The 56,902-nt window shown below is 64.8% G+C and carries 54 protein-coding genes, 4 tRNA genes and 1 pseudogene (1 of these 59 cut by a window edge); 25 read left to right on the plus strand and 34 right to left on the minus strand.

Annotated features, from left to right (window positions below; genetic code table 11):
- Positions 1-287 precede the first annotated feature (287 nt).
- From AC1DIX_RS22085 to AC1DIX_RS22105, 5 genes and pseudogenes are all read right to left on the minus strand, one after another.
- Entirely contained in the window at positions 288-1,310 is a 1,023-nt protein-coding gene (locus tag AC1DIX_RS22085; RefSeq protein ID WP_477327466.1) for an IS110 family RNA-guided transposase, read from the minus strand.
- An 88-nt stretch (positions 1,311-1,398) separates the two neighbouring features.
- Positions 1,399-2,272, minus strand: a pseudogene (locus AC1DIX_RS22090) (IS1595 family transposase).
- Between the two features lie 81 nt (positions 2,273-2,353).
- Positions 2,354-2,731 carry a nuclear transport factor 2 family protein gene (locus AC1DIX_RS22095; RefSeq protein WP_442124424.1) on the minus strand — a complete coding sequence of 126 codons (378 nt, stop codon included), beginning with the start codon at positions 2,729-2,731 and terminating at the stop codon, positions 2,354-2,356.
- Positions 2,728-4,170, minus strand: coding sequence for a hypothetical protein (locus tag AC1DIX_RS22100; RefSeq protein WP_477327468.1), 1,443 nt, complete (start codon positions 4,168-4,170; stop codon positions 2,728-2,730). Before AC1DIX_RS22100 ends, AC1DIX_RS22095 begins: the two co-directional genes overlap by 4 nt.
- A gap of 19 nt (positions 4,171-4,189) precedes the next feature.
- Entirely contained in the window at positions 4,190-5,809 is a 1,620-nt protein-coding gene (locus tag AC1DIX_RS22105) for an amidase (RefSeq protein WP_477327470.1), read from the minus strand.
- A 348-nt stretch (positions 5,810-6,157) separates the two neighbouring features.
- Here AC1DIX_RS22105 and AC1DIX_RS22110 point away from each other — a divergent pair, with 348 nt between their 5' ends.
- The gene (locus AC1DIX_RS22110) at positions 6,158-6,775 is read left to right on the plus strand and encodes a TetR/AcrR family transcriptional regulator (protein ID WP_477254160.1); all 618 of its coding nucleotides are present in this window, start codon (positions 6,158-6,160) and stop codon (positions 6,773-6,775) included.
- A gap of 66 nt (positions 6,776-6,841) precedes the next feature.
- On the opposite strand, the gene AC1DIX_RS22115 is transcribed toward AC1DIX_RS22110, so the two are convergent.
- From AC1DIX_RS22115 to gltX, 7 genes are all read right to left on the minus strand, one after another.
- On the minus strand, positions 6,842-7,417 hold the full coding sequence (locus AC1DIX_RS22115) for an elongation factor P (protein ID WP_442124428.1): 576 nt from the start codon (positions 7,415-7,417) through the stop codon (positions 6,842-6,844).
- A 65-nt stretch (positions 7,418-7,482) separates the two neighbouring features.
- Positions 7,483-8,631: an elongation factor P maturation arginine rhamnosyltransferase EarP gene (gene earP / locus AC1DIX_RS22120; RefSeq protein ID WP_477327473.1), complete on the minus strand. Its 1,149-nt coding sequence runs from the start codon at positions 8,629-8,631 to the stop codon at positions 7,483-7,485.
- Between the two features lie 84 nt (positions 8,632-8,715).
- Positions 8,716-8,791, minus strand: a tRNA-Glu gene (locus AC1DIX_RS22125).
- A 63-nt stretch (positions 8,792-8,854) separates the two neighbouring features.
- Positions 8,855-8,930, minus strand: a tRNA-Ala gene (locus AC1DIX_RS22130).
- 87 nt (positions 8,931-9,017) lie between these two features.
- Positions 9,018-9,093 (minus strand) — tRNA-Glu (locus tag AC1DIX_RS22135).
- Positions 9,094-9,132: 39 nt separating this feature from the next.
- Positions 9,133-9,208: transfer RNA gene (locus tag AC1DIX_RS22140), tRNA-Ala, on the minus strand.
- A 65-nt stretch (positions 9,209-9,273) separates the two neighbouring features.
- Positions 9,274-10,665 (minus strand): glutamate--tRNA ligase, encoded by a 1,392-nt coding sequence (gene gltX / locus AC1DIX_RS22145; RefSeq protein WP_477327475.1) that lies wholly within the window; start codon positions 10,663-10,665, stop codon positions 9,274-9,276.
- A gap of 188 nt (positions 10,666-10,853) precedes the next feature.
- Here gltX and AC1DIX_RS22150 point away from each other — a divergent pair, with 188 nt between their 5' ends.
- Complete coding sequence (locus AC1DIX_RS22150; RefSeq protein WP_477327477.1) at positions 10,854-12,032, plus strand: GGDEF domain-containing protein; 1,179 nt, start codon at positions 10,854-10,856, stop codon at positions 12,030-12,032.
- A gap of 23 nt (positions 12,033-12,055) precedes the next feature.
- Here the strand turns inward: AC1DIX_RS22150 and AC1DIX_RS22155 are convergent, their stop codons facing one another.
- Positions 12,056-13,081, minus strand: coding sequence for an RNA methyltransferase (locus AC1DIX_RS22155; RefSeq protein ID WP_477327479.1), 1,026 nt, complete (start codon positions 13,079-13,081; stop codon positions 12,056-12,058).
- A 104-nt stretch (positions 13,082-13,185) separates the two neighbouring features.
- The gene (gene apbC, locus AC1DIX_RS22160) at positions 13,186-14,274 is read right to left on the minus strand and encodes an iron-sulfur cluster carrier protein ApbC (protein WP_442124433.1); all 1,089 of its coding nucleotides are present in this window, start codon (positions 14,272-14,274) and stop codon (positions 13,186-13,188) included.
- 148 nt (positions 14,275-14,422) lie between these two features.
- Here apbC and metG point away from each other — a divergent pair, with 148 nt between their 5' ends.
- The 6 genes from metG (at position 14,423) to AC1DIX_RS22190 (ending at position 20,932) form a co-directional block, all read left to right on the plus strand.
- Positions 14,423-16,570 carry a methionine--tRNA ligase gene (metG, locus tag AC1DIX_RS22165; protein WP_477327481.1) on the plus strand — a complete coding sequence of 716 codons (2,148 nt, stop codon included), beginning with the start codon at positions 14,423-14,425 and terminating at the stop codon, positions 16,568-16,570.
- A gap of 117 nt (positions 16,571-16,687) precedes the next feature.
- A complete protein-coding gene (locus AC1DIX_RS22170) occupies positions 16,688-18,004 on the plus strand; it encodes an enoyl ACP reductase FabMG family protein (RefSeq protein WP_477327483.1) in 1,317 nt (438 codons plus the stop codon).
- A 57-nt stretch (positions 18,005-18,061) separates the two neighbouring features.
- Entirely contained in the window at positions 18,062-18,271 is a 210-nt protein-coding gene (locus tag AC1DIX_RS22175; protein ID WP_442124436.1) for a DUF3460 family protein, read from the plus strand.
- 28 nt (positions 18,272-18,299) lie between these two features.
- Positions 18,300-19,232: a segregation and condensation protein A gene (locus tag AC1DIX_RS22180; protein WP_477327485.1), complete on the plus strand. Its 933-nt coding sequence runs from the start codon at positions 18,300-18,302 to the stop codon at positions 19,230-19,232.
- Positions 19,233-19,248: 16 nt separating this feature from the next.
- On the plus strand, positions 19,249-20,088 hold the full coding sequence (panC, locus tag AC1DIX_RS22185; RefSeq protein ID WP_477327487.1) for a pantoate--beta-alanine ligase: 840 nt from the start codon (positions 19,249-19,251) through the stop codon (positions 20,086-20,088).
- Positions 20,089-20,176: 88 nt separating this feature from the next.
- Positions 20,177-20,932, plus strand: coding sequence for a flagellar brake protein (locus AC1DIX_RS22190; protein ID WP_477327489.1), 756 nt, complete (start codon positions 20,177-20,179; stop codon positions 20,930-20,932).
- A gap of 74 nt (positions 20,933-21,006) precedes the next feature.
- Here AC1DIX_RS22190 and AC1DIX_RS22195 read toward each other — a convergent pair whose 3' ends face one another.
- The 15 genes from AC1DIX_RS22195 to flhD form a co-directional block, all read right to left on the minus strand.
- Complete coding sequence (locus AC1DIX_RS22195) at positions 21,007-22,215, minus strand: EAL and HDOD domain-containing protein (RefSeq protein WP_477327491.1); 1,209 nt, start codon at positions 22,213-22,215, stop codon at positions 21,007-21,009.
- A gap of 64 nt (positions 22,216-22,279) precedes the next feature.
- The gene (cheZ, locus tag AC1DIX_RS22200) at positions 22,280-22,912 is read right to left on the minus strand and encodes a protein phosphatase CheZ (protein ID WP_477327493.1); all 633 of its coding nucleotides are present in this window, start codon (positions 22,910-22,912) and stop codon (positions 22,280-22,282) included.
- Position 22,913: 1 nt separating this feature from the next.
- Positions 22,914-23,306, minus strand: coding sequence for a chemotaxis response regulator CheY (gene cheY, locus AC1DIX_RS22205; protein WP_442124442.1), 393 nt, complete (start codon positions 23,304-23,306; stop codon positions 22,914-22,916).
- A 125-nt stretch (positions 23,307-23,431) separates the two neighbouring features.
- Positions 23,432-24,508, minus strand: coding sequence for a protein-glutamate methylesterase/protein-glutamine glutaminase (locus tag AC1DIX_RS22210; RefSeq protein ID WP_477327495.1), 1,077 nt, complete (start codon positions 24,506-24,508; stop codon positions 23,432-23,434).
- Between the two features lie 14 nt (positions 24,509-24,522).
- Positions 24,523-25,122: a chemoreceptor glutamine deamidase CheD gene (gene cheD / locus AC1DIX_RS22215; RefSeq protein WP_477254185.1), complete on the minus strand. Its 600-nt coding sequence runs from the start codon at positions 25,120-25,122 to the stop codon at positions 24,523-24,525.
- A 25-nt stretch (positions 25,123-25,147) separates the two neighbouring features.
- Positions 25,148-25,999 carry a CheR family methyltransferase gene (locus tag AC1DIX_RS22220; protein ID WP_442124445.1) on the minus strand — a complete coding sequence of 284 codons (852 nt, stop codon included), beginning with the start codon at positions 25,997-25,999 and terminating at the stop codon, positions 25,148-25,150.
- A 66-nt stretch (positions 26,000-26,065) separates the two neighbouring features.
- A complete protein-coding gene (locus AC1DIX_RS22225) occupies positions 26,066-26,563 on the minus strand; it encodes a chemotaxis protein CheW (protein ID WP_442124446.1) in 498 nt (165 codons plus the stop codon).
- A gap of 25 nt (positions 26,564-26,588) precedes the next feature.
- Positions 26,589-28,754 (minus strand): chemotaxis protein CheA, encoded by a 2,166-nt coding sequence (cheA, locus tag AC1DIX_RS22230; protein ID WP_477327497.1) that lies wholly within the window; start codon positions 28,752-28,754, stop codon positions 26,589-26,591.
- Between the two features lie 31 nt (positions 28,755-28,785).
- On the minus strand, positions 28,786-29,151 hold the full coding sequence (locus tag AC1DIX_RS22235) for a response regulator (protein WP_477327499.1): 366 nt from the start codon (positions 29,149-29,151) through the stop codon (positions 28,786-28,788).
- Positions 29,152-29,254: 103 nt separating this feature from the next.
- Positions 29,255-29,803, minus strand: a complete 549-nt coding sequence (locus AC1DIX_RS22240) for a chemotaxis protein (RefSeq protein ID WP_477327501.1) — start codon at positions 29,801-29,803, stop codon at positions 29,255-29,257.
- Between the two features lie 25 nt (positions 29,804-29,828).
- A complete protein-coding gene (gene motB / locus AC1DIX_RS22245) occupies positions 29,829-30,857 on the minus strand; it encodes a flagellar motor protein MotB (RefSeq protein WP_477327503.1) in 1,029 nt (342 codons plus the stop codon).
- Positions 30,857-31,717, minus strand: a complete 861-nt coding sequence (gene motA / locus AC1DIX_RS22250; RefSeq protein WP_442124451.1) for a flagellar motor stator protein MotA — start codon at positions 31,715-31,717, stop codon at positions 30,857-30,859. Before motA ends, motB begins: the two co-directional genes overlap by 1 nt.
- Positions 31,718-31,827: 110 nt before the next feature.
- A complete protein-coding gene (locus tag AC1DIX_RS22255) occupies positions 31,828-32,613 on the minus strand; it encodes a class I SAM-dependent methyltransferase (RefSeq protein WP_477327505.1) in 786 nt (261 codons plus the stop codon).
- Positions 32,614-32,626: 13 nt separating this feature from the next.
- On the minus strand, positions 32,627-33,175 hold the full coding sequence (flhC, locus tag AC1DIX_RS22260; RefSeq protein WP_442124453.1) for a flagellar transcriptional regulator FlhC: 549 nt from the start codon (positions 33,173-33,175) through the stop codon (positions 32,627-32,629).
- A 224-nt stretch (positions 33,176-33,399) separates the two neighbouring features.
- Positions 33,400-33,717: a flagellar transcriptional regulator FlhD gene (flhD, locus tag AC1DIX_RS22265; RefSeq protein ID WP_477327507.1), complete on the minus strand. Its 318-nt coding sequence runs from the start codon at positions 33,715-33,717 to the stop codon at positions 33,400-33,402.
- Positions 33,718-34,239: 522 nt separating this feature from the next.
- Between flhD and kynB the strand changes: the two genes are divergently transcribed.
- The 5 genes from kynB to AC1DIX_RS22290 are packed head-to-tail and all read left to right on the plus strand — an operon-like array spanning position 34,240 to position 38,614.
- On the plus strand, positions 34,240-34,887 hold the full coding sequence (gene kynB, locus AC1DIX_RS22270) for an arylformamidase (protein WP_477327509.1): 648 nt from the start codon (positions 34,240-34,242) through the stop codon (positions 34,885-34,887).
- Positions 34,884-36,146 (plus strand): kynureninase, encoded by a 1,263-nt coding sequence (gene kynU / locus AC1DIX_RS22275; RefSeq protein WP_477327511.1) that lies wholly within the window; start codon positions 34,884-34,886, stop codon positions 36,144-36,146. Before kynB ends, kynU begins: the two co-directional genes overlap by 4 nt.
- 10 nt (positions 36,147-36,156) lie before the next feature.
- The gene (gene kynA, locus AC1DIX_RS22280) at positions 36,157-36,993 is read left to right on the plus strand and encodes a tryptophan 2,3-dioxygenase (RefSeq protein ID WP_477327513.1); all 837 of its coding nucleotides are present in this window, start codon (positions 36,157-36,159) and stop codon (positions 36,991-36,993) included.
- On the plus strand, positions 36,990-37,550 hold the full coding sequence (locus tag AC1DIX_RS22285; protein WP_477254196.1) for an RBBP9/YdeN family alpha/beta hydrolase: 561 nt from the start codon (positions 36,990-36,992) through the stop codon (positions 37,548-37,550). Before kynA ends, AC1DIX_RS22285 begins: the two co-directional genes overlap by 4 nt.
- Positions 37,551-37,564: 14 nt before the next feature.
- On the plus strand, positions 37,565-38,614 hold the full coding sequence (locus AC1DIX_RS22290; protein WP_477327515.1) for an acyltransferase family protein: 1,050 nt from the start codon (positions 37,565-37,567) through the stop codon (positions 38,612-38,614).
- Between the two features lie 51 nt (positions 38,615-38,665).
- On the opposite strand, the gene htpG is transcribed toward AC1DIX_RS22290, so the two are convergent.
- Positions 38,666-40,585 carry a molecular chaperone HtpG gene (htpG, locus tag AC1DIX_RS22295; RefSeq protein ID WP_477327517.1) on the minus strand — a complete coding sequence of 640 codons (1,920 nt, stop codon included), beginning with the start codon at positions 40,583-40,585 and terminating at the stop codon, positions 38,666-38,668.
- Positions 40,586-40,921: 336 nt separating this feature from the next.
- On the opposite strand from htpG, the gene AC1DIX_RS22300 reads away from it, so the two are divergent.
- From AC1DIX_RS22300 to AC1DIX_RS22355, 12 genes are all read left to right on the plus strand, one after another.
- The gene (locus tag AC1DIX_RS22300; protein ID WP_442124460.1) at positions 40,922-41,425 is read left to right on the plus strand and encodes a VOC family protein; all 504 of its coding nucleotides are present in this window, start codon (positions 40,922-40,924) and stop codon (positions 41,423-41,425) included.
- Entirely contained in the window at positions 41,422-41,847 is a 426-nt protein-coding gene (locus tag AC1DIX_RS22305) for a YciI family protein (RefSeq protein ID WP_442124461.1), read from the plus strand. Before AC1DIX_RS22300 ends, AC1DIX_RS22305 begins: the two co-directional genes overlap by 4 nt.
- Before the next feature lie 10 nt (positions 41,848-41,857).
- The gene (locus AC1DIX_RS22310) at positions 41,858-42,703 is read left to right on the plus strand and encodes a YciI family protein (protein ID WP_477327519.1); all 846 of its coding nucleotides are present in this window, start codon (positions 41,858-41,860) and stop codon (positions 42,701-42,703) included.
- Positions 42,700-43,989, plus strand: a complete 1,290-nt coding sequence (locus AC1DIX_RS22315) for an RNA polymerase sigma factor (protein ID WP_477327521.1) — start codon at positions 42,700-42,702, stop codon at positions 43,987-43,989. The genes AC1DIX_RS22310 and AC1DIX_RS22315 overlap by 4 nt, the downstream gene beginning before the upstream one ends.
- The gene (locus AC1DIX_RS22320; protein WP_442124464.1) at positions 43,982-44,542 is read left to right on the plus strand and encodes a YdeI/OmpD-associated family protein; all 561 of its coding nucleotides are present in this window, start codon (positions 43,982-43,984) and stop codon (positions 44,540-44,542) included. Before AC1DIX_RS22315 ends, AC1DIX_RS22320 begins: the two co-directional genes overlap by 8 nt.
- Positions 44,543-44,586: 44 nt before the next feature.
- A complete protein-coding gene (locus AC1DIX_RS22325; protein ID WP_442124465.1) occupies positions 44,587-45,279 on the plus strand; it encodes a response regulator transcription factor in 693 nt (230 codons plus the stop codon).
- Positions 45,269-46,537 carry a sensor histidine kinase gene (locus AC1DIX_RS22330; protein WP_477327524.1) on the plus strand — a complete coding sequence of 423 codons (1,269 nt, stop codon included), beginning with the start codon at positions 45,269-45,271 and terminating at the stop codon, positions 46,535-46,537. Before AC1DIX_RS22325 ends, AC1DIX_RS22330 begins: the two co-directional genes overlap by 11 nt.
- Before the next feature lie 140 nt (positions 46,538-46,677).
- Positions 46,678-47,694: a bifunctional UDP-4-keto-pentose/UDP-xylose synthase gene (locus AC1DIX_RS22335; protein WP_477327526.1), complete on the plus strand. Its 1,017-nt coding sequence runs from the start codon at positions 46,678-46,680 to the stop codon at positions 47,692-47,694.
- A 16-nt stretch (positions 47,695-47,710) separates the two neighbouring features.
- Positions 47,711-48,652: a polysaccharide deacetylase family protein gene (locus tag AC1DIX_RS22340; protein ID WP_477327528.1), complete on the plus strand. Its 942-nt coding sequence runs from the start codon at positions 47,711-47,713 to the stop codon at positions 48,650-48,652.
- Between the two features lie 46 nt (positions 48,653-48,698).
- Positions 48,699-49,178, plus strand: coding sequence for a peroxiredoxin (locus AC1DIX_RS22345; RefSeq protein ID WP_477327530.1), 480 nt, complete (start codon positions 48,699-48,701; stop codon positions 49,176-49,178).
- Positions 49,179-49,393: 215 nt separating this feature from the next.
- Positions 49,394-51,208 carry a PhoH family protein gene (locus tag AC1DIX_RS22350; RefSeq protein WP_442124765.1) on the plus strand — a complete coding sequence of 605 codons (1,815 nt, stop codon included), beginning with the start codon at positions 49,394-49,396 and terminating at the stop codon, positions 51,206-51,208.
- Between the two features lie 273 nt (positions 51,209-51,481).
- The gene (locus tag AC1DIX_RS22355; protein ID WP_442124764.1) at positions 51,482-51,721 is read left to right on the plus strand and encodes a hypothetical protein; all 240 of its coding nucleotides are present in this window, start codon (positions 51,482-51,484) and stop codon (positions 51,719-51,721) included.
- 94 nt (positions 51,722-51,815) lie between these two features.
- On the opposite strand, the gene pulA is transcribed toward AC1DIX_RS22355, so the two are convergent.
- The 4 genes from pulA to AC1DIX_RS22375 form a co-directional block, all read right to left on the minus strand.
- Positions 51,816-54,929: a pullulanase-type alpha-1,6-glucosidase gene (pulA, locus tag AC1DIX_RS22360; protein ID WP_477327533.1), complete on the minus strand. Its 3,114-nt coding sequence runs from the start codon at positions 54,927-54,929 to the stop codon at positions 51,816-51,818.
- 170 nt (positions 54,930-55,099) lie between these two features.
- Complete coding sequence (locus tag AC1DIX_RS22365) at positions 55,100-56,110, minus strand: inorganic phosphate transporter (RefSeq protein ID WP_477327535.1); 1,011 nt, start codon at positions 56,108-56,110, stop codon at positions 55,100-55,102.
- A gap of 21 nt (positions 56,111-56,131) precedes the next feature.
- Entirely contained in the window at positions 56,132-56,758 is a 627-nt protein-coding gene (locus AC1DIX_RS22370; RefSeq protein WP_047823888.1) for a DUF47 domain-containing protein, read from the minus strand.
- A 119-nt stretch (positions 56,759-56,877) separates the two neighbouring features.
- Positions 56,878-56,902, minus strand: the final stretch of a protein-coding gene (locus AC1DIX_RS22375; protein ID WP_047823886.1) for a replicative DNA helicase. The gene runs 1,361 nt beyond the window's last position; 25 of the gene's 1,386 nt are visible here — the last part of the coding sequence; its start codon lies beyond the right edge, outside the window; its stop codon occupies positions 56,878-56,880.

Here is a 56,902-nt window from a genome sequence, read left to right on the forward strand (position 1 = left end):
GGCGCTGTTCGCGTACATGGACGCCCCCTGTTTGCAAGGACTTCTTCAATCGCTGTAGGTAACAGGTAAGGTTACAACCGTACATTCGGACTTTGTGTTGGCTTGAGCCCTGTCCCTGATGGGTTCCGCTGGTCGACCTCCCCAAKCGCTAAGACGCACTCGAGGTGCTACGCGAACATCGGGCTATGCCAACCACGGTCTGACCTGTTTGCCATCAACGTGTGAAGTGTCTCCGCAACTGGTGGATCTGCTGCCGGTACGACGAAACTCTGTTCAACCCGATCCGATTACGTCCGGACGTAATCGGATCGGAACGTCTGTTCATGCGCCAATAAGGCCCAGACAATTCGTGCGTTTTTGTTGGCCAACGCCACTGTCGCAATGTTGGTATGGCTGCGCGCCATCAGCTTGCGAAGCCATACATGCCGGTCCGGATTGCGTTCAACGTTTTTTACGACCGCTCGYGCTCCATGAATCAGCAGGGTTCGCAGATAGCTGTCGCCGCGCTTGCTAATACCTTGGAGCTTTGTTTTGCCCCCACTCGAATGCTGCTTGGGCACTAACCCGAGCCAGGCGGCCAGTTGTCTGCCGTTCTTGAAGTTGCGCGCGTCGCCGATCGAGGCGATTAGTGCACTGGCTGTAACGGGGCCAATTCCAGGAATCTTTTCCAGATTACGAGAGGCCTCGCTGGCGCGGTGCCACCGATGAATCTGGATCTCGAGATCGTCTATATGGCGGCTCAGTTCCTTCATGTATGTCAACAAACGGAGGATGAGTTCTCTAAACACGCCTGGCATAGTGTCCTTCGCCTCGTCGAGCAACGTTGGCACTCGCAAAAACAAGTTTGCGATCCCGATAGGAAGAACTAGCCCAAACTCAGCAAGCAACCCGCGGATTTGGTTTGCTTGTGCTGTACGTGCTTTGATCATTCCCTGCCGTACCCGGTGGACGGCCAGAATGCTCTGTTGATCCGTCGTCTTAATTGGCACGAAGCGCATCGTAGGGCGCGTGACAGCCTCGCAGATCGCTTCAGCATCCGCGGCATCGTGCTTGTTGCCCTTCACATAAGGTTTTACGAATTGTGGTGCCATGAGCTTCACCGTGTRCCCCAGACTCGTCAGACGCCGCGCCCAAAAGTGGGCACCGCCGCAAGCTTCCATTCCAATTAGACACGGCTTCTGCTGCGTAAAAAATTCGATCACTTCTTTACGCTTGAGCTGACGCTTTACCGTCACGTTACCGTGTTCGTCCACGCCGTGCACTTGAAAGACATCCTTTGCCAGGTCGATGCCGATTGTCGTAATCTTCATGATGACGCCYCCCTCGATGTCGTGGTGTTTAGACACTTCCACTTTGGCACATCGATGCCGTTTTCGGGTGGGGGCGTCCATCCCATTGCTAAGTGTTGAATCYGCCSAGCGCCGCTCTCAAAAAGGCGTCTGGGCAGGCAATGCGCTGCCCATCCAGCGCCCAGCGCCAGCCGAAGTAGTGGCCCAGGTATCGGCTGGCGCCGCCGCGGAACGGCAGCAGCCAGGTGCGCATCCGGCTGTGATAGGCGTTCACGTTCTGGAGGTGCAGCGCACCGCGCTTTCTTTCGCCGGCGCTCGCGTTGATGGCCTCATGTGAAATCCGACCTCCCGCGCGAATGCCGGGTAGGCCGCATGGCTATCGGTCACCAGCAGCACGTCGGGTGCCAGGCGCGGTCCCAGGTGTTGCAACAGTTGCCGCTTGCTCACGCTGGCCTTGCCGGTCACGGCGTCGATGGTCTGGCCGCTGCGATCGCGCGCCACCAGGATGCACACTTGTTCATTCGAGATCCCGCGCCTTGTCGCCTTGCCGCCGCGTCTTCGTGGCGGACGGTCGAGATGTCTGGACCCCTTGTGCGATTCGAGCACATACATCTCATCGGCTTCGGCGATGCCGCTCAGCCGCGTGCCGAGCGGCGCACGCTGCGGGAGTCGAGCATGCAGCCGAGGTAGTCGAGCCAGTGCGCCTTGTGGCGCAGCCGGGCCAGCGGCGTGCCGCTGAGCAGGTTGAAGGTGCGATGGCAACTGCGGCAGCGGTAGCGCTGCAGTCCGTGCGCATGGCCGTGGCGATAGGGTTTATCGGCCTGGCAATGCGGGCAGCAGAGGGGTGTGGCGGGCTGCTCGACGATCTTGAGTACGCGGTCGAGGCCGGCCGCCGATTGCAGCAGGTCGAGCAGGCGGTCACGCTGGCGCCGGGTCAGGCTGGACAGGCGTTGCAGGAACTGTTCGAACTGCCGTGCTTGCATGCTGCCTCCGTCAACGATTCAGGTCGACATTGGACCGCAGGCTTGCAGAAAAGATTCCACACTTGGCGCGAACAGCGCCAATTAGAACATCCCGTTCTCGTTCGGCATCGGATCCGGCTGGGCCTGGCCGATGTCCCACATCTCGGCAATGCGGTCGCCCTCGAAGCGCAGGATGTGGACGAGCGCGATGTCGGCGCCGTCCGGCGTCATCCGCGCACGCGAATGGACGGCCACCAGCGGCCCCTCGGCGATCGCGCGCTGCACCTCGAACAGCATGCCGGGAAAGCGCGCCGCGTTCTCGATCATGCCGGCCTTGATGGCGGCGGCGTCGCCGGCAAAGTACGGATTGTGATGGCGGAAACCAGCGCCGGCAAAGCGTTCGAAGGCCTGCTCCACCTGGCCGGCGGCGGTCATTTTCAGGAAGTCCACGGCGGCTTCCTTGAGAGTCTGTGTCGTCATTTTTCGATCCTGTCGAGTGTGTTGGATACCCATTTCTGCAGCGCTGCGTCGTCCGCCATATTGCCATCGAAGGCGAGGTCCGGGATGAAAGGTTCGCGCGTCGCCGTCGCCGTCCCGAACAGCGCCGAGGGGATGACCAGGGCGCCGCGTCCGCTCGGCAGCGGATGGCGGTTGATCTCGCCGAAGGGAGAATAGCCGATCGTCGCTTCGCCCAGCACCACGGTATCGCTCGCCGCCCCGAGCCGCTGCACGAAGTTCATGCAGGAGCTGAAGCAGGTGCGGTCGATCAGGGCCGCGATGCGCGGGCCGTGCGGCCGCGGCAGCTTCAGGGTCCGGGCCTGGGCGTCCGGATCGCCGGACAGCAGCACCATCTTCTGGCCGGCGCGCATCGCCGCCTCGACCTTCAGCAGGTCGGCTTCGAACGACGCCTTCGATGCGGCGTGGCTCTCTTCAAGAATGTAGCGCCTGAGCAGGTTCGCCGTCTCGGCATCGGCGATCTGGTACTTGCTGGCGCCGCCGGCCTCGCCCAGCTTGCCGGCGTAGGCGGCGCCGTAGAGCGCCGTCAGCGCCCGGCTGCCCCAGGTGGAGTCGCCGCCGCCGTTGCCGCGCAGGTCGAACACGATCCAGCCCGCCTTTTCCTTCCGCAGCGCGGCCAGCTGCGGATACAGGGCTTCATAGGCGGCGCCGGAGCGTTCGCCATTGAAGTCCGGCATGCCGACCCAGTGCTTGCCGGGGCCCAGCGTCGTCAAGCCGACCGGCTTGGCCGTCGCACGGAAGCGCGGCCGGATCTGGTCGATGTGCTGCTGCGCGACCTCGCCCGGCACGCCGCGCAGCGGCAGCTCGTAGCGCTTGCGGCTGCCGTCCGGCAGCACGAACACGCACTGCTTCGGCGTCCAGCCCAGGCCGTAGTCGAACATCAGCTGCTGGGCAAAGGCGCCGGATGCCGTCGCATATTCGGCGCCGCGGCTGGCGAACGGCGCCACCCGCATCTGCAGCCAGGTGCCGGTCCAGACATCGTCGCAGGACTGGGCGATGCTGCCGACGGGCGGCAGCGGCGTGGGCCAGCCGGGCTCGGACCAGCTGACGCGGTAGCGGCCGCTGTTCAGGCCCCCGGTCTGGTCGAGCACGATGCCGGTCCAGCCGTGGATGGCCAGGCGCAGGTCGATGCCCATGTGCGGGTCGCCGAAGCCGGCGACGAAGCGCATCATCATGCGCCGGTAGTCCTGCTCGCTGCGCACCCCTTCCGCCTCGGCGCGGGCGACCCGCAGGCCGCTCTCGAAGGGCATGGTCACGCTCGGCATGCCGGCCACGTAGCCGGCGTGGCGGGTGCGGATCGCATCGGCGGCAAAGTCCAGGTCCTGGCGCGCGATCGCGGCCCAGTCCTGGGCTTGCGCCTGCAGCGCCACGCCCAGCATCGCCAGGCACAGCGACCGTTTCAAGGCCGGGGCGCGCACGGGCTCAGGCCTTGAGATTGACGGTCGCCGGGAACACCGGCGGACGGCGCCGCAGGCTGGCCTGCTCGTAGGCGTAGGCCATGCCGATCAGCGAGGCTTCGGTCCAGGCGGTGCCGACGAAGGAGATCCCGACGGGCAGGCCCTGCACGTAACCGGCCGGCACCGTCACGTGCGGGTAGCCGGCCACCGCCGCCGGCGAGGAGAAGCTGCCGCCGTAATGGTCGCCGTTGATGTAGTCGGTCAGCCAGGCGGTGCCGCCGGTCGGCGCGACCAGGGCGTCCAGCTTCTCGTCCTTGAGGATCTTGTCGATGCCCTCTTCGCGCGAATAGCGGTGGTTGTTGGCCAGCGCCTCGCGGTAGGCCGCATCAATCAGGCCGGGCTTTTTCTGCGCGGCGACCAGGTGCTCCTGGCCGAAGAACTGCAGCTCGCGGCCGGCGTTCTTCTCATTGAAGGCGATCACGTCCGCCATGGTCTTGACCGGCGCATGCGGCGCATAGTCGCGCAAATACGCTTCGAGGTCCGGACGGAATTCGGCCAGCAGCACGTCGAGTTCGCTGTCGCCGTACTTGTCGACGTTCGGCACCTGCACGTCGACCAGGATCGCGCCCTGCGCCTTCAGGATCGCCAGTTCCTTTTCGATCACGGCATCGATGGCCGGGCTGCTGCCGAAGAAGTTGCGGGCCACGCCGATGCGCTTGCCCTTCAAGCCGTCGAGGCGCAGCGCGGCCGCATAGTCGGCGGCCTTGCCCTGGGCGTCGCCGGTGGCGGCGTCGCGCGGATCGCTGCCGGCGATCGCGCCCAGCAGCAGTGCCGCGTCGGCCACGCTGCGGGTCATCGGCCCGGCCGTGTCCTGGGAGTGCGCGATCGGGATGATGCCGCTGCGGCTGACCAGGCCCAGGGTCGGCTTGATGCCGACGATGCCGCAGGTCGAGGCCGGCGAGACGATCGAGCCGTCGGTCTCGGTGCCGATCGCCAGGGTGGCGAGGCCGGCGGCCATGGCCGCCGCCGAACCCGAGCTCGAGCCGCTGGTATTGCGGTCCAGCGCATAGGGATTGCGGGTCTGGCCGCCGCGGCCGCTCCAGCCGCTGACGGAGTGGGTCGAGCGCATGTTGGCCCACTCGGACAGGTTGGTCTTGCCGATGATGACGGCACCGGCCTCGCGCAGCTTCTGCGCCACGAAGGCATCCTTGCTTGCGCGGACGCCCGCCAGGGCCAGCGAGCCGGCCGTGGTGCACATCGCATCGAAGGTGGCGATATTGTCCTTGATGAGGACGGGGATGCCGTGCAGCGGACCGCGCAGCTTGCCCGCCTTGCGCTCGCGGTCGAGCTGTTCGGCGATGGCGACGGCCTCGGGATTCAGTTCGATGACGGCATTGATGCGCGGACCGGCCTTGTCGACGGCGGCGATGCGCGCCAGGTATTGCTGCACCAGGGATCTCGAGCTCAGCTTGCCGGCCGCCATCCGGGCCTGCTGCTCCTGGACACCGGCGTCCAGGATACTGGACGAGGCCGCGCCATGGTTGCCGGCGGCACCCGTCGGCGGCGCCACTGCCGCCGCACCGGCCGCCATACTGGTGCTCACCCCGGCACTGAGTCCAAGCCGAACGAAATCCCTGCGCTTCATACAAGCCTCCGTGTCAAATAATGCATGAGCATAGCAGTAAAGTTGCTCATGTGACACGGCATGTATGTCAGCAGGGTGGACGCCCCATCGATGCCGCCGCGCGCGAGCGGTCCGCGGTCGGCTTCGACGTTGGATGGACGCTGCGCTCGGCCGCGTCCAGCTTGCCGCGCTGGAGATTTTCTTGCGGGCAGCTGGGTACCGGAAGGTTTGCCGGGGCGGCCCGCCGCCGGTAGCGGCAGAACATGCATGATTGAGTTTGGCACATGGCAGCTCCTCTGGTAGGATTACAAAACGGAACGCGATTCCGAATTATAACCGGAACCACGTTCCGTTTAATAGATTTTTTTTATGCATACGAAGCCAGACCCGGACCAGGCCTCGCCAGAAGCCGACGACCAGCAGCCGCGCGCCAAGCGCGTCGACGCCCAGCGCAACCTGCAATCCCTGCTGCAGGCGGCCATGGACGTGTTCACGCAATCGGGCGTCGATGCGCCGGTGCGCGAGATCGCCGAGCGCGCCGGCGTCGGCGTCGGCACGCTCTATCGCCACTTCCCGCAGCGCGCCGACCTGATCGTCGCGGTCATGAAGTCGCAGATCGACGCCTGCGCCGATGCCGCCGCCGGCTTCGCGGGCGAGTACGAACCGGACGAGGCTTTAGCGCGCTGGATGCAGCGCTATGTCGACTTCATCCTGACCAAGCGCGGGCTGTCGAACGCGCTGCAGTCGGACCATGCCGCCTACGCCTCGCTGCCGGATTACTTCTATGCGCGCCTGCGCCCCGCCCTCGCCTCGCTGCTGCAGGCGGCGGTCGACAGGCAACTGATCCGGCCCGGCTACGAGGCCGACGAACTGCTGCGCGCGGCGGCCACGCTGTGCAAGGCGAATCCCGACGAGGACACGGCGCTGACGCGCAAGATGGTGGGATTGCTGGTGGACGGACTGCGCCGCCGGCCGGAGTCGCAGTAAGACGCCGCGGCGTATGGGCGAAAAAAAACGCTGCCGGGGCAGCGTTTTTTCTTGAGAGGCGGTCGCTTAGTTGCGCACGACTTTCTTGTACTCGGCGGTACGGGTGTCGATCTCGATGACGTCGTCCTGGTTGACGAACAGCGGCACCTGGATGGTGAACTGCTTCGACTCGATCGCGTTTTCCAGGCGAGCTTCCTTCATCACGTTACCCGAGGTGTTGCCCTTGACGGCCGGCTCGGTGTAGATGATCTGGCGTGCGATGGTGATCGGCAGTTCGACCGAGATGGCCTTGCCGTCGTAGAACACGGCTTCGCATTCCATACCGTCTTTCAGGTAGTTGATGGCGTCGCCCAGGTTCTCTTCTTCGATTTCGTACTGGTTGTACTCTTCGTCCATGAAGACGTACAGCGGATCGGCGAAGTACGAGTAGGTCACCGGCTTCTTGTCCAGCACGACCACGTCGAACTTGTCGTCGCCGCGGAACACGTTTTCCAGCGGAGCGTTGGTCAGAAGATTCTTCATCTTCCACTTGTAGGTGAAGCCCGTGCGGCTCGAGCCGTTGACGTCGGAGCGCAGCACGATGAAAGGCTTGGCATCGACCATGATGATGTTGCCGACACGGATTTCTTTTGCGGGTTTCATAGGAAGTTTTGGCTATAAAATGAGTTGCAGTAACCGAGCATCATACCACGATATTTTCCGGCCGCCTATCGAAGCGCCCGGACGAAATTCAGCAGATTGCTCACCAAGTCGCCGTTCGCCAACATCTGCGCTTCCCAGTCCTGGGCGCGGCGCGCGATCGTCGGCAGTTCGGCTTGCAGGGACGTCCAGAGTGCGTCCATCTGTCCTTCCCGCTCACCGTTCCAGCACAGCGAAAAGTCGACCAGACTCTGCGTATTCACCGCATACTTTTGCAGGAACGCGCGGAGTTTAACATGATGCAAGTTTTCATCTTGCGGATAAATGTGCCAGATGAACGGACGGGCCGCCCACTGGGCGCGCACCCAGGAGTCTTCGCCGCGCACGAAGTTCAGGTCGCAGGCCCACAGCAGGCGGTCGTAATCGGTCTGCGGAATGAAGGGAATCACGCGCACCGTCAGCGCGCCGCGGGTGGCGCAAGCGCCGGCATGGGCATCTTTGTTCAGGAATGCCGCGACTTTTTCGCCTGCCACGCCTTCGGGCACCAGGCAGGTGACCGCTTCGGCGCTCCGCTCCCAGGCCTGGAACAGCTCCGTTACCGGCGCATGCGGATAGCAGAACAGGCTCAGCTTCAGCGAGCCCATCTCGTTTGGCGTCACGCCGAGGCGGCCGAGGAAAGCGGCCATCGCGGCGGGATCGGCCTGGAAGGCTTCACGCTCGGGCACCAGATCGCGCTCGCGCAACAGGCCACCGGTCTTGTCCGTGAATCCCGGGAAGAAGAAATGCTTGGTCAGCTTCAGGCGCGGATGCATGGACGGCAGGCTGTGGCAGCCTTCGACCCATTCTTCGGCGCTCAAGCCTTCGTAATTGATCCAGACCGGACGCGGCTCGCACTGCGCCATCGCCTCGATATAGCCGGGCGGGATGTCGACGCCGAAGAATTCGATCACCACATCGGGAATGTCGGCGGGCGAGAATTCGCCGTCCTGGCCGGCCCAGTGGCGCACCGTGATGCCGCCGATGTCCTGCACGGCAGCCCGGGTATCGACTGCCGGCCAAATGCGGCGGAAACTCGCCAGGTCGTCGACCCACAGGGTGACGGCGATGCCGTGCTCGGCATGGAACTGGCGGGCGAGGCGCCAGCAGATGCCGATATCGCCGTAGTTGTCGACGACCTTGCAGAAAATGGCGAGGGTGCGCGGGAATTCAGGAGACATGATCGTTTGAAAAGGATGGGACGACCAAATAGAAAAACCGGGGCACCTTCCCGCATGCGCGGACGGTCTGCTCCGGTTTTTTTCTGGCGTCCCCACGGGGATTCGAACCCCGGTACTCACCGTGAAAGGGTGATGTCCTAGGCCTCTAGACGATGGGGACCTAAGAACTTCCTACGGTGTCAGAGCCCGAATTTCTCGGCTGGGCTCCGACCCCGTCTGATTATGGTGGAGGTAAGCGGGATCGAACCGCTGACCTCTTGCATGCCATGCAAGCGCTCTCCCAGCTGAGCTATACCCCCGTTTCGGGAAGGCAGTATCATAACATACTGCTTTTACTTCTCACAGCTCTGTTTTCACTTCGCTGTGTTTGCCAGATCTTTCGATCCTGGCGTCCCCACGGGGATTCGAACCCCGGTACTCACCGTGAAAGGGTGATGTCCTAGGCCTCTAGACGATGGGGACCTCGGAACTGCCTTTACTACCTACTGCACACTTCAGAGTTGGTGGAGGTAAGCGGGATCGAACCGCTGACCTCTTGCATGCCATGCAAGCGCTCTCCCAGCTGAGCTATACCCCCGCAGCGCTGAAGTGCGAGCATTATAGCGGAGGCACTTGCATTTCGCAAATAGCCAACAAGGCTAATCAGAGACCCTTTTTCACTCGGGCCAGGACGGTCTCGCGGCCGAACAGTTCCAGCACCGCGTCGATGGCCGGGGTCTGCAGCTGGCCGGTGAGCAGCAGGCGCAACGGCATGGCCAGTTGCGGCATCTTGAGGCCATTCGCCGCCAGCACTTCCTTCATCGCGGCCGAGATCGCCGGCTTGCTCCACTCCACCGTTTCCAGCTTCTCGGCGAACTGGGCCAGCGCCGGGCGCACGGCGTCGGTCAGGTGCTGGGCCAGCAGTGCGGCATCTGGGTTCGGCGTGCGGAAGAACAGCATCGCCGCATCGGCCAGTTCGTTGATGGTGTTGGTGCGTTCCTTCATCAGGCCCAGCACCGCAGCCAGCGGCGGCGCGCCGTCGAACCGGGCGCCTTCACGCTCCAGGATCGGACGCGCCAGGTCTGCCAGGCGCTCGTTGTCGGACTGCTTGATATAGTGGTTGTTCAGCCAGGCCAGCTTTTCCGGGTTGAACTGGGCCGCCGACGCGGTCAGGTGCTCGAGGTTGAACCACTCGGTGAACTGCTGCATCGAGAAGATCTCGTCGTCGCCGTGGCTCCAGCCCAGGCGCGCCAGGTAGTTCAGCATCGCCTCCGGCAGGAAGCCCTGCTCCGGATACTGCATCACGCTGACGGCGCCGTGGCGCTTCGACAATTTCTGGCCGTCCGGGCCGAGGATCATCGGCAGGTGGCCGTACTGCGGCAGTTCCGCGCCGAGCGCGCGCAGGATGTTGATCTGGCGCGGCGTGTTGTTCACGTGGTCGTCGCCGCGCAGCACGTGGGTGATCTTCATGTCCCAGTCGTCGACCGCCACGCAGAAGTTATAGGTCGGGGTGCCGTCGCCGCGCGCGATGACGAGGTCGTCGAGTTCCTTGTTGCCGATGGTGATCGGGCCTTTGACCACGTCGTTCCAGGTGACTTCGCCGCCCTCCGGGTTCTTGAAGCGCACCACCGGCTTGATGCCTTCGGGGACGGCGGGCAGGATCTTGCCCTCTTCCGGACGCCAGGTGCCGTCGTAGCGCGGCTTCTCGCCGGCCGCGCGCATGCGCTCGCGCATCGCCTCGACTTCTTCCGGAGTGCAGTAGCACAGGTAGGCGGTGCCGGCTTCCAGCATGGATTTGATGACTTCGCGGTAGCGGTCCATGCGCTGCATCTGATAGAAGGGGCCTTCGTCATGCTCCAGGCCCAGCCACTTCATGCCGTCCAGGATCGCCTGCACCGCTTCCGGGGTCGAACGCTCCAGGTCGGTGTCTTCGATAYGCAGGATGAAGGTGCCGCCGAAGTGGCGGGCATAGGCCCACGAATACAGCGCGGTGCGGGCGCCGCCGAGGTGGAGATAGCCGGTCGGGCTGGGAGCGAAACGGGTACGGACGGTCATGGTGGTGGAATGGTTGATTTGCCAAAGGGGCTATTTTACAGCCTTGCCATCGGCCTGTCGTAGATAGGGCGTCCACTCGGATTGCATAGCAAATAATTACTTTACAGAAATTAAAAAGCTGGCTACTCTTCCTCCTTTGGTCAGCATTTTCATCATTTTTCCCGATCCTGCCTGACACCTTCCTCCCCATGTCGAACGACCCGAGCACCGCTCCCATCGCGCCCTGGCGCGGCGAATTCTCCGCCGCCGCCACCGAAATCGGCTTCCTGCACCAGCAGTCGGCCGTGATCCTGCGCGACCTGCGCCGCGGCCTGCTGCTGTGCTCGCTGTTCTACCTGGTCTTCGGCGCCGCCGACATCAGCGCCCTCGGCTTCGAACACGCGGTCGTGCCGCTGCTGTCACGCCTGGCGATCCCCTTCCTGGCGGCCGCCTGCCTGTATTACGCGCGGCGTCCCGATGCGAGCGTGCGCGCATCCCACCACGCGGCCACCGCCTTCACCCTGTGCTGGGCGGCCAGCTACTTCGTCGTCATCGCCTACCGCCCGGGGGACATCCTGCTGCACGGCATGTCGTGGGCGGTGATGGCGATGGTCATCCACGTCCTGATCCCGAACCGCCTGGTGATCGCGGCCACGATCTCGATCGGCGCCAGCCTCGCCTTCCTGACCCTGGCCTGGGTCCAGCAGGTGGTCGGCACCCGTCCGCTCAGCTCGCTGACCATGCTGCTGGTGTGCGCCAATGTGTTCGGCCTGACCGTCGCCCAGCGCCATGCGCGCATGTGGCGCGAACAGTTCTGGGCCCAGCAGGTGCTGACGAATCTGTCGATCCGCGACCCGCTGACCGGCTCCTACAACCGGCGCCACCTGAACGCCGGCCTGCTCGACGGCGAAATCGCGCGGGCCCGCCGCTACCGCCTCAGCCTCTCGCTGATCATGTGCGATCTCGACGGCTTCAAGAAGATCAACGACACCCACGGCCACCACGCCGGCGACGAGCTGCTGCGCGGCTTCGCCACCCTGGCGCAGGCGATGACGCGTGAATCGATCGACACCGTGGTGCGCTACGGCGGCGAGGAATTCCTGATCATCCTGCCGGAGACGCGCCTGGAGGGTGCCCTCGAACTGGCCGAGCGCGTGCGCGCCGCCTTCGCCGCCCAGCGCATCGAGCTGGAAGGCGGCCTGACGCTGGGCACCACGGCCAGCTTCGGGGTGGTCGGCGCCGACTTCGGCGGCGGCCATGCGGTCACGCCGCAGGGCATGATCGCGCTGGCCGACCAGCTGATGTACGAGGCCAAGCATGCGGGGCGCAACCTGGTGAAGGCGCGCCAGCTGGGGCCGCGGATCGAGAAGGCGGAGCGGGCGGCGTAAGCGGCGCAGGTGTGAACGCTGAGCTACGCGGTGCGGATGAGCCTGACCGGCTGCGCCGCCGCCCGCGCCCGCAATTGCCCGCAGCCGCCGTCGACGTCCTGCCCCGCCGAATCGCGCAGCTTGGTGAGGATCCCGCGCTCGAACAGCCAGGCCGCGATGGCCTCGGCCTTGTCCCAGCCGGGGCGCTTGAAGGGCAAGCCTTCGTTGGCGTTATACGGAATCATGTTCAGCACGGCATACTTGCCGCGCAATAGCTCGACGACGGCGTCCAGCTCGTCCTGGCCGTCGTTCACGCCTTCCAGCAAGGTCCACTGGTACTGGATCGGATAGCCGGTCAGGCGCGCATAGCGCTCGCCCTCCTCCACCAGCGCCTTCGGCGTCAGGCGCGGCGCGCGCGGCAGCAGGCGTTCGCGCAGATCGGCCTTGGTCGTGTGCAGCGACAGCGCCAGCGCCGGCTTCACCCGTCCGGCGGGCAGGCGCTCGAATACGCGCGGGTCGCCGACGGTCGAGAACACCAGGTTCTTGTGGGCGATATTCCCTTCCACGCCCAGCAGCTCGATCGCTTCCATCACATTGTCGAGATTGTGGGCCGGTTCGCCCATGCCCATGAACACGACCTTCTTCACGGGCCGCTGGCGGCGCGCCAGCACCACCTGGGCGACGATCTCGCCGCTCGTCACCTGGCGGATCAGGCCGCTCTGCCCCGTCATGCAGAACTGACAGCCGACCGCGCAGCCGACCTGGCTGGACACGCAGACGCCGTCGCGCGGCAACAGCACCGATTCCACCGTCTGGCCGTCCTGCAGGCCGACCAGCAGGCGGGCGGAGCCGTCCTCGGCCGGATGGGTGCCGAGGATGCGCGCCAGGCCGTCGAGTTCGGCGTCGATCCCGGGCAGGGCTTCGCGTACCGGTTTCGGCAGGAAATCCATGGGACGGCGGCGGCCGTGGTCGTGGCCGGCATTGCGGACCCAGTCGCGCAGGATGCGGTCCTCGTGGAGCGGGAGGGCGCCGAGGGCGCGCAGGCGGGCGCGGAGGGAGTGGATGCGCATATTGGTTACCCGTCATTCCCGCGCAGGCGGGAATCCAAGTTCGCATGCGTCTCGACGGCTCAACGGACTTGGGTCCCCGCCTTCGCGGGGACGACGGTGTTTGCTTAGTCGTTCTTTACAACGATGGTCGGAAACTTGGCAGTCATATCCTTCGCCTTCTCCGCCACCTTCACCGCCACCTTGCGCGCGATCTCTTTATAGATCGCGGCCACCGGACCGTCCGGCTCGGCCACCACGGTCGGGGTGCCGGAATCGGCCTGTTCGCGGATCGACAGCTGCAGCGGCAGGCGGCCCAGGAAGTCGACGCCGAAGTCGGCGCACATCTTCTCGCCGCCGCCTTCGCCGAAGATGGCCTCGTGGTGGCCGCAGTTCGAGCAGATGTGCATGCTCATGTTTTCCACCACGCCGAGGATCGGGATGCCGACCTTTTCGAACATCTTCAAGCCTTTGCGCGCATCCAGCAGGGCGATGTCCTGCGGGGTGGTGACGATCACGGCACCCGTCACCGGCACTTTCTGCGACAGGGTCAGCTGGATGTCGCCGGTGCCCGGGGGCATGTCGACGACCAGGTAGTCGAGCTCGCGCCAGTTGGTCTGCTCCAGCAGCTGCTGCAGGGCCTGGGTGACCATCGGGCCGCGCCAGACCATGGGTTCGTCCGGATCGATCAGGAAGCCGATCGACGACACCTGCACGCCGTGGTTCTCGAGCGGCTCCATGGTCTTGCCGTCCAGGCTTTGCGGACGGCCGTTTATGCCCAGCATGGTCGGCTGCGAGGGGCCGTAGATGTCGGCATCCAGCACGCCGACGCTGGCGCCCTCGGCGGCCAGGGCCAGGGCCAGGTTGACGGCCGTGGTCGACTTACCGACGCCGCCCTTGCCCGAGGCGACGGCGATGATGTTCTTCACGTTCGGCATCACCTTCAGGCCGCGCTGCACGGTGTGCGAAATGATCTTGCTGGTGACGTTGACGCTGACGTTCTGCACGCCGGGCAGCTTGCGCACGGCGTCGATGACGGCGCTCCTCACCAGGGCGAACTGGCTCCTGGCCGGGTAGCCCAGTTCGATGTCGAGGGCGACGTTGTCGCCGTCCACCTGGACGTTCTTGACCGAGCGGGTGCTGACGTAGTCTTTATTGGTATTCGGGTCGACGACCGCCGCCAGGGCGGCCTTGACGTCTTCTACAGTGGTGCTCATGGGGTTCTCCGGATGTGATGCGCAAGTTTATCGTAAATTGGCGTATCGACTCTTGTTCAAGTGGCAAATGGCCCGATTACCCACTGCGCGCTCAGGGGCATCCGCTGGTAAAATGCTTTTTTTCACCTATCAACCTCCCTTTTCGACCATGACACGCAAGCTGTTCGTCACCACCGCCCTGCCCTACGCCAACGCCGCCTTCCACATCGGCCACATGATGGAATACATCCAGGCCGACATCTGGGTCCGCTTCCAGCGAATGCAGAAAGACGGCGGCGAACAGCGCGTGGTGCACTTCGTCGGCGCCGACGACACCCACGGCACCCCGATCATGATCGCCGCCGAGAAGGAAGGCGTGACGCCGCAGGAATTCGTGGCCCGCATCGCCGCCGGCCGCGCCCAGTACCTGGACGGCTTCCACATCGCCTTCGACAACTGGTATTCGACCGACTCGCCGGAAAACGTCGAGCTGTCGCAGGACATCTACCGCAAGCTGCGCGATGCCGGCCTCATCTATACCAAGACCGTCGACCGCTTCTACGACCCGGCCAAGGGCATGTTCCTGGCCGACCGCAACATCAAGGGCGAGTGCCCGGTCTGCCACGCCAAGGACCAGTACGGCGACAACTGCGAAGTCTGCGGGGCCGCCTACCAGCCGACCGAACTGATCAATCCGTACTCGGTGTTCACCCACGCGACGCCGGTCCTGAAGCCGTCCGAGCAGTACTTCTTCAAGCTGTCCGATCCGCGCTGCTTCCAGTTCCTGAAGGAATGGCTGAACACCCCGGGCCGCCTGCAGCCGGAGATGGTGAATAAAGTGTCGGAGTGGCTGGGCGAGAACGGCGAGAAGCTGGCCGACTGGGATATTTCCCGCGACGCGCCCTACTTCGGCATCCCGATTCCCGATGCACCGGGCAAGTTCTTCTACGTCTGGCTGGATGCGCCGGTCGGCTACCTGGCTTCGCTCAAGAATTACTTCGAGAAGAAAGGCATCGACTACGAAGCCTTCCTGAAAGATCCGGCGGCCGAGCAAGTCCACTTCATCGGCAAGGACATCGTCTCCTTCCACCTGCTGTTCTGGCCGGCCATGCTGAATTTCTCCGGCCACCCGGTGATCGACAAGCTGAAGGTCAATGTCCACGGCCACCTGACCGTGAATAACGAAAAGATGTCGAAGTCGCGCGGCACCGGCATCTCGCCGCTGCGCTACCTCGACCTGAAGATGAATCCGGAGTGGCTGCGCTACTACCTGGCGTTCAAGCTGAACAGCAAGGTCGAGGACCTGGACTTCACCGGCGAAGACTTCGTCGCCCGCGTGAACAGCGACCTGATCGGCAAGTACGTGAACATCGCCAGCCGCTGCGCCGGCTTCATCGCCAAGAAGTTCGACGGCAAGCTGGCATCGGAACTGTCCGACACCGCGAAACAGTGGATTGCCCGCGCCCTGAACGGTGAGGACGGCGAGCGCCAGGCAGCGATTGCCGCCAGCTACGAAGCCCGCGAGTTCGGCCGTGCGCTGCGCGAGATCATGGCCATCGCCGACGTCGCCAACCAGTTCGTCGACGAGAACAAGCCCTGGATCCTGGCCAAGGACGAGAGCAAGACTGCAGAGCTGCACGATGTCTGCACCACCGCCCTGATCCTGTTCCGTCAGCTGAGCATCATGCTGTCGCCGGTGCTGCCTTTCGTCGCCTCGCGTGTCCAGGAATTCCTGGGCGACGCGGCTTTCTCCTGGGACGATACCAAGGGCGAGAACGTGTGGAACTCGATGCTGGGCCGCACCATCGGCGCCTACAGCCACCTGATGCAGCGCGTGGACGCCAAGATGGTCGAGGACCTGTTCGACAAGCCGGCCGTCGCTACGTCTGCGGCGCCGGCCCCGGTTGCCGCTGCCGACACCACTGCCGAAGCCGCCGCGCCGGCAGCGGAAGCGGGCGATGTCGAAGACCTGGCGCCGGAAATTTCGATCGACGATTTCACCAGGATCGACCTGCGCGTGGCGAAGATCGTCAATTGTGAGCATGTCGAAGGGTCGAGCAAGCTGTTGCGCCTCACCCTGGACCTGGGTGAAGGCCGTTACCGTAATGTCTTCTCGGGCATCAAGTCGGCTTACCAGCCTGAGCAGCTGATCGGCAAGCTGACCGTGATGGTCGCCAACCTGGCGCCGCGCAAGATGAAGTTCGGCGTCTCGGAAGGCATGGTGCTGTGTGCGTCGGCCAAGGATGAGAAGGCGAATCCGGGCCTGTACCTGCTGGAGCCGGTGTCCGGCGCCCAGGCTGGCATGCGTATTCGTTGATTGGCAAACAGCTATTAATTTCAGCGCAGCAGTGGCAGTATAATGCGGCGTTTTGAACAATAACCGGGCGCATCCGTGCCGCCCCGTCCTTCTTATTTTTGAGTGGTAACGAATAATATGACCGAATACAAAGCCCTGCGACACATCCCGCAAGCGAACCTGTTCCGTCAAGGTGACGTCTTCGTCCTGTTCGGCGAGCTGTTCGGCCGTGGCTACGTGAACGGCCTGATCGACGAGGCGCGCAAGGCCGGCATGACGATCCTGGGCATCACCGTGGGCCGCCGCAACGACGACGGCAGCCTGCGCGCCCTGACGGCGGAAGAGCACGCGGAAGCGGAAGCCAAGCTGGGCGGCCGCATCATCAACGTGCCGCTGATGGCCGGTTTCGACATGGACGCACCGGCGGGCGAACAGAACCCGACCGAGATGCTGTCCGGTATTACCCTCAAGAGCTGGCAGGACGACAAGCTGGACTGGGACAAGATCGAGCTGTGCCGCCAGGCCGGCGTGGCCCGCTTCGCCAGCTCGGCCAAGGAAGCCATGCTTGAAATCGACAAGCTGATCCCGGACGGCGCCAATGTGTTCTTCGCGCACACGATGGCCGGCGGCATCCCGCGCATCAAGGCCTTCCTGGCGATCGCCAACCGCATCTACAAAGGCCGCGGCGAGCGCTTCATGTCCTCGCGCGCCCTGCTCGACAGCGACCTGGGCAAGCTGATCCTGATGAACTTCGACGAAGTCTCGGCCAATACGCTCAAGCACCTGATCGACGCCTCGGCCCCGATCCGCGAGCGCATCACGGCGAAAGGCGGCGAAGTGCGCTACAGCGCCTATGGCTACCACGGCACCGAAGTCCTGATCGGCGGCGAGTACAAGTGGCAGACCTATACCAACTACACCCAGGGCTACGCCAAGATGCGCCTGGAGTCGATCGCCGAAGCGGCCTGGAAACAGGGCGTCTACGCGACCGTGTTCAACTGCCCGGAAATCCGCACCAATTCCTCCGACATCTTCGTCGGCGTCGAACTGTCGCTGTTCCCGCTACTGACGGCATTGAAAAAAGAAGGCGGCGGCGCCTGGGCCCAGCAACAGTGGGACATCTGCCAGAGCCTGCTGAACGAGGGCGAATCGGTCCAGGGCATTCTCGACAAGCTGGAATCCTATCTGCAGACCGAGACCAGCGCCGGCTTCCGCAACTTCGAAGCCTGGCCGATGGACAACAGCCCCGAGCTGGCCGAGCTGATGATCGGTACCTCGGACGAGATCACCTCCCTGCACCAGGACAGGAAAGCGCTGGTCACCGACCACCTGTCCTCGCTGGTGGTGGAAGGCACCGGTCCGCTGATGTTCCACGGCGCGGCCGAGAAGATCGCACCGGTGCTGTGGCTCAACCACGACATCATCGCCCGCCAGCTCAACGAACTGCATAAGTAATCGCTGCAGCGCGGTAAAATCGAACGTTTGTACCTTTTTTAGAGTCTAAAGAGCGCCATGGGCCTGTTCACGAAACACTCGAATTACGAATCCGACCACACCAAGTTCATCAAGGAACTGAAAGAGAAAACCCCTGGCATGGACGAGCGCCAGGTCGCCGGCCGTGCCCTGCTGTGGGACAAGTCGCCGCTGTCGCTGGACGAGCAGCGCCGCGTCAACGAGTCGCGCATCCGCCAGCAGGCTTATCCCTACCAGTCCAAGGTCTGAAGCCGGCTGACGGCTGAGGCTGACGACGATGGCGCCTGTGCAGGCGGCCGGCGCTCCGGCGCCGGGGGGGCCGGACGGGCCCGAAGGGCTTGCCGGTTCTCCGCAGGATGAGGGCGCCATCGCGGACCAGGCTGCCGCTTCCGGCCAGGAAGATGGCCTGAACGCGGCGGCCGATGCCGCCGAGGCCACCATCGCCCGCCTCTACGGCGAGCCGCTGCTGCGCCTGCCCAACGACCTGTACATCCCTCCCGACGCCCTCGAGGTCTTCCTCGACGCCTTCGAAGGTCCGCTCGACCTGCTGCTGTACCTGATCCGCAAGCAGAACTTCAACATCCTCGACATCCCGATGGCGCAGGTGACCCTGCAATACCTGGAATACGTCGAGCAGATCCGCAAGCACAACCTGGAACTGGCGGCCGAGTATCTCCTGATGGCGGCCATGCTCATCGAGATCAAGTCGCGCATGCTGCTGCCCAAGCGCCAGGACGAGCTGATCGAGGATGTCGGCGACCCGCGCGCGGAACTAGTGCGGCGCCTGCTGGAATACGAGCAGATCAAGCTGGCGGCCCAGCAGATCGGCGCCCTGCCCCAGTACGAGCGCGACTTCCAGCGGCCTTCGCTGCCGGTCGAGCAAGGGCTGGCGCCGGTATGGCCGCAGGTCGACGCCAATGACCTGCAGCGCGCCTGGATGGACGTGCTGCGCCGCGCCAAGCTGACCCAGCACCACCGGATCGGCCGCGAGGAACTCTCGGTGCGCGAGCACATGTCGGCGATCCTGCGTACACTCCAGTCCCAGCGCTTCGTCGAATTCTCGGAGCTGTTCGCGGGACATGCCAGCGTGCCGGTCGTGGTCGTGCACTTCGTCGCCATGCTCGAGCTGGCCAAGGAAACCCTGATCGAAATCACCCAGGCCGAACCATTCGCGCCCATTTATGTTCGGCTGGCTTATTCGCCGGCCTGAGCCTTATTACGACACCATGAAAATCATCTCCACCATCGACGAACTGCGCGACCAGCTGCGCGGCCAACTGCGCACCGCCTTCGTCCCGACCATGGGCAACCTGCACGAGGGCCACCTGTCGCTGATGCGCCTGGCGCGCCGTCACGGCGACCCGGTGGTCGCCTCGATCTTCGTCAACCGCCTGCAGTTCGGCCCCAACGAGGACTTCGACAAATACCCGCGCACCTTCCAGGCCGACGTCGAGAAGCTGGAGAAGGAAGGCGTGTACGTGCTGTTCGCGCCGACCGAGAAGGACCTGTATCCGGAGCCGCAGGAATACCGCGTACAGCCGCCGGATAACCTCGGCAACATCCTGGAGGGCGAATTCCGCCCCGGCTTCTTCAACGGCGTCTGCACCGTGGTCACCAAGCTGTTCTCCTGCGTGCAGCCGCGCGTGGCCGTGTTCGGCAAGAAGGATTACCAGCAGCTGATGATCGTGCGGAACATGGCACGCCAGTTCGCCCTGCCGACCGAGATCATCGGCGCCGAGACCTTCCGCGCCGAGGACGGCCTGGCCCTGTCCTCGCGCAACGGCTACCTGTCGAGCGAAGAACGGGCCGAGGCGCCCTTCCTCTACCAGACCCTGAACTACGTTGCCGAGCAGAGCCGCGCCGGCCACGCCGACCTCGAAGCCCTGGAACAGGACGCGATGAACCGCCTGGCGGCGCGCGGCTGGAAGCCGGACTACGTCTCGATCCGCAAGCGCATGAACCTGGGGGCGCCGAGCCGCGACGAATACCTTGCCGGAGAGCAACTGGTTGTACTGGCCGCCGCCAAGCTGGGCAATACCCGCCTGATCGATAATCTGGAAATCTGAATCACACTACTTTCTTTATTGAAAATTTCATTTAGAGTATGGCAACTTGATTTGCTAGAATCTACAGGAGTATTCAAGGAGAAGTTCCGTGACCGATACGTCCATCACGCAGATCCGCAAGGGTCCGCCCAAACTGTCCGACGCCGTGCAGCGCATTCCGCTTGGCGCGCCCGCGCACGCGATGAGCGACGCCTTCCAGATCGTCGACAGCCTGTCGACCCTGGCCCAGACCGGCGAAGCCATCACCATCTATCCGCCGGGCGCGGACTATGTGATGGCGCGCATCGGCGCCGTCGATCCGGACCGCCGCTCCTTCATCCTCGAGCTGCTTGATGACTGCGTTCTCGCCGAGGGCAAGGCGGTCTTCGTCGCCGCCATGGGCGGCAATGCCAAGATCCAGTTCGAGCTCGACGCCAACTGGAGCATCGTGCCGGGCGGCGGCCAGTCCGTCGAGCTGCCGCTGCCGGAAAGCTGCCTGGTCCTGAACCGCCGCGCCGAAGCCCGCCTGGAAAGCCCGCTGGGCGGCAGCTACGGCGCCCGCTTCACTTACCTGGGCAAGGTGTTCGAACTGCCGCTGTACGACTTCTCGAGCGGCGGCGTAGGCCTGCGCGCGACGCTCGACCAGGGCTACGAACTGTATGTCGGCCAGAAGCTGGAGGGCGTGGAGCTGGAACTGGGCCCGTCGCTGGCGATCACGGCCGATCTCGAGATCCGCCTGCTGCGCCCCTTCCGCACCTTCCTGCTGGGCGAGCAGGTGCAGATCGGGTGCAGGATTTCGAACATCACCATGCAGATGAAGCAGCGCCTGGAGCGGGCGGTGAGCAAGGTGCAGATGAAGCGGTGATTTTTTGCCGGATGGCAAAACTTCACCGTGGTTCCCGCCTTCGCGGGGACGACGGTAGACGCCGCGGTCCAAAATCAGGTGGTAACACTCTGCGCCCAAGCCAGCGCACTCAAATGGGCCTTGTTCACATCCAGCGGACTGATCTCCAGCGACGCCGCCATCGACGCCACCAGGTTCGAATTCAGCTCGCAGGCCTCGGCCAGCGCCAGGTAGGGTCCATACACGCCGCCACGCGTCAGCAGCGCGCGCACCACCTCGTCCGGCAGCTGGATGGTGTCCAGCACTTCCTTCATCGGCAGGCCCAGCAGGCGGTCCAGCAGCGAGAACATGCCGGCCACGAACAGGTATTCGCTTTCCGCGCGCGGCAGGAATTTCTGGCCCAGCAGCTCGCACAAGCGGGCGCGCACCACGGCGGTTTCCATCAGCACCGGCGAGTAGCCGCTCGAGCTGGCGGTGGCCAGCAGCAGCACCAGCCAGCGGTACAGCGGCGCATAGCCCAGCATGGCGATGGCCTGGCGCAGCGACTCGACCTGGCGGCCGGCGCCGAAGCCGGCGGAGTTGATGAAGCGCAGCAGCTTGTAGATCAGGGCCGGGTCGCGCTTGAGCACGGCCTCGATCTTCGGCACGTCCTCGTTGTTCTGCACCATCTGCATCAGCTGCAGGATGATGGCCTGGGCCGGGTTCATGCCCTTCACATTGCCGCCCTCGCGCGGGGTCAGGTGCAGCTTGCCGACGAAGGCGTCCAGGCCCAGCGCCGCGCAGGCGTCGAAGTCGGCCCAGGTGGCGACCGGGCGGCCCACCATGCGCAGGGTCGACTGCTTGACGGTGGCGTAGGTGCGGGCCTGCGTCGCCACGTCGGCGCCGCTGAAGCGCACTTCGGCGTAGGAAGCGATGATCGACAGGTTGCGGCCCAGCAGGTCGAGGTTGGCGCCGCGCAGCGAGATGCCGACGCCGCCGGCGCGCAGGGCCTGCACGGCGGCGCGGGTGTCGACGTTGGCGAGGTCGCGCACGCTCAGGGACAGCACGGTGCGCTCCGGTGGCAGCGCGTGCAGGGCGTCGGTCGACAGCATGGCCGGCACGGCGTCGAGGAACAGCAGTTTCTCGCGCAGCAGCCAGCCGTTTTCCTCGTCGACCAGCTGCTCGGCGACGAAGCCGACCAGCGACTCGAGATCGTCGGCGCCCACTTCCCTTCCGCTCTGCTGCTGCCAGCAGAGTTCGTAACCAATTACGCGTTGCTTGGGGTCAAGCAAAGGTTCACGGACGATGAAGTTGGTTTGATGCATTATTGATAAGCGCCGAGGTGAAACAGGGCGATGCGCCGTCCGCTGGCGCACCGGGATGTGAAGCTTAGAAGCCGAGGCTGTCGAGCAGGTCGTCGACCTGGCCCTGGTCGGCGACGACTTCGGCGTTGCCTTCCGGTTTGATCTGCGGGCCGTTGAGCAGGCTGTTGTCGAACTCGCGCTTGACCTCGGCCGGCGCGAAATCGACCAGCACCTGCACCAGCTGCTTTTCGAGGTTCTGGGCGATGCCGGTGATGCGCTTGATCACCTGGCCGGTCAGGTCCTGGAAGTCCTGGGCCATCATGATGTCCATCAGGTGGCCCTTGGTGGCGCTGGCGGCGCTGCGCGATCCGGCCAGGCTGGCGACGGTCTTCTCGGCCATTGCGCGCCATTCCGCGCTGCCCTCGCCGCTGTCCAGCAGCGACTGCCACGAACGGCCGAGCTCCACGGCCGAGGCGTCGATGCCGTCCTGCAGGGGACCTGCGGCGTCGGTGGCGTCCAGCACGCGCTTGGCAGCCTGTTCCGACAGGCGCGCCACGTAATCGAGACGGTCGCGCGCATCCGGGATGTCGCTGGCGGCCTTTTCGATCAGCTTGTCCAGGCCCAGTCCGCGCAGGTTCTCGTGCAGCGCGCGGGTCATGTGCCCGATCCGGCTCAGGACCTCGTCGTGCGAGCCCGAATCGGCCGTCTGCTCAGTCATTTCAGGCCTTTCCCATCTTTTCGAAAATCTTGTTCAGCTTTTCGTCCAGCGTCGCCGCGGTGAAAGGCTTCACCACGTAACCGTTGGCGCCGGCCTGGGCGGCCGCGATGATGTTTTCCTTCTTGGCTTCGGCGGTCACCATCAGCACCGGCAGGCTGGCCAGGGCGGGGTCGGCGCGGATGTTCTGCAGCATGGTCAGGCCGTCCATGTTCGGCATGTTCCAGTCCGACACCACGAAGTCGAACTGCTCGCTACGCAGCTTGGCCAGTCCCTGGACGCCGTCTTCGGCTTCGTCAACGTTGGCGTAACCCAGTTCCTTCAGCAGATTCTTCACGATGCGCCGCATCGTCGAAAAATCGTCAACAACTAAAAAACGCATCTTTGGATCAGCCATGAAATACTCCGTTGTTACTTTATCTGTATGTGTTGGTTGGACTTCGACACTGCGAAAGCAGGCCTAAGCATAGCATTTTTGTTGCTCTACGGCGATAAAACCGAGGGTTAAGACGCTCGCGCGGATCAAACACGCAACGCCCGGCCGCCCTGGGCGGCCAGCTGGCCCAGCACCATGCCCGGCAGGGCTGCCAGGGCCCCCACTTCATGGGCGGCACCGATGGCGATCGCCTCGCGCGGCATGCCGAACACGACACAGGAAGCCTCGTCCTGGGCGAAGTTGTAGGCGCCGGCCTGCTTCATTTCCAGCATGCCCTGGGCGCCGTCCTTGCCCATGCCGGTCAGGATCACCCCGACCGCATTCTTGCCCGCCGCCAGGGCGGCCGAACGGAACAGCACGTCCACCGAAGGCCGGTGGCGGTTCACCGGTTCGGTCTGCTCGATTTTGGTCATGTAGTTCGCGCCCGAACGAGACAGCAGCAAATGGGAGTGGCCCGGCGCAATATAAGCGTGGCCGGGCAGCACGCGCTCGTTGCCCTGGGCTTCGCTGACGCTGATGCGGCACAGCGAGTCCAGGCGCTTGGCGAAGGAGCTGGTGAAACCTTCCGGCATGTGCTGGGCGATCAGGATGCCCGGGCAGTCGGACGGCATCTGCATCAGGAATTCGCGGATCGCCTCGGTGCCGCCGGTGGAGGCGCCGATGATGATCAGTTTTTCCGACGAGGTCAGGGGGCTGCGCAGCTGCGGCAGCGGCGCGCCCTGGCTCGGTGCATGCAGGGTGCGCGGCTTGATGCGGGCGCGCGCGGCGCCGCGGATCTTGTCGGTGATGAGTTCCGTGTACTCGCGCATCCCGGCCTGGATCGAGATCTTCGGCTTGGTGACGAAGTCCACCGCGCCCAGCTCCAGCGCGCGCATGGTGATCTCGGAACCGCGCTCGGTCAGCGAGGACACCATCAGCACCGGCATCGGGCGCAGGCGCATCAGCTTTTCGAGGAAGTCGAGGCCGTCCATCTTCGGCATCTCGACGTCGAGCGTGAGGACGTCGGGATTGACCCGCTTGATCAGTTCGCGCGCGACCAGCGGATCGGGGGCCACCCCGACCACTTCCATGTCGGGCTGGGAATTGACGATCTCGGTCATCACGCTGCGGATCAGGGCCGAGTCGTCGACGATCGCCACCTTGATCTTGTTCGTGGAATTCATGTGGGGCCCTTTCGTCAGAACAGGTCGATATCGCCGCCGACCGGCGCGACCTTGAGGCGGCTGGCGTAATCGAGCTCGCGCTTCGCCAGCGTATCGTTATGGGTTTGCATCAGCTTCTTGACCAGCACCTTGCCGGTGCGCGGGAAGAAGTACACCTTGCGCGGGTAGATGTCGTTCAGGTCTTCGGCCAGCACCGGGATCCGTTCGGTCTTCAGGAACTGCATCACGAAGGAGGCGTTGCGCTCGCCCACGTTCATGGCCGAGAAGCCGCGCAGCACGGCGCCGCCGCCGAAGACCTTGGCTTCCAGGTGCTCGCGGCGGGCGCCCGCCTTCAGCAGGTCGTTGATCAGCACTTCCATCGCATAGCTCCCGTAGCGCATCGAGGCCGACACCGGGTTGCCGGGATCGCCGCCGTCCGGCAGCATGAAGTGGTTCATGCCGCCCAGCCCCCTGACGCGGTCGCGGATGCAGGCCGAGACGCAGGAGCCGAGCACCGTCACGATCAGCATGTCCTTCCCGGTGTAGTAGTACTCGCCGGGCAGGATCTTGGCAGCGTCGCAGTCGAAGGTGCGGTCGTAATAGACGTTGGTGGCGAATTGGCTGTTCGTATCCATGATAGGTACCGGAGTGTAGCGACGGTCAGCCGTGGCTCAGTTCATACACCGTCTTGCCGCGCAGGCGCAGCGAGTCGGACACATACAGGAAGTTCTCGGAGTGCCCGGCGAACAGCAGGGCGTCCGGCTTCATCAGGGGCACGAAGCGCGACAGGATCTTGCGCTGGGTGGCCTTGTCGAAGTAGATCATCACGTTGCGGCAGAAGATCGCGTCGAACGGTCCCTTCAGGTCCCAGCCGTCGGCCAGCAGGTTGAGCGGGCGGAAGCTGACCAGCTGGCGCAGCTCGGGGCGCACCCGCACCAGGCCCTCCTGGGCGCCCTTCCCTTTCAGGAAGAAGCGGCGCAGGCGCGCGGTCTCGAGCTTCTCGACCCGTTCGATCGGATAGACGCCGGCGCCGGCGGTGGCCAGCACGTTGGTGTCGATGTCGGTGGCGATGATCGACACCGGCGGCGTGAGCGTGTCGAAGGCCTCGCACAGGGTCATCGCGATCGAGTACGGTTCTTCGCCGGTGGAGCTGGCCGAGCACCAGATCGTCAGCGGCCCGGCATGCCGGCGGCGCGCCTTGAGCGCGTGCTCGGCCAGCAGCGGGAAGTGATGGGCCTCGCGGAAGAACGAGGTCAGGTTGGTGGTCAGCGCATTCGTGAAGGCTTCCCACTCGTGCGGCATCCTTCCGGCTTCGAGGCCGTCGAGATAGCGCGAGAAGGACTCGATGCCGGTTGCGCGCAGGCGGCGCGCAAGCCGGCTGTAGACCATCTCCTGCTTGCTGTCGGCCAGCGAAATGCCGGCGCGCTGGTAGATCAGGCCGCGCACGCGCTCGAAGTCGGCGCGTGTGAACTCGAATTCCTTGCCTGTTTCCTGCTTGGTATGAAGCGGCACGTTATTACCTTTGGATCTGTAAAGACGAAGCTATCCCTGCGCCGCGAATCCGGTACCCTGTCGTACTCAGGCTGCCATCTTGTCGATCAGGCCCATTTCGCTGGACGACATCAGGCGGTCGATGTCGATCAGGATCAGCATGCGCTCGTCGACGGTGCCGAGGCCCATCAGGTAGTCGGAATTGAAGGCGGTGCCCATTTCCGGCGCCGGCTTGATCTGCTCCGGCATCAGGGTGGTGACGTCCGACACGCTGTCCACGACCATGCCCATGATGCGGCCGCCGATGTTCAGGATGATCACGACGGTGAACTGGTCGTAGGTCGGGGTGCCAAGGTTGAACTTGATGCGCATGTCCACCACCGGAATGATGATGCCACGCAGGTTGATCACGCCCTTGATGAATTCGGGGGCGTTGGCGATGCGGGTCACGGCTTCGTAGCCGCGGATCTCCTGCACTTTCAGGATGTCGATGCCGTACTCCTCGGAGCCGAGGGTGAAGGCGAGATATTCGCTGCCGCTGCCGTCGCGAGCGTCGGCCGGTTTGGTGGTCGGTTGAGTGGACATGTCGGTTCCTAGGTTCAGAGAGTTTTTATAAAACGACGGTATCGTCCGTCAGCTGACGCGACGAGCGCAGCAGCGCCGCCACGTCCAGGATCAGCGCCACGCCGCCATCGCCGAGGATGGTGGCGCCGGAGATCCCGGCCACCTTGCGGTAGTTGGATTCGAGGTTCTTCACCACGACCTGCTGCTGGCCGACCAGTTCGTCGACGAACAGCGCGGCCTTGCGGCCTTCGGTCTCGAGGATCACCAGGATGCCTTCGGCAGGATCGGTGAAGCAGGGCGCGATGTTGAACATCTGGTGCAGCGGAACCAGCGGCAGGTATTCGCCGCGCACCTTGACCACCCTGCCCTGGCCGGCGATCTCCTTGACGTCGCTTCGTGCCGGCTGCAGGGACTCGACCACGAAGCCGAGCGGCAGGATGTAGATCTCGTCGCCGCAGCGGATCGACATGCCGTCCAGGATCGCCAGCGTCAGCGGCAGCGAGATCAGGATGGTGGTGCCGAAGCCCTTGGCCGAGCGGATGTCGATGGTGCCGCCCATCTGGGTGATGTTGCGCTTGACGACGTCCATGCCGACGCCGCGGCCGGAGACGTCGGTGACGATTTCGGCGGTCGAGAAGCCCGGCGCGAAGATCAGCTGCCAGACGTCGGCGTCCGTSATGTTCTCCGACACCGCCAGGCCGTTCTCCCTGGCCTTGGCCAGGATCCGCTCGCGATTCAGGCCGCCGCCGTCGTCGGCCACCTCGATCACGATATTGCCGCCCTGGTGGGCGGCGGACAGGAACAGGCGGCCCGACTCCGATTTGCCGGCGGCCACGCGGGCGGCCGGCATCTCGATGCCGTGGTCGATCGAGTTGCGCACCAGGTGGGTCAGCGGATCGACGATGCGCTCGATCAGGCCCTTGTCCAGCTCCGTGGCGGCGCCGTTGGTGATGAAGTCGACCTTCTTGCCCAGCTTGGATGCGAGGTCGCGCACCATGCGCGGGAAGCGCGAGAACACGAAGTCCATCGGCATCATGCGGATCGACATCACCGCTTCCTGCAGGTCGCGGGTATTGCGGGTCAGCTGCGACACCGAAGCGAGCAGGCGCTGGTGGATCATCGGATCGAGGCCGTCGCTCCGCTGCTCGATCATGGCCTGGGTGATCACCAGTTCGCCGACCAGGTTGATCAGCTGGTCGACCTTCTCGATCGAGACGCGGATCGAGCTCGATTCGGCGTGCGCGTGGGCGGCGTCGGCGGCCTTCTTGGCGGCCTTCTTCTCCGAGGCCACCTCGATCGCTTCGAGCGCTTCCTGGCGGATCTGCACGGCAGGCAGGGGCGTCGCTTCGGCGACGATGCCGGCTTCGAGGCGGATCTGTTCGATCGGCTGGAAGAAGCCGTAGCCGCGCTCGTCGTCGGACTGCTCGACCTGCGGCGCATCGACCGGATCGGAGGGATCGAAGAAACCGTAGCCCTGCTCGTCCTCGATGCGGGCGCGTTCAAGGGCTTCGATGGCGCGCTGCTCCGGCGTCAGCGGCGGGGCCTCGAAGATCTTCAGGTCCTCGGGATTCAGCACGAACGAGCAGATCGCGACGATGTCGTCGAGCGATTCGTGGGTCATGATGATCAGGGCGCTGCGGCCGCCGGCCAGCGGCGTCACCGAGACGCGGCCCAGCAGGCCGAGTTCGTCGACCAGGGCGTCGACGTCGCGCTTGGGAATCTCCGGCAGCTCGATCTTGTAGCGGTGCGCGCCTTCGCGCACTTCCTGCTTCTGCTCGGCGTGCAGGAATGACGGCACGGTCGGCTGATGGCTCGGCACGATGACGCCTTCGGACAGCTCGTGCAGCATCATGCGCACGTTGGCGACGGCTTCCTGGTCGACGAAGGCGCCGTTGCGGTGGCCGTCGAGCTGCATCTTGAGGATGTCCTTGGCGGCCAGGAAGGCGTCGAGGTGCTGGCTCGTGAGCGCCATCTCGCCCTTGCGGATGCGGTCCAGCAGCGACTCCAGCACGTGGGTCACTTCGCTCATGTCGTTCAGGCCGAAGGTCGAGGCCCCGCCCTTGATCGAGTGAGCGGTGCGAAAGATCGCATTCAGGTCTTCCGCGTCCGGCGCGGCGATATCGACGGCCAGCAGCAGACGCTCCTTCTCGGCGAGGAGTTCTTCCGCCTCGTCGAAAAAGACCTGGTAGAACTGGCTGATGTCGATGGTCATGATTGTCRCTTATCGCTTGTCGCTGATCGGCTTAGCCGATGACTTTCTTGACCACCTCGATCAGGCGCTGCGGATCGAAGGGCTTGACCAGCCAGCCGTTGGCGCCGGCGGCGCGCCCCTTCGATTTCATCTCGTCCGACGATTCGGTGGTGAGCATCAGGATCGGCACCTTCTGGTAGGTCGGCAGCGCGCGCAGCGACTTGATCAGCGTGAGGCCGTCCATCTTCGGCATGTTCTGGTCGGTCAGGACCAGGTCCACGGTCTGCTGCTTCGCCTTCTCCAGGCCATCCTGGCCGTCGACAGCCTCCACCACCTGGTAGCCGGCGGCCTTCAGGCTGAACGCCACCATCTGGCGCAGGGAACTGGAATCGTCAACCGCAAGAATCGTTTTTGCCATTTTCTGTGTGCTCCTCGGGGGGGAAGGGGTCAGAGCCCGGTTCTTCTTTTAAAGGGGCTCTGACCCCGAATTTCATAGTTATCGTTCGTTTAGCCAGATACGGTCAGAACAGCTCGACGTCGCCACTCTCCAAATGCCGCTGCTCCACCGACTTCCTCAACATGCTGCGCAGCTCGAGCGACTGGATCGCCAGCGCCATGCTGACCTTGCCAAGGCGCTCGACGATTTCCTCGCTGTGGCTGTCGGGCGCGATGTCGGCGCCGTGCTCGCCGAGCGTGGTCAGGAATTCGCGCAGGCCGGACACACGGCGCAGCGTGCGGTCGAGCAGCTGGCTGGTCATGTCCTGGAACTGCATGCTGGTGATCGCCGAGTTCACGTGCTGGCCGATCTCGCCCGACATGCCGGTCAGCTTCTCGCTTTCCTCGGCCGACGGGGCTTCGCCGGCCAGCAGGCGGTTGATGCTCTGCTGGCGCGCGTCGACCGCCTGGTGGATCGCCATGAAGCTGGAAGTGAGCTTGTCGACGGCTTCCTCGAGCAGCAGCGTGGTCTGCACCAGGTCGGTCTCGACCTCGTTCAGGTGGCGCCGGCCGTGGTCGGACACGCCCGACAGCAGGCGCTTCACGTGTGACCCTAAAATCTTTTTTCTTGTCATTGAGTCCTCCAGTACACTCCGCGCCTTACTTCGCCGCCTGTTCCGGAGCCGCCATGGGACTGCGCCCCGCTGCCGCTGGCGCGTCAGGCCGCCGCTCGACGGGTGTCGCCATCCCGACACCCGTCGCCTGTGCCACCGCTTTCACGGCGCCGTCGGCGTCGTCCGGAACATCGAGCGAATTGCCGCCGTTGCCGCCGTTGCGCAGCACCGATTCCTCGGTGCGCTTGTTCATCACCAGGATGCTGATGCGGCGGTTGACCGGATTGAACGGATCTTTCGGATCGAGGTGGTTGGCGGCCGCCAGGCCGACCACGCGCAGCACCTTGGACTCGGCCAGGCCGCCGCGCACCAGTTCGCGGCGCGAGGCATTGGCACGGTCGGCCGACAGTTCCCAGTTGCTGTAGCCCGACTCGGTCTGGTAGGGCGTGGAATCGGTATGGCCCGACAGGCTGAGGCGGTTGGGTACGTCGTTCAGCACCAGCGCCAGCACGTCGAGGATGTCGCGGGTGTAGGGCTGCAGCTCGGCCTTGGCGCTCTCGAACATCGGGCGGTTCTTCTCGTCCACGATCTGGATGCGCAGGCCTTCGCTGGTGACGTCGAGCAGCAGCTGGTTCTTGTACTTCTTCAGGACCGGATTGGCGTCGATGGTCGCCTGGATGCGTTCCTTCAGCTTCTGCAGCTTGGCCGCTTCCTCGTGTTCCAGCGCGGCGCGCGCGGCCTTCAGGTCGTAGGTCTTCTTGTCGGCTTCGACCTCGCCCTTCTTGACCTGGCCGTTACGGCGCGTCAGGTCCTGGCCGCCGCCGCGCAGGATCGAAGCGCTGTCGCCGCTGCCCGAGCCGCCCTGCATGGCGACCTTCAGCGGGGTCTTGAAGTAGTTGGCGATGCCTTCCATGTCGCCCTTGGTGGTCGAGCCGAGCAGCCACATGAGCAGGAAGAAGGCCATCATCGCCGTCACGAAGTCGGCGTAGGCGATCTTCCAGGCGCCGCCGTGGTGTCCGTGGCCGCCCTTCTTGATCTTCTTGACGATGATTGGCCGCTGGCCTTCGTCTGCCATTACTTGCTCTTCGCTTTCTTGATGTGGTCTTCGAGCTCCGCGAAGGTCGGACGCTCGGTCGAGTACAGGACCTTGCGGCCGAATTCAACCGCCAGCGCCGGCGCATAGCCATTCAGGCTGGCCAGCAGGGTCACCTTCACGGTCTGGAACATCTTGGTCGACTCCTCCAGTTTCTGTTCCAGCAGGCTGGCCAGCGGACCGACGAAGCCGTAGGCCAGCAGGATGCCGAGGAAGGTGCCGACCAGCGCGTGCGCGATCAGCATGCCCAGCTCCGCCGGCGGCGCGCCGACCGATTCCATGGTGTGCACCACGCCCATCACCGCGGCCACGATACCGAAAGCCGGCAGGCCGTCGCCGAGCTTGGCGATGCACTGGGCCGGGACGTGGCCCTCATGATGGTGGGTCTCGATCTCGTTGTCCATCAGGTTCTCGATCTGGAAGGCATCCATGTTGCCGGAAACCATCAGACGCAGGTAATCGGTGATGAATTCGACGATATGGTGGTCGGCCAGCACCATCGGATACTTCGAGAACACCGGGCTCTGCTCCGGGGTCTCGATGTCGCCTTCGATCGACATCAGGCCTTCCTTGCGGACCTTGGACAGCACGTCGAACATCAGCGACATCAGCTCCATGTACATCTCGCGCGTGTACTTCGAGCCCTTGAACAGGGTCGGGATCGCTTTCATGGTGGCCTTCACGGCCTTCGGGGTATTCCCGACGAAGAAAGCGCCGAGAGCGGCGCCGGCGATCATCAGCACTTCGAGCGGCTGCATGAGCGCAGCCACATGGCCGCCGCTCAGGACGAAACCGCCAATCACGGACGCGACGACTATGACGTAACCAACAATGACAAACACGGGACTCCCGATCTGTGAAGCCGGGGACGTGCCCGGTTGAAATATTTACGCAGGGAACTAGATTAGCTTGAGAATGAACTACGGGCAAGTAAAAGTGCCGGGAATGTGGCTCAAAAGTGCCAAATGTAAAGAATTTTCCTGCTATCGCAAGTTACAAGGCGCTGCTCGGGCTCGCGCCCGGCAATAGTAAATTCGTAACTGATAAGTACACTGCCGGGACGCATCTCGGCCGCGGCCTTGCGCCACAGGGCGTCCATGGCAGCCGGCGACAGGTAGGCGAAGACCACGTCGAAATTGCCGAAATTGAGGTTTTCGTAATCGCCGCGCAGGAAACGCGCCCGGCTTCCCGCCAGCCTGGCGCGCAGGCTGCTGGCCAGCCAGGGCAAGGGCGCAAGCTCGATGCCAGTGACTTCGCAGTCGGGACGGCGGCGCGCCAGCTCCAGCACCAGGCCGCCGAGGCCGCTGCCGATGTCGACGATCCGCAGCGGCCGGTCGGCCGGCAACTGCGCGGCAACCGCATCCCAGACCCGGCGTCCGGACGGGTAGTACGGCACCTGGGTGCGAAAGGTCGACCAATATAGAAGGAGCAGGAACAGGAACACGGCCAGGAAGGCCGCCGGCGGCAGGGCCAGGGCGTCGGCGCCCTGCCGCGCCAGCAGCAGGGCTGGCGGAAACAGGAACTGGATGGCGCGCCACCAGCTCGCCAGCCCGGCGCGCCAGGACAGCAGCGCCGCCCAGGCGCCCTGGACCATGGTCACGCCGAACAGGGACAGCGGCATGCCGGCGCGCGCCAGCAGCCACACCGTGGCCAGCATCAGGGGGAAGGCAAGGATTTGCAGCAGCAGCGCGCGGATGGCTGGGGCGCGCCGGATCCGGCGCGAGGCGGCGGCGCTCACCGGGAGAAACGGATCAGGCGGCGGCGAGCGCGGCGGCGTCCTTGGCCTTGCGGGTCTTGCCGGCGCGCGAAGGCATGTGGCACAGGCCGCACTGGTAGTCGTTATTCAGGTCGAGCGCATTGACCACGTACTTGCCCTTGCATTTCGAGCAAGGCGCCAGCACCAGCATGCCACCCTGGAAGAAGCGCACCAGGGTCCAGGCGCGGGTCAACGACAGCAGCGGCTCTTCGCCCGGCTCCGGCGGCATCTGTTCCAGGTAGAGCTTGTAGGCCTTCATCACGGCATGGACGCCGGTGGCGTTGGCGTGCTCGACCAGGAACTTGTAGATATTGATGTACAGCGAGGAGTGGATGTTCGGCTGCCAGGTCAGGAACCAGTCGGTCGAGAACGGCAGCATGCCCTTCGGCGGCGACACGCCCTTCAGTTCCTTGTACAGCTTGAGCAGGCGCTCGCGCGACAGCGAGACTTCGCTTTCCAGCAGTTGCAGGCGGGCGCCGAGCTGGATCAGTTCGATGGCCAGCTGGATTTCCTGGGCTTCCGAGACTACGCTTTTTTTGCTCATGACTTACTCACTCCTGGTGGCTTCAAATCGGGGTCAGAGCCCCAAAAAAGCAAGTTCGGGCTCTGACCCCAGCGCTAACTCTGCTCTGACCCCAGCGCTAACTCTGCTCTGACCCCAGCGCTAACTCTGCTCTGACCGCAGCGCTAACTCTGCTCTGACTCCAGCGCCAACTCTGCTCTACCCCGGTGCTAACCAGGCAGCGGGGGGCCGGGCAGCGGGGAGGTTTAGGCGATTTCTTCTGCAGGCTGGCCGGCCATCAGGATGGCGGCGTGCGACTGCGCCAGGGCGCGGTCCTTGCTGTGGCTGGTGAGCATCGACAGGATGGCGGTGTCGTCGAAGCGGAAGCGGGCCAGCATCATGTTGCCGCCGGCGAGCTTCAGGATCTGGGCGTTGCTCATGCCTTCGATCAGGTCGGCGATGTCGGCCGAGATCCCGAGGCGGAAAATTGCGGTGACCTTGTCGGCGCGAATCATCTGCTGGGCGAGCATCAGGTAGCTCAGGTTARCATCACGAATTTCAGCCATCATGTCGTTCGCAGTCATTTCCATCTCTCCGGTGTGTTCTATCTGGTCGGCGGTTTGTGTTGCCGTTGAGATAGATTCTGACTGTGAGGAAACTTTTAGTGTATTGGAGAGTGTCTGTATTTTTCGTCCGGCAAAGACGAAGACGACCCGTAGGAGTTTGTCTGACAAACCCTCCCGGATCGGGGTCGCGCCCCTATGAAGACGGGCGGATGTAGATGTTCAATAAATCGGCCTTCTCGGGCCAGTCGACGCCGAGAAGAATCTGCGTCTGTGTTGGTTAACGTCAACCGTTTCGGGAACTTTAGGGTCGAATCAAAATATTTTTCGACTTTTTTACTGCCTCAAGTCCCTCTACAGACCGTTATCGGATGGCTTTTCGAGAACTTTAGACTTTTTCGCAAAAAAGTTTTCGATCGAATCGCGGGCATCTGGATGGGTTATCGGACGGGTTTCGGGGAACTTTAGGGTTCTCGCGAAAATTTTTTTGATCATGCATTTCTTGCTACACTGCCGGCTTCGCGCATTCATTCCTATATACGCATGCCCGCACCTACACTCTGGGATATCAGCCCGACGATCTCGGCCGGCATCCCGGTCTGGCCCGGCGACACCCCTTTCGAGGCCAGCCCCACCTGGGAAATCCGGGATGGCTGCCCGGTCCATGTCAGCCGCATGACCATGACCACCCACCTCGGCGCCCACACCGACGCGCCATCCCATTACGATCCGACGGGCCGCAGCATCGACGCCGTCGAACTCACGCCTTATCTCGGCCCTTGCCGGGTCATCCACTGCGTCGGCGTCAAGACGGTGAGGCCGGAGGACATCGAAGCCCGGCTCGACGGCACGCCTCCCCGGGTGCTGCTGCGTACCTACGCCAGCGCGCCCCGGCAGGCCTGGGACCCGGCCTTCCCGGCCATCGCCCCCGAGACCATCGCCCTGCTGGCCGCCAGGGGCGTGGTCCTGGTCGGCACCGACGCCGCCTCGCTCGACCCGCAGGACTCGAAAACCCTGGACGCCCACCACGCGGTGCGCCGCCACGGCCTGGCGATCCTCGAAGGCGTGGTGCTGGACGAGGTGCCGCCCGGCGACTATGAACTGATCGCCCTGCCCCTGAAACTGGCCGGCATGGATGCCAGCCCGGTACGCGCGATCCTGCGCGCCCTGCCCGCCACGGAGTACGCATGAACACTAAAGTATCGATATCCTCGCGCACCGATTGCGCCGCCCTCGACGCCCAGGATCCGCTGGCGCGGCTGCGCGACCGCTTCGAACTGCCCGACGGCGTGATCTACCTGGACGGTAATTCGCTGGGTGCCCGTCCGCGCGCATCCCTGGCCCGCGTCCACGAGGTGGTGGCCCTGGAATGGGGCCAGGACCTGATCAAGAGCTGGAACACCGCCGGCTGGTTCGACCTGCCCAAGCGCCTCGGCGACCGCCTCGCCCCGCTCATCGGCGCGCATGCCGGCGAAGTCGTGGTCACCGACACCACCTCGCTGAACCTGTTCAAGGCGCTGGCCGCCGCGCTGGAGATCCAGCGCCGGAAAGCGCCGGAACGCAAGCTCATCGTCACCGAGCGCAGCAACTTCCCGACCGACATCTATATGGCGGACGGCCTCGCGCGCTGGCTCGACCGCGGCTATTCGATCCGCCTGGTGGACAGCGTGGAAGAGATCGCGGCCGCGGTGGACGCCGACTGCGCGGTCCTGATGCTGACCCACGTGAACTACCGCACCGGCTGGCAGCACGACATGGCGGCCTTGACCCGGCACGCCCACGAAGCCGGCGCGCTGGCGGTCTGGGACCTGGCCCACTCGGCCGGCGCGGTCCCGCTCGACCTGCACGGCGCCGGGGCCGATTTTGCGGTCGGCTGCACGTATAAATACCTGAACGGCGGCCCCGGGGCCCCGGCCTTCATCTGGCTGCCGCAGCGCCACCAGGCGGCCTTCAGCCATCCGCTGACCGGCTGGTGGAGCCATGCGGCGCCATTCGCGATGTCGCACGGCTTCACGGCGGCGGACGGCATCGGCCGCGCCCTGTGCGGCACCCAGCCGGTGACCTCGCTGGCCATGGTCGAGTGCGGACTGGAGATCTTCGAAGAGACCGACATGCAGGCCATCCGCGCCAAGTCGCTGGCCCTGACCGACCTCTTCATTGCCCTGGTCGAAGCGCGCTGCGCACAACACCCGCTCGGCCTGGTGACCCCGCGCGAGCATGCGCGCCGCGGCAGCCAGGTCAGCTTCACCCACCCGCAAGGCTATGCGGTGATGCAGGCCCTGATCGAACGCGGCGTGATCGGCGACTACCGCGAGCCGGAGATCATGCGCTTCGGCTTCACGCCGCTGTACACGCGCTACGCCGACGTCTGGGATGCGGTCGAGATCCTGCGCGACATCCTCGACAACGAGAGCTACGACGCCCATGCGGCGCGCGGCGCGGTGACCTGAAGGAGCCGACATGGACGATCAAAAGAAAGCCGAGTGGCATGGCGCGAAAATGGACTTCAAGGAGTCCATGAGCTACGGCGACTACCTGGGCCTGAACCAGATCCTGAGCGCCCAGCACCCGCTGTCGCCGAACCACAACGAGATGCTGTTCATCATCCAGCACCAGACCAGCGAGCTGTGGATCAAACTGATGCTGCACGAACTGCAGGCGGTGCGCGAACAGATCCGCAAGGATGAACTGCCGCCGGCCTTCAAGATGCTGGCCCGGGTGGCGCGCATCATGGACCAGCTGGTGCATGCCTGGGACGTGCTGGCCACCATGACCCCGCCCGAGTACAGCGCGATCCGCCCCTACCTGGGCGCGTCGAGCGGCTTCCAGTCCTTCCAGTACCGCGAACTGGAATTCATCCTCGGGAACAAGAACGCCAGCATGCTGGCGGTGCACCAGGTCATGCCCGAGCACCACGCCCTGCTCGAACGCGAGCTGCACGCGCCCTCGATCTACGACGAGGCGGTGCGGCTGCTGGCGCGTTCGGGCCTGCCGGTCTCGCAGGCGCGCCTGGATGTCGATCCGACCCAGCCGACCGTCCACGACGACTCGGCGCTGGCGGCCTGGCTCGAGGTCTACCGCGACCCCGAACACCACTGGGCCCTGTACGAGCTGGCCGAGAAGCTGGTCGACATGGAGACCGCCTTCCGCACCTGGCGCTTCCGCCACGTGTCGACGGTGGAGCGCATCATCGGCTTCAAGACCGGCACCGGCGGCACCGCCGGCGTCAGCTACCTGCGCAAGATGCTCGACGTGGTATTGTTCCCGGAACTGTTTGCACTGAGGACCGCCTTATGAAATGCGACATCCTGATCGTGGCCGGCCTCTGGAACTCGGGCCCGCAGCACTGGCAGACCCACTGGGAAGGCAAGTACTCGAAATGGGAACGGGTCGCCCACCGCGACTGGAACAACCCGCAACGCGATGAGTGGGTGGCGGAGCTGGATGCCGCGATCGCGGCCTGCGAAGGCCGGCCCATCCTGGTCGCCCACAGCCTGGGCTGCATGCTGGTGGCGCAGTGGGCGCAATGGGCCTGCCTCCAGGCCGGCTCGCCGCTGAAGATCGCCGGCGCCTTCCTGGTGGCGCCCAGCGACGTCGAAGCGCCCTCCTATCCGGCCGCCGCGAACGGCTTCACGCCGATCCCGATGCAGGCGCTGCCCTTCCCTTCGATGGTCGTGGCCAGCACCAACGACGAATACCTGCACATCGAACGCGCGCGCGCCTTTGCCGGCGCCTGGGGCAGCAGGCTGGTGGAGATCGGCGACGCGGGACACATCAACGGCGCCAGCGGCTACGGGCCGTGGCCGGAGGGCGAGCGGATGCTGGAGGACTTCTGCTCGACATTGCACCCCTGAGCGCCGCCCCGGCCGTGAAGGCCGGGCTGGACAAGCCGTTTTCGCTTTACCTCGACCTGGTCCGCATCCTGGCCGCCTGCGCGGTCGTGATGGCCCACTTCGGCTATTTCCGTATCTTCGACGACTACCAGATCGCCCATGTCGCCGACCTCGGGCGCGAAGCCGTGATCGCCTTCTTCGTGCTGTCCGGCTTCGTGWTCGCCTACAGCGCCGAGCAGCGCAACCCCTCGCTGGGCGACTACGTCAGGGCCCGCTGTGCGCGCCTGTATTCGGTGGTACTGCCGATGCTGGCGCTGGCCTTCGGCCTGGCGGCGCTGGCCATCAAGCTGCTCCACCTGCCGGTAAACGGCGCCTACCAGCTGCACAAGCCCTGGCTCTACATCCCCTTCCACCTGCTGTTCCTGGGCGAGCTGTGGAGCTTCGTCGAGGTGCCGCCCTGGCTGGTGCCCTACTGGTCGCTGAACTACGAAGCCTGGTACTACGTGCTGTTCGGCGCGATGCACTACCTGAAGGGGCACCGGCGCCTGCTGGGCCTGGCCGTGCTTGCCCTGATGGGCCCCAGGCTGTGGCTGCTGCTGCCGCTGTGGCTGTCCGGGGTCTTCCTGTACCGCTGGCAGAAGACGCAGGTCATCCCGCGCGGTATCGCCCGCGCCGGCTGGGCCGTCACGCTGCTGCTGGCGGCCCTGTGGACCTGGTACGACCCGGAACAGCGGCTACGGCTGGTGGCGCGCGCCGCCTGGCCCTTCCCCGGCATCCGCATGGGCAGCGCCGACCGCGTACTGTCCGACTATCTGGTGGCGATCCTGGTACTGGCGAATTTCGCCTGCGCACGCCACGCCGGCTTCACCCGGCTGCTGGGCGCCGCACGGACCATCCGCTTCGTGTCGGCGCACACCTTCACGCTCTACCTCTCGCACAGCCTGGTGATCTGCGCCTGCCAGGCGCTGCTCACCTTCCGGCGCGGCGATCCGGCCGTGCTGCTGGGGCTCGCGCTGGCGATCGCGGCGACGGCGGCCGTGCTGCAGCCGCTGACCGACGCGCTGCAGCGCCGCCTCCGAAAGTAAAAAAAGGCCGGGCATCGCTGCACCGGCCGTTTTACAGGGAAGCTGATTCGCTTACTTCGCGGTCGCCAGCAGCATCTCGTTCAGGCGCTTCACGAAAGCCGCCGGATCGCTCAGGGTGCCGCCCTCGGCCAGCATGGCCTGGTCGAACAGGATGTTAGCCCAGTCGCCGAAGCGCGCCTGGTCCGCATCTTCGTACTTCAGGCGCGTCACCAGCGGGTGGTTCGGGTTGATCTCGAGGATGGGCTTCGACTCCGGCGCGTCCTGGCCGGCCGCCTTCAGCATGCGCACCAGGTTGGCCGACAGCTCGTGCTCGTCCGCCACCAGGCAGGCCGGCGAGTCGGTCAGGCGGAACGTCACGCGCACGTCCTTGGCCTTATCCGCCAGCGCGCCCTTCATCTTCTCGACCAGGTCCTTGTACTGGGTCTCGGTCTCTTCGTGTTCCTTCTTCTCGGCCTCGTCTTCCAGCTTGCCCAGGTCCAGGCCGCCCTTGGCGACCGACACCAGTTCCTTGCCGTCGAAGTCGTTCAGGAAGGACAGCATCCACTCGTCGACGCGGTCGGTCAGCAGCAGCACTTCCACGCCCTTCTTGCGGAAGATCTCCAGGTGCGGGCTGTTCTTCGCCGCGGTGTAGCTGTCGGCGGTGACGTAGTAGATCTTCTCCTGGCCTTCCTTCATGCGCGACACGTAGTCGGCAAAGGACACGGTCTGCTCGCTGGAGTCGGTATTGGTCGAGGCGAAGCGCAGCAGCTTGGCGATGCGGTCCTTGTTGGTGGCGTCCTCGCCGATGCCCTCCTTCAGCACCTGGCCGAACTCCTTCCAGAAGGTCGCGTATTTATCCTTGCCTTCCTGCTCGTCCGAATTCGCCATCTCTTCCAGCATGCCCAGCACGCGCTTGGTCGAGCCTTCGCGGATCACGCGCACGTCGCGCGACTCCTGCAGGATTTCGCGCGAGACGTTCAGCGGCAGGTCGTTCGAGTCGATCACGCCCTTCACGAAGCGCAGGTAGACCGGCATCAGCTGCTCGGCGTCGTCCATGATGAACACGCGCTTGACGTACAGCTTGATGCCGCCGCGCTTGTTGCGGTCCCACAGGTCGAAGGGCGCGTGGCTCGGCACGTACAGCAGCTGGGTGTATTCGCTGCGGCCTTCGACGCGGTTGTGGGTGTATGCCAGCGGCGCCTGGAAGTCGTGCGAGATGTGCTTGTAGAACTCCTCGTACTGCTCCTTGGTGATGTCCGACTTCGAGCGGGCCCACAGCGCCGAGGCCTGGTTCACGGTCTCGAATTCGTCCTTGACGACGGTTTCCTTCTTCTCTTCGTCCCACTCTTCCTTCTTCATCACGATCGGCAGGGAGATGTGGTCCGAGTACTTGCGGATGATGGACTTCAGCTTCCACGACGACAGCAGCTCGTCCTCGCCTTCGCGCAGGTGCAGGATGATGTCGGTGCCGCGGCTGGTCTTCTCGATCGCTTCGATCGTGTAGTCGCCTTCGCCGGTCGACTCCCAGCGCACCGCCTCGGAAGCCGGGCTGCCTGCGCGGCGGGTCTCGACGGTGACGCGGTCGGCCACGATGAAGGCCGAGTAGAAGCCCACGCCGAACTGGCCGATCAGGGCGGCGTCCGCCTGCTGGTCGCCGGACAGCTTGCTGAAGAATTCCTTGGTGCCCGACTTGGCGATGGTGCCCAGGTGAGAGATCACCTCGTCACGGCTCATGCCGATGCCGTTGTCCGAGATCGTGATGGTTTTCGCTTCCTTGTCGAACAAGACCTTGATCTTCAGTTCGTGATCGTTGCCGTACAGGGCATCGTTGTTGATCGCCTCGAAGCGCAGCTTGTCGGCGGCGTCGGAGGCGTTCGAGATCAGTTCGCGCAAGAAGATTTCCTTGTTCGAATACAAGGAGTGAATCATCAGTTGCAGCAGCTGTTTTACTTCTGCTTGGAAGCCAAGGGTTTCTTTTTCGGCAACAGCCATCTTATGTCCTCGTTATGTTCAGGGGTTAAACAGACCGGGACGATATTGGGATACGAATAAGGATTTCAAGAGTCATTTTTAAAGAGAAAGATTTGGCGGCAAGAAGCGAGATGCGGGCGGCATGCCTTACCGCCTACGGTTGTTATGCACTACGCATAGAGCGCGCCTGACTGCGAAAAACCTCGCTGTTGGATATCTTTTTCTCGACTTCGTACGACAGTCGTCATACCGTATCGAAAATTCCGAAAATATTTTGGCCTGACGATGTCGAAACCGGGCCGCATGCTTCGTCGTAGTGATAGCAGGCCCCAAAACAACCGGATAAGGAGATCCATCATGCAAGAACAGGTACGTGCCATCCCCGAAGGCTTCCACACCGTCACGCCCCACCTCGTGTGCGCCGGCGCGGCCGCGGCGCTGGAGTTCTACAAGAAAGCCTTCGGCGCCACCGAGATCGGCCGCATGCCCGGCCCCGGCGGCAAGATCATGCACGCCGAGATCCGCATCGGCGACTCGCGCGTCATGCTGGCCGACGACTTTCCCGACTGGGGCAGCAACGGTCCGCTGGCCCTGAAAGGCACCCCGGTCTTCATCCACCTGTACGTGAACGATGCCGACGCGACCTGGCAGCAGGCGGTGGCGGCCGGCGCCAAACCCGTCATGCCGATGGCAGACATGTTCTGGGGCGACCGCTACGGCCAGGTCGAAGACCCCTTCGGCCACCGCTGGTCGATCGCGACCCACAAGCGCGACATGACGCCCGAGCAGATGCAGGAAGAGATGCAGAAGGCGATGCAGCAGAGCCAGGGCTGCGGCGACCAGCAGGGAGCGCAGCAATGAAATTCATGGTGATCGTCAAGGCCAATGCCGACACCGAGGCCGGCGTCATGCCCACCCGGCAGCAGCTTGCCGAGATGGGCCAGTTCAACGAAGAACTGGTCAAGGCCGGCGTGCTGCTGGCCGGCGAAGGCCTGCACCCGACCAGCAGGGGCGCGCGCATCGTCTTCGACGGCGACAAGCGCACCGTGGTCGACGGTCCGTTCACCGAGTCCAAGGAGCTGATTGCCGGCTTCTGGATCATCGAGGTCAGCTCGAAGCAGGAAGCGATCGAGTGGATGCGGCGCTGCCCGAATCCCTACGGCGGGAAGCCGGGCAACATCGAGATCCGCCAGATCTTTTCTGCCGAGGATTTCGGCGACGCGCTCACACCCGAGCTGCGCGAACAGGAAGAGCGCCGGCGCGAGCAGGCCGCGGCGCGCTGAGGAGACGATGATGCAGTTCATGGTCATCCGCAAGGCCGACGAGGCCACCGAAGCGGGCGCGCCGCCGTCCGCCCAGGGCCTCGCCGACATGGAGCAATTCAACCAGGCGCTGGCGGACCAGGGCCGGCTCGGGCTGGCCCTGGGCCTGCGCCCCAGCAGCCGCGCCGTGCGCCTGAAGCTGGGTCCGGGCGTCGACACCGTCACCGACGGCCCCTTCGCCGAGGCCAAGGAACTGGTGGCCGGCTTCACGGTGTTCGAGGCGGCGTCGAAGGAAGCCGCGATCGAGCAGCTGAAGCGCTGGCCGCAGAGCGACGTGCAGCCGACCGGCGAAGCGGTGCTGGAACTGCGCGAGACCGGCTGCCCGGGCGGCTGCGCCCAGGTCACGCCGGCCGACGACGATGGCGACCGGCGCTACGTCATCCTCCTGCGTTCGGACGAAGGCACGGAGCGCGACCGCATCCCGCCGCAGCAGATGCTCGACGACCTGAACGCCTTCAACGCCGCGCAGGCGGCGCAGGGCAGGCTGCTGGCCGGCGACGGCCTGAAGTCCAGCGCACGCGGCGCCCGCCTCCATTTCAAAGGCGGCAAGACGGACGTCATCGACGGCCCTTTCGCGGAAGCCAAGGAGCTGATCGCCGGCTTCTGGATGATCCGGGCCGGCTCGATGGCAGATGCGATCGCCTGGGCGCGCACCCTGCCCTATCCGACCGGCCCGCATGTCGAAGTCGAGATCCGCGAAGCGATGACGCTCGACGACCTGGCGCCGGCCATGGACGAGGAGCAGCGCCGCGCCGACGCCAGCCTGCGCGCCGAACAGCTCGACGCCGCCCTGCGCAAGGTATCCGTGCAGGCATGAGCGGAAGCGACATCGGCCGCGTCGTCGAAGCGGTCTGGCGCATGGAGTCGGCGCGCATCGTCGGCGCGCTGACACGCATGCTGCGTGACGTCGGTATCGCCGAGGAGCTGGCCCAGGACGCCATGCTGCAGGCGCTGGAAAGCTGGCCGTCCGGCGGCGTACCGGACCGGCCGGGCGCCTGGCTGATGCAGGTGGCCAAGCACCGCGCCCTCGACCACCTGCGCCACGCCAGCATGCGCGCCGGAAAGGAGGGCGAGCTGTCGTGGGAGATGGACGAACAGCTGCGCGACGGCCAGCGCCAGCCCGACGAGCTGGCCGAACTGGCGCAGATGGCGGACAACGAGATCGACGACGACGTGCTGCGCCTGATCTTCGTCTCCTGCCATCCGGTGCTGTCCGGCGAGGCGCGCGCGGCGCTCACCCTCAAGCTGATCGGCGGCCTGTCGACCGCCGAGATCGCGCGCGCCTTCCTGGTGCCGGAAGCCACGGTGGCCCAGCGCATCGTGCGCGCCAAGCGCACCCTGGCGGAGGCCAGGGTGCCCTTCGAGGTGCCGCGCGGCGAAGAACGCAAGCCGCGCCTGGCCTCGGTGCTGCAGGTGATCTACCTGATCTATAACGAAGGCTATTCCGCCAGCGCCGGCGCCGACTGGCTGCGGCCGGGCCTGTGCCGCGAGGCGCTGCGCCTGGGCCGGGTGCTGGCCGAGCTGGCCCCCGAGGAAGGCGAAGTGCACGGCCTGGTCGCGCTGATGGAGATCCAGTCCTCGCGCGAGCGCGCCCGCACCGGCCCGAACGGCGAACCGGTGCTGCTGCTGGACCAGGACCGCAGCCGCTGGGACCGGCTCCTGATCGGGCGCGGCCTGGCGGCGCTGGAGCGCGCCGGCCGCCTGGGCAGCCTCGGCCCCTACGGCCTCCAGGCCGCGATCGCCGCCTGCCATGCGCGCGCGCTGACGGCGGACGCCACCGACTGGGCCGGCATCGCCGCGCTGTACGACGCCCTGGCCGCCCTGCTGCTCTCGCCCATCGTCGAACTGAACCGCGCGGTGGCGCTGGGCATGGCCTACGGCCCGGCCGAGGGCCTGGCGCTGGCCGACCAGTTGCTGGACGAACCGCGGCTGGCCAACTACCACCTGCTGCCCAGCGTGCGCGGCGACCTGCTGGCCAAACTGGGCCGCCACGCCGAGGCGCGCGCCGAATTCGAACGCGCCGCCGGCCTCACGCAGAACGAGCGCGAACGCAGCCTGCTGCTGGCGCGGGCGCGCGACGAGAAGGTCCGCATCGGTGAGTGATCCCGTCTACTTCGACGATGCCGGCGCCTTCCGCGCCTGGCTGGCCGCGCACGCGCACGAAGCGGCGGAACTGCTGGTCGGCTTCCACAAGGTCGGCAGCGGCCGCCCCAGCATGAGCTGGTCCGAATCGGTCGACCAGGCCCTGTGCTACGGCTGGATCGACGGCGTGCGCAAGCGCGTCGACGATGAACGCTACACGATCCGCTTCACGCCGCGAAAGCCCGGCTCGATTTGGAGCGCGGTCAACATCGACAAGGTGGCGACGCTGAGGGAGCAGGGCCTGATGGCGCCGGCCGGCGAGGCCGCCTTCGCGCGCCGTTCCGAGGAGCGTTCGCGCGTGTACTCGCACGAGCGGGAAACGCCGGCCGAACTTTCCACCGCCGAGCTGGCGCGCTTCCGCGAACAGCCGGCCGCCTGGACCTATTTCGACGGCTGCCCGCCCGGCTACCGCCGGCGCGTGCTGCACCAGATAACGAGTGCGAAAAGGCCCGAAACCCGCGCCGCCCGCCTGGAGCGGCTGGTCGACGCCTGCGCGGCAGGCCGCCGGCTCTAAAGGTATGGCATGATGGAGGCTTCGTCCTCCCTCCTGCACACCTCATGCGCGTACTCATCATCGAAGACGACCCGGCCATCGCCGCCAATCTCTACGATTACCTCGAAGCCTCGGGCTATACCCCGGAACATGCGGCCGACGGCGTGACCGGCCTGCATCATGCGGTCAGCGCCCAATGGAGCGCGATCCTGCTCGACGTCGCCCTGCCCGGCATGGACGGCTTCACCCTGTGCCGCAAGCTGCGCGAGGAAGCGCGCCGCGACACCCCGGTCCTGATGCTGACGGCGAAAGACACGCTGGACGACAAGCTGGAAGGCTTCGGCCACGGCGCCGACGATTACCTGGTCAAGCCGTTTTCGCTGAAGGAAGTCGGCGCGCGGCTGTCGGCGCTGATCAAGCGCCACAATGGACAGGTCGTTCCGGGCGCGCTGCGCTGCGGGGACATCACCCTCGACCCGCGCACGCTGGAGGTGGAACGCGCCGGCCGGCCGATCCGGCTGCCGCGCAAATGCCTGCACCTGCTGCAGCTGCTGATGGCCACTCCGGGCCAGGTCCTGCGCCGCGCCGAACTCGAAACCGCCGTGTGGGGCGAGATGCTGCGCGACAGCGACACCCTGCGCGCGCACATGCACACCCTGCGCCGCGCCCTGACCGCCGAGGGCGAGCCCAACCCGATCGAGACCATACACGGCATCGGCTACCGCATCGGCGCCGGCAATCCCTACGATGCGCCTTAGCCTGCGGCTGAAGGTCGCGCTGGCGCTGTTCGCCGCCTGCGTGGTGCTGCTGATCATGCAGGCGATCGGCATACGCGTCATGGCCGAAGGGCAGGAAGAACGCCTGATCAACGCGATCATCGAGGACGACATGCGCAACCTGCTGCAGTCCTGGCGCGACGAACCGGGAACCCTGCCCCCGCTCGATCCGAAGGTGGGCGCGCGGGTCTCGGCGGAAGGCGGCGCCTGGTTTACGCTGCCGCCGTCGCTGGCCACGCTGCCGGAAGGCGTGCACGAAGTCATGATGGATGGACATGAGGTCCATCTGGCGGTGACGCACTTCGGCAGCGAAAGAGTGGTTCGCGCCTACGACTACAGCGTCTACGAAAGGCACTTCAAGAACGGCATGAACATGCTGATGTTCGCCACCGCGCTGTTCGCCCTGCCGACGGTCTGGCTGGCCTACTGGCTGTCCGGGCTGCTGGTCCGCCAGGTCGGCGGCCTGGCGCGCCAGGTGAAGGACTTGCGCTCCGGCGCCGCCTCCGCGATCGATCCCGCCAGCTATGACGAGCGCGAAGTGGCCGGGCTGGCCGAAGCCGTCAACGACTACCACTGCCGCATGGCTGCGATGGTCGAGCGCGAGAAGGAGTTCACCGCCAACGTCAGCCACGAGCTGCGCACCCCGCTCACCCGGATCCGCACCAGCTGCGAGCTGCTGGAACCGGTGGCCAGCGCGCTCGACGCCAAGTCGCGCCAGCGCCTGCTGCAGATCGAGCAGGCGGCGGAGGACATGCATGCCCTGGTCGAGTGCCTGCTTGCCCTCGCGCGCGACGAGACCGAGACGGTGGGCGCGCCGGTCCGGCTCGCGGAGCTCGTCGGCGCCATCGTCGAGCGCTACGCCGAGCGGGTGGAAAAGCAGGCGGTGCGCATTGTCGTCGACGTCGACGCCGAAGCATGTATCCAGGCTAACGCGCCCGCCTTCGGCATCGTGCTGTCGAACCTGATCGACAACGCCCTGCGCCACACGGAAGACGGCGAGATCCGCGTCGCCTACCGCGACGGCACCCTGTCGGTCGACGATACCGGATCCGGCATCGCCGCGGATGCCCTTCCCCACGTTTTCGAACGTTTCTATCGCGCACCGGGCGGACGCGGCGACGGCTTCGGCATCGGCCTGGCGATCGTGAAGAAGATCTGCGAGCGCTGCGGCTGGCAAATCGAGGTTCATAGCGCCGAAGGCGCAGGCACCCATGTGCTGCTCGGCCTGAAAGGATCCTGACAGCATGGATTTCACGAAAAATTCACCATTTCTTTACGAATTCTTCACGGGCGATTGTTTATGATGAGCGCCCCGGCGCGCCGTACTACAATTGCACACGCCGCGCCACCGCATCACCGCGACAATTTGAAAGCTAGCACATGAAAAAAGTCCTCATCCTCGGCGTCAATGGCTTCATCGGCCACCACCTGTCCAAGCGCATCCTCGAGACGACCGACTGGGAAGTCTACGGCATGGACATGAACTCCGAGCGCATCGGGGATCTTCTCGCCAATGAAGAATATGCGTCACGCATGCACTTCTTCGAAGGCGACATCACGATCAACAAGGAGTGGGTCGAGTACCACGTCAAGAAGTGCGACGTGATCCTGCCGCTGGTCGCCATCGCCACGCCCTCGACCTATGTGCAGCAGCCGCTGCGCGTGTTCGAACTCGACTTGTACGGCAAGCACCTGGTGTTCCCGTCGACCTCGGAAGTCTACGGCATGTGCCACGACGAGGAATTCGATCCGGAGAATTCGGAGCTGGTCTACGGCCCGATCAACAAGCCGCGCTGGATCTACGCCTGYTCSAAACAGCTGATGGACCGCGTGATCTGGGGCTACGGCATGGAAGGCCTGAACTTTACCCTGTTCCGCCCCTTCAACTGGGTCGGCGCCGGCCTGGATTCGATCCACACCCCGAAGGAAGGCTCCTCGCGCGTGCTGACCCAGTTCTTCGGCCACATCGTGCGCGGCGAGACCATCTCGCTGGTCGACGGCGGCCACCAGAAGCGCGCCTTCACCTATATCGATGACGGCATCGAGGCCCTCATGAAGATCATCGAGAACAAGGACGGCAAGGCCAGCGGCCAGATCTACAACATCGGCAACCCGGCCAACAATTATTCGATCCGCGACCTGGCCGGCATGATGCTCGAGCTGGCCGCCGAGTACCCGGAATACGCGGCCGGCGCGCAGAAGGTGCAGATCGTCGAGACCAGCTCGGGCGCCTACTACGGCGCCGGCTACCAGGACGTGCAGAACCGCGTGCCGAAGATCGAGAACACGATGCAGGACCTGGACTGGGCGCCGACCACCACCATGGCCGACGCCCTGCGCGGCATCTTCGATGCCTACCGCGGCCAGGTCGGCGCCGCCCAGGCACTGATGGACTAAGCGGCAGGGAATCGACTTGGCTCCTCTGCTCGTCCTCAAGATCGACGTCGACACCTACCGCGGCACGCTGGAAGGCGTGCCCAAGCTGGTAGCCATGCTGGGCCGGCACGCCGCCGGCGCGACCTTCCTGTTCTCGCTGGGGCCCGACCATACCGGCTGGGCCATGCGGCGCGCCCTGCGTCCCGGCTTCTTCCAGAAGGTCTCGCGCACCTCGGTGGTCGAACACTACGGCTTCAAGACCCTGATGTACGGCGTGCTGCTGCCGGGTCCGGACATCGGCGCCAAGGGCGCGGCGGAGATGCGCGCCGCGCGCGATGCCGGCTTCGAATGCGGCATCCATACCTGGGATCACGTGGTATGGCAGGACAATGTCCGCGCCAGGGATGCGCAGTGGACCGATCGCATGATGCAGAAGAGCGAGCAGCGCTACGCACAGGTGTTCGGCGAGGCGCCGCATACCCATGGCGCGGCCGGCTGGCAGATGAACGTGCATGCCTTCAGGCGCCACGACGCCCAGGGCTACGCCTATGCCTCCGACGGCCGCGCCATGCTGCTCGACGATGGCGCGCTGGCCGACCCGCAGGCCGGCCCCTACCGCTTCACCGGCATGCGGCACATCCAGATGCCGACCACCCTGCCCACCCTGGACGAGCTGCTGGGCCGCGAAGTGGACGGCGCCGAGCTGACGACGCAGAACATCGCCGCACACATCCTCAAGCTGACGGCGGAAAACCGGCGCGACCACGTATATACGCTGCACGCCGAGCTTGAAGGACAGAAACTTGCCCCCATCTTCGAGCAGCTGTTATCAGGTTGGAAAGCTCAAGGCTATCAGCTTGCCTCAATGGCCGACTATTATGAGAAGATAAAGCATACCCCGCTGCCCGAATATCCAGTTCAGTGGGGAGAACTACCGGGCCGGTCAGGAGAGCTGATCGTCCTCGACACCAAAACCTGAGCCGCGGCTTTTGCGCCGCGCTTATTGTTCCTGACAGGAGAACCCCGTGGCCGAAAGCCCATCCGCAACAGCTACCGAGCCCTTGGCCAACTTCACTGCCGCCATGACCGGCGACCAGACCTTCGAGCTGCAGGGTCGCCCGGCAAAGTTCACGGTGCTGTATTTCTATCCAAAGGACAATACCCCCGGCTGCACCACGGAAGCCATGAACTTCCGCGACCACCACGACGAGATCACCGCGCTGGGCGCCGCCGTCTACGGCATCAGCCGCGACTCCTTGCGTTCCCACGAGAACTTCAAGGCCAAGCTCGGCCTGCCCTTCGAACTGATCTCCGACCCCGAAGAAGCGGTCTGCACCCAGTTCGATGTCATGAAGATGAAAAACATGTACGGTAAGAAGGTACGGGGGGTCGAGCGCAGTACGTTTGTCATTGACGCTAACGGCAAAGTGGTGAAAGAATGGCGTGGCGTGAAAGTCAATGATCACGTGGCGGAAGTGCTCGAATTCCTGAAGAGCCAGYCCTGAACGGATGGCTCCGGTTGATTAACCCGATGCCCGATGTTTGCCTATTTTGAGTCCTAGTTTTACCTCAACGCATCATTCCAATCCGGCCGCCGGCCGCGCTCCCATTGATGAGCGGCCGGGGCCACGCAGCTCCCCCCACAGTTGCATCTGTCCGGCCCGGCGGCGCACACGTCCGCGCGGCGCATTTTTCCGACTTCATACCGATTGAGAACCTGATGCCACTACCGAAAATTCCAAGCAAGCCGGCGACGATTCTGCTGGCAAAGGATTACCCGAAGGCCGAACCCGGCAAATCGCCTGTCCGCGCAGCCGCGAAGGCGGAGAACGACCCGGTCGAAGACCTGATCAGCGGCCCGGCAGTCCCGGCCAAGACCACCCGTGCGCGCAAGTCGAAGGCTGCGCTGCTGGCCGAGGGCCAGGGTCGCGAGAGCCTGCCGGTGCGCGAAACGACGCCGCCGGCCGCGCCGGCCAAGCTGCCCGCGCCTCCACGCGAAGACAAGAGCGGCAAGAACGGCGCCGCCGCGAAGCTGCGCGAGACCGACATGAACGAGCCGCATCCGGCCAAGCACAAGCCGGTCGAGGTCAACGTCAAGTCCTCGGCCAGCCGCAAGGCCGACAGCGTCGGCAGCACCAAGATGTTCGTGCTCGACACCAACGTGCTGATGCACGACCCGACCTCGCTGTTCCGCTTCGAGGAACACGACGTCTACCTGCCGATGATGACGCTCGAGGAGCTCGACAACCACAAGAAGGGCATGTCGGAAGTCGCGCGCAACGCACGCCAGGTATCGCGCACGCTGGACGCCCTGATCGCCAACACCGACGACGACGGCATCGAGACCGGCATCCCGCTGGCCAAGCTGGGCAACAAGGATGCGCGCGGCCGCCTGTACTTCCAGACCCGCCTGAACGCCGCCAGCCTGCCGGAAGGCCTCCCTTCCGGCAAGGCCGACAACCAGATCCTGGGCGTGGTGCGCGCGCTGGAAGCCGACCAGTCGGGCCGCGCGATCGTGCTGGTGTCGAAAGACATCAACATGCGCATCAAGGCGCGCGCCCTGGGCCTGGCGGCCGAGGACTACTTCAACGACCACGTGCTGGAAGACACCGACCTGCTGTACTCGGGCATCGTCCAGCTGCCGGACGACTTCTGGACCAAGCATGGCAAGAACATGGAGTCCTGGCAGGAAATCAAGGGCGGCAACTCGTCGACCTACTACCGCGTCACCGGCCCCTTCATCCCCTCGCTGATGGTGAACCAGTTCGTGTTCTTCGAACCGAACAACGGCGAAGCGCCCTTCCAGGGCCAGGTCAAGGAAATCAACGGCAAGACCGCCGTGTTCCAGACCCTGCGCGACTACAGCCACAACAAGAACAATGTCTGGGGCATCACGGCGCGCAACCGCGAGCAGAACTTCGCCTTGAACCTGCTCATGAACCCGGAGGTCGACTTCGTCACCCTGCTCGGCCAGGCCGGCACCGGCAAGACCCTGCTGGCATTGGCGGCGGGCCTGGCCCAGGTGCTGGAGACCAAGGTCTACAACGAGATCATCGTCACCCGCGTGACGGTGCCGGTGGGCGAGGACATCGGCTTCCTGCCGGGTACCGAGGAAGAGAAGATGTCGCCGTGGATGGGCGCCTTCGACGACAACCTCGAAGTGCTGATGAAAGGCGACGGCGATGCCGGCGACTGGGGCCGCGCCGCGACCCAGGACCTGATCCGTTCGCGCATCAAGATCAAGTCGCTCAACTTCATGCGCGGCCGCACCTTCGTGAACAAGTTCCTCATCATCGACGAGGCCCAGAACCTGACGCCGAAGCAGATCAAGACCCTGGTCACGCGCGCCGGTCCGGGCACCAAGATCCTCTGCCTCGGCAATATCGCCCAGATCGATACGCCTTACCTCACCGAAGGCTCGAGCGGCCTGACCTATGTGGTCGACCGCTTCAAGGGCTGGAGCCACGGCGGCCACGTGACCCTGGCGCGCGGCGAGCGCTCGCGCCTGGCGGATCACGCCAGCGACGTGCTGTAAGTTTCAGCGGTCGGGTTCAAACAAAAAGCCTGTGCGCCGGAAGGCCCGCAGGCTTTTTTACGTCCGTTTTATTGCCGTATTTACAGTTAATGGTGCAAAATTGCAAATTCGAAATATCCCCTCCTCGTTGGGGCTATCATTCCGCGATCCTCATGCGGTAAAAACAAGGCAGAAACACCGGGAAACCATATGAAATTCCGATTCTGGAGTCGCGTTGTGAACGGGATTCGACCGCTTTTTCAACCGTAGTACCACCATAAGGAGAGAGACCCCATGAAGTACCTGATCCTGCTGGCCGCAAGCTGCTCGGCCCTGCTGGCCGGCTGTGCGACCGAAACGCCGGACGGCGCAAGCGCCCAGCGCAGCGGCCCGGAAGAGACTTACGTCCCGACCGGCAGTTCGATCGCACGCCGTAACGTCGATCGCACCACTGCCGTCAAGACCGCCAACAAGGAAGAACTGGAAAATTCGCGCATGATGGGCGGCGGCGCCCTGAACCTGCCGCGAAACTGACTTGTCGCGGCGCCGGGTTGCCGCTGAGCTGAAGCGAAGGGCCAGGAGTTCGTCACTCCCGGCCCTTTTCATTTACAACTACGACGTCGCGCCGTCAATCGCTGGCGTTCTGGACGAACACCGCGGCCGTGCGCGCCGGGATGCTGAAGGTCCCGCCGCTGCGTTCGAAAGCCGAGGACTTCACCACCTCGTCGCTGCCGTTGCGCTGGAGCCGGTGCAGCTGCAGCTTGCGGCCTTTCAGGGCCGGCACGGCGATGGTCTTCGCCGACTTGTCGACGTTGAACACCACCACCACCCCCTTGTACTGCGCGCCCTGGTATTTGCCCGGATCGTTGCCGTCGATTTCCATCACGATCACGCCCGGCACCTGGTCGGGTCCGGTGTTATGGAATTTCAGGCGCTCGATCACGTCCTGGGCGGTACGCAGGCGGAACAGGGTCGAGTCCTGGCGGATCGCCAGCAGCTCTTCGAACACCGCCTTCGCCTGCAGGATCGCGCGGGTGTCCGGCCTGATCAGCGGGTTGGTCAGGATCGGCGCCATCATGCCCCAGTTGTCCTGGTTCGGCCCCGCCATCGGCAGGCCGACGCCGAAGTTGTTGGACGTGTAGCTGTAGTCGAGGCGGTTGAACCAGTCGCCGGCGTTGTAGCTGTCGCGGTCGAGCGACTTCGAACGCAGGATCTCCTGGCCGGCATGGATGAAGGGCACGCCCTGCGACAGCAGCACGATGGCCGCGCCCAGGTTCTGCACGCGTACGCGGTCCGCCAGGCTGGTCGATTGCGGCAGGCGGAAGGCGTTGATGTCGAACAGGGTCTGGTTGTCGTGGGCCTCGATGTAGTTGATGACCTCGGACGGGCTGGCCGCGAAGCCGGCCTGCTGGCCGAAGTAGTCGATCTGGGCGTTCGTGCGCAGGGAACCGGAACGGTCGGTGAAGCGGTAGTCGCGCAGGGTGCCGGACAGGCTTACCCTCACCATGTCGGCCAGGCGCAAGGCATCGTCGCGGCTCTGGTTCGCCTGCGCATTCGGGTCGTACCACACGCCGTTGATGAAGCCCTGCTGGCTGATCAGCGCACTGCCGCTGTCGCAGCAGCCGCCGCCGCGCACCGCGTCGCGCATGCGGTCGTTGAAGGAGCCGATGCCGGTGCCGGCCATGTTCGCCTGGCGCGCCTGCACGAAGCGGGCGTCGTTGGCCACGTTGCCGAAGTTCCAGGCTTCGCCGTACAGGTAGATGTCGCGGCCGGCGGCCTGGTTCACCGACGCCTGCAGGCGCTTCAGCAGGTCGAGCGGCGTGAAGCCCATGATGTCGAAGCGGAAGCTGTCGACCTTGTACTGCCTGGCCCACAGCGACACCGAATCGATCATCAGCTTGCCCATCATCGTGTTTTCCTGGGCGGTGTCGGCGCAGCAGCTGTCGTTCAGGATGCTGCCGTTGGCGCCGAGGCGGTAGTAATAGGTCGGCACGATGCGGTCCAGCACGGACAAGGGTCCCTGCTGCGACTGGCTGGTGTGGTTGTAGACCACGTCCATGGTCACGCGCAGGCCGGTCTCGTGCAGGTTCTGCACCATCGCGCGGAACTCGCGCACGCGCGCGGCGCCGTCGTTGGCGTTGCTGGCATAGCTGCCTTCCGGCGCGTTGTAGTGCACCGGATCGTAGCCCCAGTTGAAGCAGTCGCTGTCCTGTACCGCGGCGACCGCGGCCTGCTGGGCGATCGAATCGGCGGCCGCGTTCGGAATGCCCGGCGTCGCGCAGCCGGCCTCGTTCACGCTGGCGAAGTCGAAGCTGGGCAGCAGGTGGACGTGGGTCATGCCGGCCTTCTGCAGCGACTTCAGGTGGCGCATCGGGTTGGCGTCGTCGTCGGTGAAGGCCAGGTACTTGCCGCGGTGGGCGGCCGGCACCGTCGTGTCCTGCGCCGAGAAATCGCGGATGTGCAGCTCGTACAGGGCGATGTCGGTGGGCGCGTCGAGCTTCGGAATGCGCTGGCCGTCCCAGCCGGCCGGTTTCAGCGCCGGGCTGTCGAGGTTGGCCACGAAGGAGCGGGTGCTGTTGGCGTTCAGGCTCGGCGAGTACGGGTCGGTGACGGTATTCGTCACCAGCGCGTTGTTCGCCCAGCGCGACAGCACCTGCACGGTATAGGTGTAGTAGGCGCGGTTGGTCCAGGACGCGTCGGTCGCCGTGTAGCGCCACACGCCGCTGGCCGCTTCCCTCGTCATCGGCACGGTGCTGGCGGCCGGCGCATCGGCGTTCGGATAAACGTTCAGCACGACCGATTTCGCCGTCGGCGCCCACACGCGGAAGGTCGGCATGCCGGCGCGGTCGAAAGTCACGCCCAGCTGGGCGTTCGCGGCCGCCTGCGCGAACACCTCGTCGAGCATGCCGGCCGTCTGCAGCGAGGTCACCTGCACCAGGTTGCCGGCACCGTCGTACTGGGCGATGGCGAACTGGCCGCTGGCCAGCCCGGCGACTTTGGCGGCGTCCGCCGCGGCCAGCTGCAGGCCGGTGGCGCCGGCCAGGTGCGGGTACTTGCGGCGGATCGCGTCGGACAGGGGCGCGAGGCTCAGGGTGAAGCTGCCTTCCGCGCCGGCCAGGCCGGCGGCGGCATCCGGCGTGGCCGTCAGGCCGCCATTGCTCGCGTAGAACAGCCTGTAGCTGCCGGTGGTGGGCACGCCCGGCCAGGCCAGGGTGGTGGCCGACAGCCAGTGGGCGCTGGCGAAGGCCAGGCTGCCGTAGCTGAGGGCCGGCCGGCTGGCGTAGACGGTGCAGTCGCCCTCCAGCATCCAGATCTCCTGGCCCTTGCTGGACACATCCGCGTTCAGGTCCGCGTGCTGGTCGGCGCCGCAATTCTTGGTGCCGCCGCCGTCGGTGACCAGGAACCAGATCGCGCTTTTGCCGGCGGCCAGCGGGATGTCGACGTAGCCGCCGAAGCCGTCCGTGCCGGCGAACATGAAGCGGTCCGTGATCCAGGCCGAGCTGGGCTGCTGCGGGCCGTCCCAGGAATACACGCCCCACCGGGCGGTGTCGTTCTGCACGCGGTGGAAGTGCATGCGGATGCTGCCCGGCGCGACCGCCGGGGCCGCAGCGGGCGCCGCGGCCAGCAGGCGGGTGCCCGAGCCGGCGCCCTGCTGGACTGCGCTGCCGCTGTCGCCGGCACCGCATCCGGCGAGTAGCGCGGAAATGCAAACGGCTGCAGCAAAGTGCAGCCGCGAAGTCAAACTACGTCCTGGCAGCATATCGTCCCCTGTGTTGTTATCGGTGGCAAAAGCCACTATGTAATATTACTACTATCGATAGCAAAAAAGACAAGGACGTTTGTTGCGTGGCGTGCACAAGCAAAAAGGGCGGGATTCGCATCCCGCCCTTCTCATCCGAAGCGATTATCACGTTACAGGACGTGGGTACCGATCCACCAGGCAATCGCAGCCATGAAGGCCGAGGCTGGGATCGTGAAGACCCATGCCCACACGATGTTGCCGGCCACGCCCCAGCGCACCGCCGACGCCTTCTGCGCCGAGCCGACGCCGACGATGGCGCCGGTGATGGTGTGGGTAGTCGACACCGGCACGCCGATCGCGCTGGCCAGGAACAGGGTGATGGCGCCGCCCGATTCGGCGCAGAAGCCGCCGACGGGTTTGAGCTTGGTGATCTTCTGGCCCATGGTCTTGACGATGCGCCAGCCGCCGAACAGGGTGCCCAGCGAGATCGCCGTATAGCAGGAGATGATCACCCACAGCGGCGGCACCGTGTCGCTGGCCTGCGAGACGCCGGCCGCGATCAGCAGCATCCAGATGATGCCGATGGTCTTCTGGGCGTCGTTACCGCCGTGGCCCAGGCTGTAGGCCGCGGCCGAGACCAGCTGCAGGCGGCGGAACCAGGTGTCAACCTTGCGCGGCGGGGTCTTCACGAAGATCCAGGACACCGCCAGCATCACGATCGAACCGAGCAGGAAGCCCAGCAGCGGCGACAGGATGATCCAGGTGACGGTCTTGAGCAGGCCGCCGCCGACCAGGGCGCCGGTGCCCGACTTGGCCACCGCCGCGCCCACCAGGCCGCCGATCAGGGCGTGCGAGGACGAGGACGGGATACCGTAGTACCAGGTGACCACGTTCCAGACGATCGCGCCGACCAGGGCGCCAAACACCACGTACTGGTCGACGATGTGCGGATCGACGGTCCCCTTGCCCACCGTGGACGCGACGTGCACGCCGACGGTGAAGATGGCGACGAAGTTGAACAGCGCGGACATGGCGACCGCGGTCTGGGGTTTCAGCACCCCGGTCGACACCACCGTCGCGATCGCGTTGGCGGCATCGTGGAAACCATTCATGAAGTCGAAGACCAGCGCTAGAAAGACGAGCAGGCCCAGCACGTAGACGCTGATTAAAAGATGATCCATATTGTTTTTATTGTTCTGGTCTTACGCGTTTTCGACGATGATGCCTTCGATGATGTTGGCGACATCCTCGCAGCGGTCGGTGACGGTTTCCAGGATCTCGTAGATGGCCTTCATCTTGATYAGGTTGCGCACGTCCGGCTCGTCGCGGAACAGCTTGGACATCGCCGCGCGCATCACGTGGTCGGCGTCCGATTCCAGGCGGTCGATCTCTTCGCAGATCGCGACCATCTTCTGGGCGTTGTCCATGTTGTGCAGCATGCCGACGGCCTGCTGGACCTTTTCGCAGCAGGCCAGGCACAGCTCGGCCAGGCGCTTGGCTTCCGGCGTCACGGCGTGCAGGTCGTACAGCGAGATGGTCTGGGCGGCGTCCTCCATCATGTCGAGGATGTCGTCCATGCGGGTGATCAGCTTGTGGATGTCGTCACGGTCCAGCGGGGTGATGAAGGTCTTGTGCAGCAGGTCGACGCAAGCGTAGGTGATCTTGTCCGCCTGTTTTTCGATGCTCTCCACAGCGTGGGTGCGGTTTTCCAGGTCGTCGAAGTTGGTCATCAGGCCGACCATTTCTTGTGCGCCCTTCACGCACAGGGCCGCGTGCTGGTTGAAGAGGTCGAAAAATTTGCCCTCAGTGGGCATCAGGCGTCCAAACATAGGTTCTCCGTTGTAAATCTCTTGGAACTTCTTTAAAGGCCGCGGAGGGATCAGAGCCCGGTGTTGCTTTTAAAAGGGCTCTGACCCCGGTGTTAAGCCGCGACAGTTTTTGTATCGGCTTAATCGCCCTGATAAATGCTAAGG

This window comes from Massilia sp. 05N420, from assembly GCF_056397205.1.

Bases quoted from the DNA above. Each gene is read 5' to 3' on its own strand.
- AC1DIX_RS22095 (WP_442124424.1), bottom strand. From the start codon at position 2,731: ATGACGACACAGACTCTCAAGGAAGCCGCCGTGGACTTCCTGAAAATG.
- AC1DIX_RS22105 (WP_477327470.1), bottom strand. From the start codon at position 5,809: ATGAAGCGCAGGGATTTCGTTCGGCTTGGACTCAGTGCCGGGGTGAGC.
- AC1DIX_RS22110 (WP_477254160.1), top strand. From the start codon at position 6,158: ATGCATACGAAGCCAGACCCGGACCAGGCCTCGCCAGAAGCCGACGAC.
- AC1DIX_RS22115 (WP_442124428.1), bottom strand. From the start codon at position 7,417: ATGAAACCCGCAAAAGAAATCCGTGTCGGCAACATCATCATGGTCGAT.
- earP (WP_477327473.1), bottom strand. From the start codon at position 8,631: ATGTCTCCTGAATTCCCGCGCACCCTCGCCATTTTCTGCAAGGTCGTC.
- AC1DIX_RS22150 (WP_477327477.1), top strand. From the start codon at position 10,854: ATGTCGAACGACCCGAGCACCGCTCCCATCGCGCCCTGGCGCGGCGAA.
- AC1DIX_RS22155 (WP_477327479.1), bottom strand. From the start codon at position 13,081: ATGCGCATCCACTCCCTCCGCGCCCGCCTGCGCGCCCTCGGCGCCCTC.
- apbC (WP_442124433.1), bottom strand. From the start codon at position 14,274: ATGAGCACCACTGTAGAAGACGTCAAGGCCGCCCTGGCGGCGGTCGTC.
- metG (WP_477327481.1), top strand. From the start codon at position 14,423: ATGACACGCAAGCTGTTCGTCACCACCGCCCTGCCCTACGCCAACGCC.
- AC1DIX_RS22170 (WP_477327483.1), top strand. From the start codon at position 16,688: ATGACCGAATACAAAGCCCTGCGACACATCCCGCAAGCGAACCTGTTC.
- AC1DIX_RS22175 (WP_442124436.1), top strand. From the start codon at position 18,062: ATGGGCCTGTTCACGAAACACTCGAATTACGAATCCGACCACACCAAG.
- AC1DIX_RS22180 (WP_477327485.1), top strand. From the start codon at position 18,300: ATGGCGCCTGTGCAGGCGGCCGGCGCTCCGGCGCCGGGGGGGCCGGAC.
- panC (WP_477327487.1), top strand. From the start codon at position 19,249: ATGAAAATCATCTCCACCATCGACGAACTGCGCGACCAGCTGCGCGGC.
- AC1DIX_RS22195 (WP_477327491.1), bottom strand. From the start codon at position 22,215: ATGCATCAAACCAACTTCATCGTCCGTGAACCTTTGCTTGACCCCAAG.
- cheZ (WP_477327493.1), bottom strand. From the start codon at position 22,912: ATGACTGAGCAGACGGCCGATTCGGGCTCGCACGACGAGGTCCTGAGC.
- cheY (WP_442124442.1), bottom strand. From the start codon at position 23,306: ATGGCTGATCCAAAGATGCGTTTTTTAGTTGTTGACGATTTTTCGACG.
- AC1DIX_RS22210 (WP_477327495.1), bottom strand. From the start codon at position 24,508: ATGAATTCCACGAACAAGATCAAGGTGGCGATCGTCGACGACTCGGCC.
- cheD (WP_477254185.1), bottom strand. From the start codon at position 25,122: ATGGATACGAACAGCCAATTCGCCACCAACGTCTATTACGACCGCACC.
- AC1DIX_RS22225 (WP_442124446.1), bottom strand. From the start codon at position 26,563: ATGTCCACTCAACCGACCACCAAACCGGCCGACGCTCGCGACGGCAGC.
- AC1DIX_RS22235 (WP_477327499.1), bottom strand. From the start codon at position 29,151: ATGGCAAAAACGATTCTTGCGGTTGACGATTCCAGTTCCCTGCGCCAG.
- AC1DIX_RS22240 (WP_477327501.1), bottom strand. From the start codon at position 29,803: ATGACAAGAAAAAAGATTTTAGGGTCACACGTGAAGCGCCTGCTGTCG.
- motB (WP_477327503.1), bottom strand. From the start codon at position 30,857: ATGGCAGACGAAGGCCAGCGGCCAATCATCGTCAAGAAGATCAAGAAG.
- flhC (WP_442124453.1), bottom strand. From the start codon at position 33,175: ATGAGCAAAAAAAGCGTAGTCTCGGAAGCCCAGGAAATCCAGCTGGCC.
- kynB (WP_477327509.1), top strand. From the start codon at position 34,240: ATGCCCGCACCTACACTCTGGGATATCAGCCCGACGATCTCGGCCGGC.
- kynU (WP_477327511.1), top strand. From the start codon at position 34,884: ATGAACACTAAAGTATCGATATCCTCGCGCACCGATTGCGCCGCCCTC.
- kynA (WP_477327513.1), top strand. From the start codon at position 36,157: ATGGACGATCAAAAGAAAGCCGAGTGGCATGGCGCGAAAATGGACTTC.
- AC1DIX_RS22285 (WP_477254196.1), top strand. From the start codon at position 36,990: ATGAAATGCGACATCCTGATCGTGGCCGGCCTCTGGAACTCGGGCCCG.
- htpG (WP_477327517.1), bottom strand. From the start codon at position 40,585: ATGGCTGTTGCCGAAAAAGAAACCCTTGGCTTCCAAGCAGAAGTAAAA.
- AC1DIX_RS22300 (WP_442124460.1), top strand. From the start codon at position 40,922: ATGCAAGAACAGGTACGTGCCATCCCCGAAGGCTTCCACACCGTCACG.
- AC1DIX_RS22305 (WP_442124461.1), top strand. From the start codon at position 41,422: ATGAAATTCATGGTGATCGTCAAGGCCAATGCCGACACCGAGGCCGGC.
- AC1DIX_RS22310 (WP_477327519.1), top strand. From the start codon at position 41,858: ATGCAGTTCATGGTCATCCGCAAGGCCGACGAGGCCACCGAAGCGGGC.
- AC1DIX_RS22315 (WP_477327521.1), top strand. From the start codon at position 42,700: ATGAGCGGAAGCGACATCGGCCGCGTCGTCGAAGCGGTCTGGCGCATG.
- AC1DIX_RS22325 (WP_442124465.1), top strand. From the start codon at position 44,587: ATGCGCGTACTCATCATCGAAGACGACCCGGCCATCGCCGCCAATCTC.
- AC1DIX_RS22330 (WP_477327524.1), top strand. From the start codon at position 45,269: ATGCGCCTTAGCCTGCGGCTGAAGGTCGCGCTGGCGCTGTTCGCCGCC.
- AC1DIX_RS22350 (WP_442124765.1), top strand. From the start codon at position 49,394: ATGCCACTACCGAAAATTCCAAGCAAGCCGGCGACGATTCTGCTGGCA.
- AC1DIX_RS22355 (WP_442124764.1), top strand. From the start codon at position 51,482: ATGAAGTACCTGATCCTGCTGGCCGCAAGCTGCTCGGCCCTGCTGGCC.
- AC1DIX_RS22365 (WP_477327535.1), bottom strand. From the start codon at position 56,110: ATGGATCATCTTTTAATCAGCGTCTACGTGCTGGGCCTGCTCGTCTTT.